Annotated in this window: 51 protein-coding genes, 4 tRNA genes and 1 pseudogene (1 of these 56 running past the window's edge); 43 read left to right on the forward strand and 13 right to left on the reverse strand. The window is 37.6% G+C overall.

What is annotated here, in order from left to right; all coding sequences use genetic code 11:
- The first annotated feature begins 144 nt into the window (after positions 1-144).
- From MMP60_RS13800 to hisC, 8 genes are all read left to right on the forward strand, one after another.
- The gene (locus MMP60_RS13800; protein WP_241336946.1) at positions 145-783 is read left to right on the forward strand and encodes a hypothetical protein; all 639 of its coding nucleotides are present in this window, start codon (positions 145-147) and stop codon (positions 781-783) included.
- 486 nt (positions 784-1,269) lie between these two features.
- Positions 1,270-2,718, forward strand: a complete 1,449-nt coding sequence (locus tag MMP60_RS13805) for an RNA polymerase factor sigma-54 (protein ID WP_241336947.1) — start codon at positions 1,270-1,272, stop codon at positions 2,716-2,718.
- A 166-nt stretch (positions 2,719-2,884) separates the two neighbouring features.
- Positions 2,885-3,226, forward strand: coding sequence for a ribosome-associated translation inhibitor RaiA (raiA, locus tag MMP60_RS13810; protein ID WP_018678007.1), 342 nt, complete (start codon positions 2,885-2,887; stop codon positions 3,224-3,226).
- Between the two features lie 138 nt (positions 3,227-3,364).
- On the forward strand, positions 3,365-3,616 hold the full coding sequence (gene ibaG, locus MMP60_RS13815) for a BolA family iron metabolism protein IbaG (RefSeq protein ID WP_018678006.1): 252 nt from the start codon (positions 3,365-3,367) through the stop codon (positions 3,614-3,616).
- Positions 3,617-3,622: 6 nt separating this feature from the next.
- Positions 3,623-4,882 carry a UDP-N-acetylglucosamine 1-carboxyvinyltransferase gene (gene murA / locus MMP60_RS13820; protein WP_241336948.1) on the forward strand — a complete coding sequence of 420 codons (1,260 nt, stop codon included), beginning with the start codon at positions 3,623-3,625 and terminating at the stop codon, positions 4,880-4,882.
- Entirely contained in the window at positions 4,879-5,562 is a 684-nt protein-coding gene (hisG, locus tag MMP60_RS13825) for an ATP phosphoribosyltransferase (RefSeq protein WP_018678004.1), read from the forward strand. The genes murA and hisG overlap by 4 nt, the downstream gene beginning before the upstream one ends.
- 106 nt (positions 5,563-5,668) lie before the next feature.
- Complete coding sequence (gene hisD / locus MMP60_RS13830; RefSeq protein WP_241336949.1) at positions 5,669-6,976, forward strand: histidinol dehydrogenase; 1,308 nt, start codon at positions 5,669-5,671, stop codon at positions 6,974-6,976.
- A gap of 68 nt (positions 6,977-7,044) precedes the next feature.
- Complete coding sequence (hisC, locus tag MMP60_RS13835; RefSeq protein ID WP_241336950.1) at positions 7,045-8,130, forward strand: histidinol-phosphate transaminase; 1,086 nt, start codon at positions 7,045-7,047, stop codon at positions 8,128-8,130.
- A gap of 14 nt (positions 8,131-8,144) precedes the next feature.
- On the opposite strand, the gene MMP60_RS13840 is transcribed toward hisC, so the two are convergent.
- On the reverse strand, positions 8,145-9,488 hold the full coding sequence (locus MMP60_RS13840; RefSeq protein WP_241336951.1) for an anthranilate synthase component I family protein: 1,344 nt from the start codon (positions 9,486-9,488) through the stop codon (positions 8,145-8,147).
- Positions 9,489-10,008: 520 nt separating this feature from the next.
- Between MMP60_RS13840 and MMP60_RS13845 the strand changes: the two genes are divergently transcribed.
- From MMP60_RS13845 to MMP60_RS13870, 6 genes are all read left to right on the forward strand, one after another.
- On the forward strand, positions 10,009-10,998 hold the full coding sequence (locus tag MMP60_RS13845) for a DUF6160 family protein (RefSeq protein ID WP_241336952.1): 990 nt from the start codon (positions 10,009-10,011) through the stop codon (positions 10,996-10,998).
- A 284-nt stretch (positions 10,999-11,282) separates the two neighbouring features.
- Complete coding sequence (locus MMP60_RS13850; protein WP_241336953.1) at positions 11,283-12,116, forward strand: C39 family peptidase; 834 nt, start codon at positions 11,283-11,285, stop codon at positions 12,114-12,116.
- 46 nt (positions 12,117-12,162) lie between these two features.
- On the forward strand, positions 12,163-13,278 hold the full coding sequence (locus MMP60_RS13855; protein WP_241336954.1) for a transporter: 1,116 nt from the start codon (positions 12,163-12,165) through the stop codon (positions 13,276-13,278).
- Positions 13,279-13,290: 12 nt separating this feature from the next.
- The gene (locus tag MMP60_RS13860; RefSeq protein WP_241337021.1) at positions 13,291-14,955 is read left to right on the forward strand and encodes an outer membrane protein transport protein; all 1,665 of its coding nucleotides are present in this window, start codon (positions 13,291-13,293) and stop codon (positions 14,953-14,955) included.
- Positions 14,955-16,133, forward strand: coding sequence for a putative pilus assembly protein FilE (filE, locus tag MMP60_RS13865; protein ID WP_241336955.1), 1,179 nt, complete (start codon positions 14,955-14,957; stop codon positions 16,131-16,133). The genes MMP60_RS13860 and filE overlap by 1 nt, the downstream gene beginning before the upstream one ends.
- Positions 16,134-16,152: 19 nt before the next feature.
- Complete coding sequence (locus MMP60_RS13870) at positions 16,153-18,171, forward strand: hypothetical protein (RefSeq protein WP_241336956.1); 2,019 nt, start codon at positions 16,153-16,155, stop codon at positions 18,169-18,171.
- Between the two features lie 57 nt (positions 18,172-18,228).
- Here the strand turns inward: MMP60_RS13870 and MMP60_RS13875 are convergent, their stop codons facing one another.
- Complete coding sequence (locus tag MMP60_RS13875) at positions 18,229-18,777, reverse strand: NUDIX hydrolase (RefSeq protein ID WP_018677994.1); 549 nt, start codon at positions 18,775-18,777, stop codon at positions 18,229-18,231.
- A gap of 120 nt (positions 18,778-18,897) precedes the next feature.
- Between MMP60_RS13875 and MMP60_RS13880 the strand changes: the two genes are divergently transcribed.
- The 8 genes from MMP60_RS13880 (at position 18,898) to MMP60_RS13915 (ending at position 25,569) form a co-directional block, all read left to right on the forward strand.
- Complete coding sequence (locus MMP60_RS13880) at positions 18,898-19,512, forward strand: CoA pyrophosphatase (protein ID WP_023274602.1); 615 nt, start codon at positions 18,898-18,900, stop codon at positions 19,510-19,512.
- A 33-nt stretch (positions 19,513-19,545) separates the two neighbouring features.
- Positions 19,546-20,076 (forward strand): gamma carbonic anhydrase family protein, encoded by a 531-nt coding sequence (locus MMP60_RS13885; RefSeq protein WP_241337022.1) that lies wholly within the window; start codon positions 19,546-19,548, stop codon positions 20,074-20,076.
- A 141-nt stretch (positions 20,077-20,217) separates the two neighbouring features.
- Positions 20,218-20,916: a tRNA (adenosine(37)-N6)-threonylcarbamoyltransferase complex dimerization subunit type 1 TsaB gene (tsaB, locus tag MMP60_RS13890; protein WP_241336957.1), complete on the forward strand. Its 699-nt coding sequence runs from the start codon at positions 20,218-20,220 to the stop codon at positions 20,914-20,916.
- An 8-nt stretch (positions 20,917-20,924) separates the two neighbouring features.
- Positions 20,925-21,746: an undecaprenyl-diphosphate phosphatase gene (locus MMP60_RS13895; RefSeq protein WP_241336958.1), complete on the forward strand. Its 822-nt coding sequence runs from the start codon at positions 20,925-20,927 to the stop codon at positions 21,744-21,746.
- A complete protein-coding gene (locus tag MMP60_RS13900) occupies positions 21,746-22,555 on the forward strand; it encodes a class I SAM-dependent methyltransferase (RefSeq protein WP_241336959.1) in 810 nt (269 codons plus the stop codon). Before MMP60_RS13895 ends, MMP60_RS13900 begins: the two co-directional genes overlap by 1 nt.
- Positions 22,556-22,757: 202 nt before the next feature.
- Positions 22,758-24,203: a C13 family peptidase gene (locus MMP60_RS13905; protein ID WP_241336960.1), complete on the forward strand. Its 1,446-nt coding sequence runs from the start codon at positions 22,758-22,760 to the stop codon at positions 24,201-24,203.
- Complete coding sequence (fghA, locus tag MMP60_RS13910) at positions 24,172-25,011, forward strand: S-formylglutathione hydrolase (protein WP_241336961.1); 840 nt, start codon at positions 24,172-24,174, stop codon at positions 25,009-25,011. The genes MMP60_RS13905 and fghA overlap by 32 nt, the downstream gene beginning before the upstream one ends.
- A gap of 144 nt (positions 25,012-25,155) precedes the next feature.
- The gene (locus MMP60_RS13915; protein ID WP_241336962.1) at positions 25,156-25,569 is read left to right on the forward strand and encodes a hypothetical protein; all 414 of its coding nucleotides are present in this window, start codon (positions 25,156-25,158) and stop codon (positions 25,567-25,569) included.
- Between the two features lie 200 nt (positions 25,570-25,769).
- Here the strand turns inward: MMP60_RS13915 and MMP60_RS13920 are convergent, their stop codons facing one another.
- Positions 25,770-26,045, reverse strand: a complete 276-nt coding sequence (locus MMP60_RS13920) for a DUF2218 domain-containing protein (RefSeq protein WP_241336963.1) — start codon at positions 26,043-26,045, stop codon at positions 25,770-25,772.
- A 184-nt stretch (positions 26,046-26,229) separates the two neighbouring features.
- On the opposite strand from MMP60_RS13920, the gene rpe reads away from it, so the two are divergent.
- From rpe to MMP60_RS14000, 16 genes are all read left to right on the forward strand, one after another.
- Entirely contained in the window at positions 26,230-26,916 is a 687-nt protein-coding gene (rpe, locus tag MMP60_RS13925; protein ID WP_241336964.1) for a ribulose-phosphate 3-epimerase, read from the forward strand.
- A 366-nt stretch (positions 26,917-27,282) separates the two neighbouring features.
- Positions 27,283-27,702, forward strand: a complete 420-nt coding sequence (locus MMP60_RS13930; protein ID WP_241336965.1) for a hypothetical protein — start codon at positions 27,283-27,285, stop codon at positions 27,700-27,702.
- Positions 27,703-27,770: 68 nt separating this feature from the next.
- The gene (locus MMP60_RS13935) at positions 27,771-29,660 is read left to right on the forward strand and encodes a copper resistance system multicopper oxidase (protein ID WP_241336966.1); all 1,890 of its coding nucleotides are present in this window, start codon (positions 27,771-27,773) and stop codon (positions 29,658-29,660) included.
- Positions 29,647-30,543, forward strand: a complete 897-nt coding sequence (locus tag MMP60_RS13940; protein ID WP_241336967.1) for a copper resistance protein B — start codon at positions 29,647-29,649, stop codon at positions 30,541-30,543. The genes MMP60_RS13935 and MMP60_RS13940 overlap by 14 nt, the downstream gene beginning before the upstream one ends.
- Before the next feature lie 82 nt (positions 30,544-30,625).
- Positions 30,626-31,129 (forward strand): cobalt transporter, encoded by a 504-nt coding sequence (locus tag MMP60_RS13945; protein WP_241336968.1) that lies wholly within the window; start codon positions 30,626-30,628, stop codon positions 31,127-31,129.
- A 1-nt stretch (position 31,130) separates the two neighbouring features.
- Entirely contained in the window at positions 31,131-31,676 is a 546-nt protein-coding gene (locus MMP60_RS13950) for a hypothetical protein (RefSeq protein ID WP_241336969.1), read from the forward strand.
- Positions 31,677-31,843: 167 nt separating this feature from the next.
- Positions 31,844-32,164, forward strand: coding sequence for a multidrug efflux SMR transporter (locus tag MMP60_RS13955; RefSeq protein ID WP_241336970.1), 321 nt, complete (start codon positions 31,844-31,846; stop codon positions 32,162-32,164).
- Positions 32,165-32,226: 62 nt separating this feature from the next.
- Positions 32,227-32,712: a methylated-DNA--[protein]-cysteine S-methyltransferase gene (locus MMP60_RS13960; RefSeq protein ID WP_241336971.1), complete on the forward strand. Its 486-nt coding sequence runs from the start codon at positions 32,227-32,229 to the stop codon at positions 32,710-32,712.
- A gap of 307 nt (positions 32,713-33,019) precedes the next feature.
- Positions 33,020-34,240 carry a bifunctional glutamate N-acetyltransferase/amino-acid acetyltransferase ArgJ gene (argJ, locus tag MMP60_RS13965; protein ID WP_241336972.1) on the forward strand — a complete coding sequence of 407 codons (1,221 nt, stop codon included), beginning with the start codon at positions 33,020-33,022 and terminating at the stop codon, positions 34,238-34,240.
- A gap of 143 nt (positions 34,241-34,383) precedes the next feature.
- Entirely contained in the window at positions 34,384-35,448 is a 1,065-nt protein-coding gene (nadA, locus tag MMP60_RS13970; RefSeq protein WP_018677974.1) for a quinolinate synthase NadA, read from the forward strand.
- A 131-nt stretch (positions 35,449-35,579) separates the two neighbouring features.
- Positions 35,580-35,656: transfer RNA gene (locus tag MMP60_RS13975), tRNA-Pro, on the forward strand.
- A gap of 70 nt (positions 35,657-35,726) precedes the next feature.
- A tRNA-Arg gene (locus tag MMP60_RS13980) sits at positions 35,727-35,803 on the forward strand.
- A 38-nt stretch (positions 35,804-35,841) separates the two neighbouring features.
- Positions 35,842-35,917, forward strand: a tRNA-His gene (locus tag MMP60_RS13985).
- Positions 35,918-35,921: 4 nt separating this feature from the next.
- A tRNA-Pro gene (locus MMP60_RS13990) sits at positions 35,922-35,998 on the forward strand.
- 130 nt (positions 35,999-36,128) lie between these two features.
- Positions 36,129-36,764: a nuclease-related domain-containing protein gene (locus MMP60_RS13995; protein ID WP_241336973.1), complete on the forward strand. Its 636-nt coding sequence runs from the start codon at positions 36,129-36,131 to the stop codon at positions 36,762-36,764.
- Between the two features lie 184 nt (positions 36,765-36,948).
- The gene (locus tag MMP60_RS14000) at positions 36,949-38,553 is read left to right on the forward strand and encodes a choline dehydrogenase (protein WP_241336974.1); all 1,605 of its coding nucleotides are present in this window, start codon (positions 36,949-36,951) and stop codon (positions 38,551-38,553) included.
- 25 nt (positions 38,554-38,578) lie between these two features.
- Here MMP60_RS14000 and MMP60_RS14005 read toward each other — a convergent pair whose 3' ends face one another.
- The 5 genes and pseudogenes from MMP60_RS14005 to MMP60_RS14025 form a co-directional block, all read right to left on the reverse strand.
- Positions 38,579-39,334, reverse strand: a complete 756-nt coding sequence (locus MMP60_RS14005) for an NUDIX domain-containing protein (protein ID WP_241336975.1) — start codon at positions 39,332-39,334, stop codon at positions 38,579-38,581.
- Between the two features lie 406 nt (positions 39,335-39,740).
- Entirely contained in the window at positions 39,741-41,228 is a 1,488-nt protein-coding gene (locus MMP60_RS14010) for a nicotinate phosphoribosyltransferase (RefSeq protein WP_241336976.1), read from the reverse strand.
- A gap of 19 nt (positions 41,229-41,247) precedes the next feature.
- Positions 41,248-42,131, reverse strand: a pseudogene (locus MMP60_RS14015) (phosphoribosyltransferase family protein).
- Between the two features lie 213 nt (positions 42,132-42,344).
- Entirely contained in the window at positions 42,345-43,190 is an 846-nt protein-coding gene (locus MMP60_RS14020; RefSeq protein WP_241336977.1) for a hypothetical protein, read from the reverse strand.
- Between the two features lie 4 nt (positions 43,191-43,194).
- Complete coding sequence (locus tag MMP60_RS14025; RefSeq protein WP_241336978.1) at positions 43,195-43,917, reverse strand: hypothetical protein; 723 nt, start codon at positions 43,915-43,917, stop codon at positions 43,195-43,197.
- Positions 43,918-44,225: 308 nt separating this feature from the next.
- Here MMP60_RS14025 and MMP60_RS14030 point away from each other — a divergent pair, with 308 nt between their 5' ends.
- From MMP60_RS14030 to MMP60_RS14040, 3 genes are all read left to right on the forward strand, one after another.
- A complete protein-coding gene (locus MMP60_RS14030; RefSeq protein ID WP_241336979.1) occupies positions 44,226-45,398 on the forward strand; it encodes a zinc-binding dehydrogenase in 1,173 nt (390 codons plus the stop codon).
- Between the two features lie 247 nt (positions 45,399-45,645).
- Positions 45,646-45,909 carry a hypothetical protein gene (locus MMP60_RS14035; RefSeq protein ID WP_241336980.1) on the forward strand — a complete coding sequence of 88 codons (264 nt, stop codon included), beginning with the start codon at positions 45,646-45,648 and terminating at the stop codon, positions 45,907-45,909.
- A 711-nt stretch (positions 45,910-46,620) separates the two neighbouring features.
- A complete protein-coding gene (locus MMP60_RS14040) occupies positions 46,621-48,192 on the forward strand; it encodes an amidohydrolase family protein (RefSeq protein WP_241336981.1) in 1,572 nt (523 codons plus the stop codon).
- A gap of 266 nt (positions 48,193-48,458) precedes the next feature.
- Here the strand turns inward: MMP60_RS14040 and MMP60_RS14045 are convergent, their stop codons facing one another.
- On the reverse strand, positions 48,459-50,405 hold the full coding sequence (locus MMP60_RS14045) for a tetratricopeptide repeat protein (protein WP_241336982.1): 1,947 nt from the start codon (positions 50,403-50,405) through the stop codon (positions 48,459-48,461).
- A 37-nt stretch (positions 50,406-50,442) separates the two neighbouring features.
- The gene (locus tag MMP60_RS14050; RefSeq protein ID WP_241336983.1) at positions 50,443-50,805 is read right to left on the reverse strand and encodes a hypothetical protein; all 363 of its coding nucleotides are present in this window, start codon (positions 50,803-50,805) and stop codon (positions 50,443-50,445) included.
- 501 nt (positions 50,806-51,306) lie between these two features.
- On the opposite strand from MMP60_RS14050, the gene MMP60_RS14055 reads away from it, so the two are divergent.
- On the forward strand, positions 51,307-53,244 hold the full coding sequence (locus MMP60_RS14055) for a hypothetical protein (protein ID WP_241336984.1): 1,938 nt from the start codon (positions 51,307-51,309) through the stop codon (positions 53,242-53,244).
- Positions 53,245-53,659: 415 nt separating this feature from the next.
- Positions 53,660-54,325 carry a hypothetical protein gene (locus MMP60_RS14060; RefSeq protein ID WP_241336985.1) on the forward strand — a complete coding sequence of 222 codons (666 nt, stop codon included), beginning with the start codon at positions 53,660-53,662 and terminating at the stop codon, positions 54,323-54,325.
- 252 nt (positions 54,326-54,577) lie between these two features.
- On the opposite strand, the gene MMP60_RS14065 is transcribed toward MMP60_RS14060, so the two are convergent.
- The 3 genes in view from MMP60_RS14065 to MMP60_RS14075 are tightly spaced (at most 2 nt apart) and all read right to left on the reverse strand, a layout consistent with a single transcriptional unit that may run on beyond the window.
- Positions 54,578-56,548, reverse strand: coding sequence for a TniQ family protein (locus MMP60_RS14065; protein ID WP_241336986.1), 1,971 nt, complete (start codon positions 56,546-56,548; stop codon positions 54,578-54,580).
- A gap of 2 nt (positions 56,549-56,550) precedes the next feature.
- On the reverse strand, positions 56,551-57,498 hold the full coding sequence (locus MMP60_RS14070; RefSeq protein ID WP_241336987.1) for a TniB family NTP-binding protein: 948 nt from the start codon (positions 57,496-57,498) through the stop codon (positions 56,551-56,553).
- A protein-coding gene (locus MMP60_RS14075) for a Mu transposase C-terminal domain-containing protein (RefSeq protein WP_241336988.1) crosses the window boundary here: on the reverse strand, positions 57,485-57,671 show its 3' end. 1,706 nt of this gene lie beyond the right edge of the window; 187 of the gene's 1,893 nt are visible here — the last part of the coding sequence; the start codon falls outside the window, past its right edge — the gene reads right to left on this strand; it ends in the stop codon at positions 57,485-57,487. The genes MMP60_RS14070 and MMP60_RS14075 overlap by 14 nt, the downstream gene beginning before the upstream one ends.

The raw sequence follows: 57,671 nt of genomic DNA on the forward strand, positions 1-57,671 counted from the left end.
GCTGATGGTAGTGTGGCGTTTGCCATGTGAGAGTAAGTCATCGCCAGCTTTTAAATTAAATCACCCCCTCCGCTAATGCTGAGGGGGTGTTTTTTTACGTGAAGATTTTTATATAATCTTTGTTTATGCAAAGAGATTAAGATATTGAGAACAAAATCAGAACAACTATTTGAAGAAATCTTAGAGAGAAAAAAGATAAGTTTTATTCGAATAGAAGAAAAAATAAATAAGACGCCTGATTATAAGATTGTGTTAGATAACATGGATACATATTGGGAAATTAAAGAGCTCAATAATACTGATTTTCAAAGAGAAACAATCAAAAAAATTGAGGCTAATGAAGTGCTTTCAATAGATATAAATTCGAATGGTTTGGAAAATCAGATAAGGAAAGCTAAGCGGCAATTTAAAGGCTATGAAGTTGATACTCATTCTTGTGTTATTGTAATAGCCGATTATAGAAACTTCTTTTTTAAAGATTTTAGTATTATTTCTACATTAAAAAGTTTAATGATCGGAAGAGCTCACTATGCGATAAGTTCAAACGATTCACTTGTTCAGATCTCTAGAGATTTGGGATTATTTACTTATCGAGGTGAGTATATTAGTGCGGTGGCATTTATCCTTCAAGAGCAAAAGGAGTTGATGTTTTTGCATAACCCGAATGCAAGAATTTCTCTTCTAAAATCGCCTCTTACCTCCTTATTTAGTAACCATGAATATGTAAATAGAACTGAACAGGGGGATTATTGGTCGAAATTTGAGGTTTCTGATTTGAACTAATATATGATTGATTTTAAAGTGTTAATAAATGGAATTCTTTTTATTCTTCTAAAATATTGGGACAGAAGAAGATGTTTTTAAATTACTCAAAGATTAATTTACTACAATGATGTGAGATATTGGTGCATTTAGATTATTCACAATCTAATTAAAAAACTAAACGTTAAATTATTGGTATTTTATGGTAATTGTTTAATAGTAAAATTACTCTATATTATTGATTTAAAAGTACTTTAATTTAGATAAGAGGTATTAAAATTCCCTAAAAAGTCGATTTTAAAGGTCATGGATGTATTCATGTCATTGATATAAAAAACTTTATGGGAAAATTCTGACAATTTTGGATTATTTCTATCAAAATTATCAAATCAATTTTTTGAATAGAAAATACAACGAATATTCGTTCTTCTATATGCGTAAACTTTGCATTATGTTATAAATATATAAGTAGGCATGTTTTTTGCTTGTTCAAAAAGGTATTTTAGTATGAAGCTATCTGTTGGGTTGAAAGTTGCGAATAGTTTATCGTTAACACCCCAATTACAACAGGCAATTCGTTTATTGCAGCTTTCTAGTTTGGAGTTGGAACAAGAAATACAAATTCAATTAGATAGTAATCCTTTACTTGAAAAAATTGAAGAGATAAATACAACTGAAAGTTTATCTTCTTTAGAGCCAAATGAAACGGCAGATTTAACTACTGAACTCAATGCGGATCATTTGCCAAATGATTTGCCCGTTGATACGGAGTGGGATGATATTTATACCCACCAATCGACTGCTTTAGCATCACCTGAATATGAAGAAAGAGAAGATAATCGTCAAGTTCAATTGAGCCTGAAAGAGCATATTCTAGAGCAGGTGAATTTACTACATTTTTCTATTGTAGATAAATTGATAGCTTATTGTATTGTAGATTCCCTAGATGATAAGGGGTTTTTAGATACTGATTTAGATGATGTTTTGTTGGCAGTTACTCGATTATTACAAGAAATGGAGAGTAATGAAGAGGTTGAACAAGATGAAATTATTGTTGTTTTAAAGCATATACAACGTTTAGATCCAATTGGTGTTGGTTCTAGAAATTTAGCAGAATGTTTAAAGATTCAATTAGAAACAATAGATGCGAAAGTTCAGTATTTGCTCGAAGCGAAGAAACTATTGCAATATTATGAGCTATTAATTTCAAATGATTTAAATAAATTATTGAAACAAACGGGGTTATCTAAAGAGCAATTGAAAGGAGCTGTTGATCTATTAAAAACTTTAAAACCATATCCTGGTTTAGAATTTAATCAACAAGAATCTGAATACCAAGTTCCAGATGTGGTCGTTTCTAAGAAAGATCAGCATTGGCAAGTGCAGCTTAACCCTGATGTTATGCCTAGATTACGTGTTAATTCTTTTTATTCAAATATGATTCGTCGTGCTGATCAAAGTGAGGATAACGTATATTTACGAAATCAGATGCTTGAAGCAAAAAACTTTATTAAAAGTATTGATGAGCGTCATAAGACTTTATTAAAAGTTGCAACTTGTATTGTTGAACACCAACGAGCCTTCTTGGAGCAAGGAGCAGAAGCAATGAAACCTCTAGTGCTTCGAGATGTTGCTGAAGAAGTTGAGTTGCACGAATCTACAGTTTCACGTGTGACTACCAATAAGTATATGTTAACTCCGCGTGGTCTATTTGAATTGAAGTACTTCTTTTCCAGCCACGTTGGAACGACTACGGGTGGGGAAGCATCTTCTACGGCTATTCGTGCAATGATTAAGAAGTTGGTTTCAAATGAAAATCCACGCAAGCCTTTGTCAGATAATGCAATTGCTGAAATGTTGAAAAATGAAGGGATTGAGGTTGCTCGAAGGACTGTTGCAAAATATCGCGAATCGTTACATATTCCATCGTCTTCAGAAAGAAAAGTCTTGATCTAAATTTCAAGGTGTGACTATTCTAAGCGTTCATTATGACGAAATAATGAATTTTCAATAATCACTAAAGGAATCGTTCGGATGATTTAATGGATGTTTAACCACATTGTGAGCATTAATATTGCCTGAGCGATTTTTTGTATCCTTAGAAAAGGTGAGGGATAGAATTATGCAAATAACAATTCGTGGACACCATTTAACCATTACGCCTGCTATTGAAGAAAATATAAAAACTAAATTTAGTCAAATGACTAAGCATCTAGATCAAGTGAATAGTATGCAAATCAAATTGGCTAAAGATCATCAAATTGATAAGCGATCTCACAAAGGTAGTGCAAATCATATTGCTGAAGCGATTATTCGTTTGCCGGGGATTGAGTTGTTTGCGCAGGCAACGGCTGATGATATGTATACTTCAATTAATAAATTAACAGAAAAATTAAAAAGACAGCTTGCAAAACATAGAAAAATACAGTGTTCTTATCAGCATGAGCTGGCAATATTGACCTAAGTTTTCTCTTTATCAAAAGAGGCTTCTGATATAGCCTCTTTTTTTATCGATAAAAAAAGAAACGGCTTACTGAATTATGTGAAAAAGTTATAGTAAAATATATCGTTTTACGCCAATGGTTGTATAAGAGGTCTTGTAATGAATAGTGAGCAGCTCACGCAAATTTTAAAAGAAGCTTTCCCTGAAGCAGAAGTAGCAGTGAGTGGCCAAGCTGGAAAATTCGACCTTCGAATTGTTGATGATCAGTTTGATGGTAAGCGTACGGTTACTCGTCAACAAGCCGTTTACGCACCGTTAAATTCTTATATTGCGAGTGGTGAAGTTCATGCAGTCACGATTCGTGCAATGACAAAAGACGAATGGCGCAAAGCAAGCCTTTTCGGAGCTTAAATATTAATGGATAAATTTTTAATTACGGGCGGTGTTAAGCTCGATGGTGAAGTACGTATTTCTGGTGCTAAAAATGCGGCCTTACCTTTACTTGCAGCAATGATTCTTGCTGATTCTCCGATTACGTTAACCAATGTACCGCATTTAAAAGATGTTAATACCTTAGTGAAGTTGATTGCTGGCTTAGGCGTCACTATGACTTATGAGGGTGATACGGTTCGTGCTGATGCATCAACATTAGACAATCAGTTTGCACCTTATGAACTCGTGAAAACCATGCGTGCATCAATCTTGGTGCTTGGTCCATTATTGGCTCGCTATGGTAATGCTAAAGTTTCATTACCTGGAGGTTGTGCAATTGGATCACGTCCTGTTGATCAGCATTTAAAAGCTTTAGAAGCTTTGGGCGCACATATTGAAGTTGAGAATGGTTATGTTCATGCTTCAGTTGATGGTCGATTAAAAGGTGGAGAAGTCATTTTTGATATGGTTACAGTTGGCGGTACTGAAAATATCTTGATGGCTGCTGTATTGGCTGATGGTGTAACCACGATTCGTAATGCAGCGCGTGAGCCTGAAATCACTGATCTTGCACAAATGCTTATTAAGATGGGTGCTAAGATCGAAGGCTTGGATACAGATACGCTAGTTGTGACAGGTGTTGAAAGCTTACATGGCTGTGAATATGCAGTTGTTGCTGACCGCATTGAAACAGGTTCATATTTAGCTGCTGCAGCAATTACAGGTGGTCGAGTTAAAACCACGCATACTGATCCTGCATTACTAGAAGCAGTATTAGATAAATTTGAAGAAATGGGCGCGGAAGTAACTCGTGGCGATGACTGGATTGAATTGGATATGCAGGGCAAGCGCCCTAAAGCAGTTAGTTTCAGAACGTTGCCTCATCCAGAATTTCCAACTGATATGCAAGCACAGCTTATGGCGGTCAATGTGATTGGTCGTGGTTTTGCGACGATCTCAGAAACAATTTTTGAAAATCGTTTTATGCATGTTCCCGAATTATCTCGTATGGGTGCGAACATTCAAGTTGAAGGACATGATGCAGTTGTAACTGGTGTAGAAACACTACAAGCAGCTCCTGTTATGGCAACGGATTTACGCGCATCATTTTCTTTGGTTCTTGCTGCATTGGTCGCAGAAGGTGAGACTTTAGTTGATCGTATCTATCATATTGATCGTGGATATGAACAAATCGAAGAAAAGTTACAAAGTTTAGGTGCTCAGATTAAGCGAGTGAAAGGATGAATGACGTAAGAAACGATGATCCAAATTTTGATGTAATGGGTAATTTTGATCATGGTTTAACCTTAGCACTTAGTAAAGGACGAATCTTAAAAGAAACGTTACCTTTACTTGAGAATGCGGGTATTAATTTATTAGAAGATCCTGATAAATCACGTAAATTAATTTTTCCAACCACACATAAAAAAGTACGTATTTTGATTTTACGTGCTTCTGATGTACCGACTTATGTTGAGAACGGTGCAGCAGACTTTGGTGTGGCGGGTAAAGATGTATTGATGGAGCATGGCGCTCAGCATGTTTATGAGTTGCTTGATCTAAAGATTGCGAATTGTAAGTTAATGACTGCTGGTAAGGTTGGAATGGAACGTCCTAAAGGTCGTTTGAAAATTGCGACTAAATACGTCAATCTAACACGTCAATATTATGCAAGCTTAGGTGAGCAAGTGGATGTGATCAAGCTTTATGGTTCAATGGAGCTAGCACCACTTGTTGGTTTGGGTGATTATATTGTTGATGTGGTCGATACAGGGAATACTCTGCGTGCCAATGGTTTAGAACCATTAGAAGAAATTTGCAAAGTTTCTTCCCGTTTAATTGTCAATAAAGCTAGTTTTAAACGTAAACAAGCCATCCTCAATCCAATTCTGGTTCAGTTAGAAGAGGCAATCAAATCACGTTAAACGTGATTTTCCATCATGACTGAACGATAGTTGCAGAGATGATGCCCACAAGTCGCCTGAAAAAGAGTAAACTTAGCTTTCTCTTATTCGCCTTGTGGGTAAATTGATGCGACGTTTATCGACTCAGGATCAAAACTTTAAACAACTATTTGCTGAACTTTTAGCATTTGAAACAGTTAATGATCCTCAATTAATACAAACTGTAGATCAAATTATTGCTGATGTTCGTCAGTATGGTGACGATCATGTGCTTAAATTAACACAACAGTTTGATCGACATCCTGCGCATCAATTCTCAGACCTAGAACTCACTCAAGAGCAACTCAAAATAGCATTTGATGGGTTAAGTACTGAAATTCGTGAAGCCTTGGGGCTTGCTGCAAAACGTATTCGCACTTTCCATCAAGCGCAAAAGCAAGAAGGTTGGACTTATGTCGATGAGTTGGGTAATACACTAGGTCAAAAAGTCACGCCACTTGATCGTGTTGGGATTTATGTGCCAGGTGGACTAGCATCTTATCCTTCTTCAGTATTAATGAATGCTTTGCCTGCTCATGTGGCAGGTGTGCCTGAAATTATCATGGTTGTTCCTGCACCAAATGGTGACTTGAATCCATTGGTACTCGCTGCTGCTTATTTAGCGGGGGTGAGCCGAGTCTTTACGATCGGTGGTGCGCAAGCAGTTGCTGCATTGGCTTACGGCACACAGACAATTCCTGCGGTAGATAAAATTACAGGTCCAGGAAACCGTTTCGTTGCTGCTGCAAAACGTGCTGTTTTTGGTCAGGTCGGTATTGATATGATTGCAGGGCCTTCAGAAATTTTGGTTTATGCTGAAGGTGAAAATAATGCAGAATGGTTAGCCATGGATGTATTGTCTCAAGCAGAGCATGATACTGTTGCTCAGGCCATTTTTATTACTTCGGATGAAGCACTTTTAAATGCGGTTGATGCTGCGATTGAAAAACATTTAAGTGAACTGCCAAAAGCAGAGATTGCTCGAACTTCAATTCAAAATCGTGGTGCATTGGTTCTCGTTAAAGATCGTGCAGAAGCGGTTGAACTCATTAATCAGGTTGCTCCAGAGCATTTGGAATTATGTCTCGATGAGGCAGAATTAATGAGCCAAGAGATTCGTCATGCGGGTGCGATCTTTATGGGGCGCTATACGCCTGAAGCGATTGGTGACTATTGTGCTGGTCCAAACCATGTCTTGCCGACCTCTGGTACAGCACGTTTTTCTTCACCGCTTGGTGTTTATGATTTCCAGAAACGTTCAAGTCTGATTATGTGCTCAAAAGAAGGGGTTAAAACCTTGGCGAAAACGGCCGATGTCCTTGCTGTTGAAGAAAATCTTGATGCCCATGCACGCTCAGCACGCTACCGTTATGAATCCCTCCCAACCTCCCTTTAATAAAGGGCTAAGTTCCCCTCTTTATGTCAAAGAGGGGTTAGGGGAGATTTTAAAAAAAGAGATTAAGTATGTCTATTACAGCAGAACAAATGCGTTTTTGGAGTCCTGAAGTTCGTGAATTAGAGCCGTATGTGCCAGGTGAACAGCCAAAAATTCAGAACTTACTCAAACTTAATACCAATGAAAATCCATATCCACCATCACCCAAAGTTGTGGAAGCTGTCCAATCTGTTTTAATGAATAACGCGGATGCTTTGCGTCTCTATCCAGACCCAGATGCAACAGCTTTAAAGCACGCGATTGCCAAACAGCAGCATGTTGGCATTGAACAAGTTTTTGTTGGTAATGGGTCAGATGAAGTCCTAGCACATATTTTTAAAGCTTTTTTTATTCAGAAAGAGCCGATTCTTTATCCTGATATTACCTATAGTTTTTATCCTGTTTATAGCCAGTTTTTTGGAACTCAAACCAAGCAGATTCCATTGAATGAAAAATTCGAAATTGATGTGTCGGATTATGAACAGGAAAATGGCGGTATTATCATTACTAATCCTAATGCACCAACCAGTATTGCATTAGGCTTAGATCAAATTGAACAGGTGTTAAAAGCTAATCCTGATCGAGTGATTGTGATTGATGAAGCCTATGTGGATTTTGGTGCAGAATCAGCAGTTCAACTTGTCAATCAATATGAAAATCTAGTGGTTTGCCAAACAACATCAAAATCACGTTCATTGGCTGGCTTGCGTGTTGGATTTGCGATTGCACAATCTCATTTGATTGCCGCACTTGAAGCTGTAAAAAATAGTTTTAACTCGTATCCAATTGATCGTTTTGCGATTGCAGCCGCAGTGGCATCATTCGAAGATCAAAGCTATTTTGAAGCTCAATGTACAAAAGTGATTGAGAGTCGTGAACATTTGGTCGCTGGTTTAACGGCTTTAGGATTTGATGTTCTACCCTCAAAGGCGAATTTTATTTTTGCAACTCACCCACAACATGATGCTGCACAGCTTGCACAGCAACTCCGTGAGCAAGGGATTATTGTTCGTTACTTCAATAAACCACGCATTAATCAATTCTTGCGTATCACGGTTGGTACAGATGAGCAAAATCAACGTCTAGTGGATACACTTAAAACGAAAATTTTATAAATCTATATTGAGATTTAGTTTTCAGGCATCTGCCATGTATTGATCAAATCAAGCATGGCAGAAATTTTATCGAAGCATTCCTGATATTCGGCTTCTGCATTAGATGCGATGGTAATACCACCGCCAGCCCATAAAGATAGTTGATCTTGATACTTTTGGATGCTACGGATCAGAATATTCCAACGACCTGTTCCATCAAAATTAAAATAGCCTAAACTGCCACAATAAGCACCACGTGGAGCACCTTCTAATTCTTCAATAATTTGCATGGCACGAATTTTCGGTGCACCTGTAATAGAACCACCAGGGAGTGCCGACAATAACATCTCTATTGGATTAACATCTTCTTTTAATATTGCTGTGATTTCACTCACCATGTGGTGTACTTGATTGAAGCTTTCAATTTCAAATAATTTTGTTGTCTCAACAGAGCCTATTTCAGCGTACACGCTTAAATCATTGCGGAGTAAGTCAACAATCATGACATTTTCAGCCTGATCTTTTTCAGATTGACTAAGTTTATTTCTTGATATTTGGTCTTGTTGATTATCCTCAAAACGCGGCATAGTGCCTTTGATTGGACGTGTTTTAATTTTTCGATTTGCTTGAAACTCAATAAACAGTTCTGGTGAACAGCTGAGCAGCTCAAAATCATCTATTTTCAGATAACCTGCATAAGGGGCATGAGTAAGCTCCCATAAGTCTTGTGCTTGATCTAATAATGAACCTTGAGCAGTTGCAATGAACTCTTGAGTTAGATTAATTTGATAACAATCACCAGCTTTAATGTATTCCTGAACTTGATCGAATGCTTGTATATATTGTTGTTTTGACCACCGTGGATGGCATTTTTCAAGTAAAAAAAGTGGATTTAGCTTCTCGTTCATCGGTTTATTGAGCAATATAGATATTTGCTCGTAAATATATTGATCTTGACTGTCGCTATAAAAATACCATTCATTCTTATGAAACTTTAAAAAGCTCGTATATTGACCTAAGAAAAAGTTGGGTTGAGGATGATGCGCGGCATCTACAAACTGATTTGCACTATAGTCATAACTAAAGAAACCAATATATCCCCCATTGAAGCAGGTATCACTTTGAGGGGCTTGCTTTGAATCAAAGCTTGAAAAATCTATAATTGATGCTGTTTCAGTCTGTATATATTGATTAAATTCAGTTTGATGAAATTGCTTCAGCACTGATTGTTGAAATAATAAGAATTTTTGCGGTAAAAAAGCGATAATAGGGTTGTTTTGATCATGTAAATAGATGAGACCTGTCATGTCACGAAGTTGTGAAAGTAGATCAAATGCAGAATTGAGTTGCGTGTTAAGCTTTTGCTGAAAATAAGACATAAAACGGAAATACATTCATATACATTTAGAAAAATGAATTGTACTACAATCACAAAAACTCTACTGATATTTATCAACTCAAGCTATAGAACGTAAAGCAACTCGGGCCAAGGCGTAGCTATAGATTGCGTAGTTAAAATAAATAATGGAAGGCTTCAAATTAGACTATGGAAAAGAAATTTTGTTTACATTTTGAAATGTCTTATATGTTTGATAAGAGAGGAAGATATTTCAAGTTTTTATGTGAAACATCAGATTTGGTAATAAAAAATATGTAGACCTTTCCTTATGTTATGAAATAAATACAAAAAATAGAAATATAAAACTTATAGCGCCGTTTGTCGGGTTATTTATAAAAAACGATTAACAGTAGTTGAACATAAAATAACAAACCTGTAATTTAGTACTTGCTAAACGAACTACTCAAGGATTGGAAGTTCAGGTTGTCATTAAGAAAAAAACGACAGTGAACAGCAGAGTAGTGAAAGTCAAAAAATAAATGCTCTTGGGAGAGTGCTCAATGAAAATGTTTACTAAACTAGCTTTAGTTTCTTCAATGGCGATTAGCGCAAATGCAATGGCTATGCAGTCAATGGATGATGCTGCACTAAGCGCTGCAACTGGTCAAGACGGTATTAATATCGGTATCGGTATTTCTCGAATTGATATTGAAAAAGTTTTAATTCACGATAACGATGGTTTGGCGACTGCTGCATTAGGTGGTACTAGTACTGCTGGTGCAATTGTAATTCAAGGAAATGGTACTGGTCTTACAGCTACTAATGGTGTTGTAATTACAGCTCCAATGTTGAATGCTACAACTGTTGACAATAGCCGTGCTTTGGCATCTCATAACCTTGCTGATCTTACAATTGATACAGATGCTGGTACTGGTACAAATGGTGCTTTCCTTAACGTTGCAGCAGCTGTTTCTGGTTTAGATATCTACATCGGTGAAATCGGTGTATCTGCTTCTAATGCTGCGGGTTCTACAGTTCGTCGTGGTAATGATGCTACCAACTACAACAAGATTTTATCAGGTTTAACAATTAAAACTGGTGTTATGAATGCTAACATCCAGTTAGGTGCTGCTCCACAAGGTGCAATGGTTGTATTAAATACAACTATGCAAGGTGGTTTGGAAATCAAAGATCTAGGTATCGTTGATAGCTCTACTAAAACTGGTACAGCTGATGGTACTGCGGGCAACCGTGCTGCAGGTCAAATCTACCTTGATAGCATCCGAGTTTCTGACGCAAATGCTACAAACTTAACTGTTAATGCTGCTGTAAGCGTAGTTGGTAAAGAAGATACTAACAACGGTTACTTACGTATTATTACTGGTTCTGGTGCAACTACTCCTAAAACTGATATGTACATCAAAGGTGTTCATTTAGGTAGCCAAACTGCTGGTTCTATCGGTGACGTAGAAGTTCAAGGTATGCAGACTTACTACTTCAATGGTACTACAAACGTTCCTGGTTCTGTGATTACAATTTCTGGTCACTAAGCTAGTTTAAAAAAAAGCGCACTAGTTGCGCTTTTTTTTATTTTTATTTAGTGTGGTTTGGTAAAAATTAACAGCTAAAAAGTTATTTAATTATTTAAGAATCACAAGAAATTACTCAAATACTACCTAGTTTTATTTTTAAGCTACACTTCGTCAAAAAAAACTAAAAAAAAGCTGTTTTTTTTTATAAAAAAAGGTATCTTCAACAAGCAGGGATGTAGTGTTTACGAACACTAAAATAAAATGAATAAGGCAAGTTGTGCCACGGTTAGAAAAAGAGACTTATGTTAGAGATCGCTTTAGGCTCAGCATTGATGTATTACTTTACAACGCAAGCCTTCGAAATAGAAAAAAAACCAGAGGGAACTGTATATTATACAGAGACCTTAGATTCTCGTAATCCTTCTTTTACACGGAATCATCGTGAAGCAGTGACGATTAAGCCAGCGATAGAAGATCAATTTCGGGGGATTGTGCGTCAAGCATACGATTATAGCTGTGGTTCAGCTGCGTTAACGACTCTTTTGAATGGTTATGGTGGTTTGCGTCTTACAGAGCAACAGACCATGACTGGCTTACTTCAATATGGAGAATATCAGCGTATTATTGAGCGTCGTAGTTTTTCGCTGCTCGATATGAAACGTTTTGTTACTGCTCTAGGGTTGAGTAGTGGTGGATATCGTGGGGAGTTCTCTGATTTAACGGCTTTGAAACAACCAGCAATTGTTCCTATTACATATGCAGGTTTTAAACATTTCGTTGTATATAAAGCATATAAAGATGGAAGAGTCTATGTCGCTGATCCATCCTTGGGTAATATCAGTTTTGACGAGATTCGTTTCAAGCAAATTTGGGATAATAATACGTTATTTATTGTGGATATTCCTGAGCAGTATCGTAAGAACTTATTGGCATTACAAGACTCCGATATGCGTCACGTGGAAGATGCAACTATTAATAGATATGCCCTTGCTGAAATTCAGTTTCCAACACAAAAGTTTGAACGCATAGCTGATAAGGCATCAACCATGCGTCGAGTATTGGATGCTGATCCGACTTCTGCTACGTACAATCAACCGATTACGACTTTTATGCGCTTATATTACAAGCGGAAGTAATTTAGAAATCATTAAAATTAATGTATTAATAGGATGTTACGCAAAAATGAAAAGTCCATGGATGAATATCAGTGTGTTGGCATTAAGTATGAGTGCGATTACAACAACACTTTATGCTGAAGAACAGAAACCAACAGAAGTTCAAGCTGAGCAAGCAACAGCAACAGATCAAGCCGCTGATGCTGTAAAAGATGCACCTAGTGTAAATGCTGCTGAAAGCCAAGCGAGTCAGGCAGCTAATGCACTACAAAAACAAGAAGGTGATGCAACAAAAGAGACGAATCTACAAGAAGTTTTTACGTCGAATGAGCGTCAATATTCTTTAATTAAGAAGGGTGTTATTTCTTCTTATTATGACGTTGATTATACCTATTATCGTGATAGTCGAATTGATGTCGCAACAGGCGATAGTACAAGTGCATTACAACGGTTCCGTGTCGAAGAAGATGCAAACCATACGTTAACCAATACATTTACCGCACAATATGGATTACTTGATAACGTTACTTTATCTGCATCACTTCCTCTGTTAGCGAAAAAAGATATTTTAAAAGAAAAAACAGCAGCAGGTTTGGGTGATATTTCTTTTGGAGCACGTTGGGAACCTTTCCCTTTAAAGCAAGGTCGTCTTCCATTAGTTCTGTTTGGTAGCCTATCAACAAAAACGGGTGATAGTCCTTATGAAATTGGGATTGATGAATTATCTACGGGTAAAGGGTATTACTCTGTTGGTTTTGGAGCAAGTACGCGTAAATATATTGACCCAGTTGTATTGTTTAGCTCGGTATCAGCAAACTACGGTTTAAAAGAGTCGGGGCTCAACCAGCTACGTGGAAACCGGATATTAGAGAGTTTTGATCCAGGTTTAAGTGGTGGTTTTTCATTCGGATTTGCATACTCATTTAACTATGATGTATCACTGACAATGTCTTATCAACAAAGTTTTAATACAGGGGCAAAATTCTACTTTAAAAATGATGAAAGCTATCAATCTGCTGATCAAAGTAGTGCAATGTTGTCTTTTGCTTTAGGGGTTCGCGTATCACCTGAAACCATTGTGAATGGTACTGTTGGTATTGGATTAACTGAGGATGCACCAGATGTATCATTAGGTCTATCTTTCCCGCTTGATATTATAGGTTTTGGCAAAAAAGTTCGTTAAGGAGATGTAATGGTGAAATACCTAAAATTATGTCCCTTAACAGCAGCTATTCTTTTAGCTAGCTTATCAAATATTGCCAATGCGCAATTGGGACAGGACTTATCTGTGGATTTGCGTTCTCTTTCGTTAGGGAATGCGGTTACTGCTGATCCACCAGGGATTAGTGCGGTGCATTTTAACCCTGCTGCGCTTGCAAAGATTGAAGGTTTGCAAACGGATGTGCAGGGTATCTTGGCTAACTTCGCGATTGAGCGGGAATACTCAGCACCTGCTGGATATAATATTTTTGGCTATTCTGATGATCCATTGGTTTGTAATGATGGTCCTGAAGTTAGAACAGGAATATGTACTGACTTCAAAGGGACTGTAAATGGTGATGTTGAATATGCCAGTATTTATGTTCCTATTTTGAAGAAGATCGTAGATTTAGGACCGAATTCACCTTTGGCTGCACCTACAGCAGCGATTGCTTATAAGCCACCTGGTTCGAAAGTGACTTATGCAACAGCAATGTATGCGCCCTTAGTTGCTGGTTTTGGTGCAGAAGATGGTAACCCTAGTAATTATATGGGACAACAAGTCGCTTTAGAGCGTATTACATATTTGTCACCATCTTTTGGTTATCAAGTAAACGATCATTTATCTGTCGGAGCATCATTTGGTATGTCTTACCAAGCGATTGCGTTAAAAACAGATTTACGCTTTCCAAATGAAATGATTGGTGTCTTGCGAATGGTGGATGAGGTCGTCTGTGCCCCATTTAAAAATAACGGAGACATTATCACTGATTTATTATTATTTGGTATCTGTAATGCTCAAGAAGGCATGAATCCATTTAGTAAGATGGGTGCAATGGATGTATCGTTAGAACAATCACTTAGTCCTAGTTATAACTTAGGTGTATTGTGGGAACCTACGGATGACTTCAGTTTTGGTATGGTTTATCAAAGTGAAGCAAAAATGCGGTTGCGTGGAAAGTATTTAATTAATAATGCAACAGCTCCACAACAACTGGTTGCTGGTTTAAACTCTTCAGCAACAGGTCAGATTTTAGCTGCAATTCTTGGTTTACCAGGTTATGTACCGAATGTGGAATCAGGCTTAGTTGCTATGGATTTTAAATATCCACAACATTTTAAAGCTGGGATTAAGTATAAAATTTTCCCAGACTTACAAATGAACTTTGATGTGGGTTGGACCGATTTTGCTGCTTGGGATAAGTTTAAATTTGAGTTTGATCGACAAATTTCACTATTAAAGGTTGCGAAACTTCTTTCTTCTGATGTAACAGATCGTTCTTTGGCTTTACCATTGAAGTTTCAATCCTCTTGGCGTTGGGGAATTGGTTTTGAATATTCTGCAACAGATCGATTGAAATTGCGCATGGGCTATGAACCACGTACAAGTTCTATCCCTGATGATAAACGAAATACGATGGTTCCTATTAATAATGCTCAGCTTTTTGGTTTAGGCGTTGGTTATCGCTTTGATCAAGATACAGATCTAGATTTATCAATAGGTTTCTTACGTAGTCGTGATGATATTCCTGCAAACACAAGTAGCCTTGCAAACAAAACTGGGGTTGATAATATTTTATTAAACCCATATGCAGGATTAGATATTAAAACGAATACTAAGGTGACTTTACTTGGTATTAACTATAGAACAAGATGGTAATGTTAAAGAAAGTGATAAGAAAACAACCTATACTTGTGATTTCATTCGTTTGTGCTGTTATCGCAAGTAGCTCGGTTGTATATGCAGAAGGTTTTTATACAATTATTGGACCTGATGGTCGACCAATGATTGTTCCTAGAAAATCAACTGAGGCTGAGAAAAAAATCATTAAGTCTATACCGTCTAATCATATTGATGACTCAATAAAATTAGAAAATAGAGTTCAACCTAAGAATGATATCGATGTTCCAAAAACATCAACTACAGTCGTGGTTAAAGATGACCTAATAAATGCATCTCAAATCCAGCCCACCATAGAATCTAAAAAAGAAGTGATTAAGTCTGAGGTAAGAAGTGAGCCTCAAGCAATTGTTAAATCTAAAAATATCATACTACAGCAACAAAATCTTGAACAAAAAAGCTTAGAGCAACCAAAGTCTGATATTACAAAAGAAGTTGTATCTAAGGAAGTTCAGGCAGTTACTACTCCATCAGCATTTGCTCGTGTGGATGGCGTAGAATATGTGAATAATGAATATTTAGAGGATCAAGAGTTTAACTTAGATGGTAAAAAACGTTTTTATACCATGCCAGATGGTACTGGGCGCTTAGAAACAATAGAGCGTAAAAAAGGTGTAAGCCGTTCAATGTTAGATAGAATGCTCAGTCGATCAACTCAGGGTCTAGATTCGATTGCATTATCTAATAGTTATGTACGTTTATCTGCACAAGATTTATCTTTGGCATTTGAGAATGATCGTTGTTTTTTAGAAGGATATAGTAAGAATAAAACGATTAAAACTCTAGCTCCTCAAAAAGATATAGGTTTATGGCCTCGTAAGCCTTTAAAAGAAAAGTTTGAATATGAGTTAGTGCAACTTGAACAAAATATTCAATATATGCAAGTTGACTCCTACGCTTCTAATGCTAATAGACCTACTTATTATTGGCCATTGGTCGTTTTTTTAGATGAGTCTGGTTGTGTATTAGAGGGTGTGAGTGGATTTAAAAGTCAAAAAATTCCCGCAACATTATTACAACATGCTGCTCTTCAGGGGGTGCTTAAAATACCGCCTAATAGCCATTATATGATGATCACCCCTTTAGCTTCAGCCGTGGATGTTCCTGAGCAGGAACTTTCAAATCAAGGACAGATTAAGATTACTGCTTTACAGTAGGCATAAATAGGATGAACCCATGACAAATAAAAAAGTTTTATTACCCTTTGCCTTAACGACATTAGTGGCATTTTTACAAGGTTGTGGTGGTGAAAGTGCTAAAATTAACGAAGACCCAAATAAAGGGGTTGAAGGTGTAACAGCCAATACCAGTTGTTCACCAACAAATACCGATTGCCTACCATTTGTAATGGATTACCCTATTTCTGGTCTGAACTTTGATTGTAGTAGTGATAAAGTGAATCACTTCGTAACAAAGTTGGAATCAAATACTGTCACAGGTGCTTGTAAATTAGGGGATACAGCGACTTTTTATATACAAGGTAAAAACGCTAGAAAAATTAGTCTAGGGGCTGTGAAATTAGACGATATTTCTAAAATTAATGATTCACGATATCCTATACCTCGTATGCGTCTTATTGATTTAGCGAGTGCATTAACAGGGAAAGTACCAGCGACACTTGATCTAAATGATGAAACGATTCGTGTTGCAATTGCATTAGTCAAAATCTCTCATAGTATTGGTCTTGAACAAGATGATAATGTTTTAGGTGATATTCAACCGACTCAGATTACAGATGAAAAGAAAGAACTATTATCTAAGCTAACGAAAGATATTGGTGTTACTGAGCTGAGTAGTGGAGCCTATGTCGAAATATTAAAACCTTGGTTAGATGTCACTACAGTAACAGATGAACAAGCATTAACGATTCTTACTCAACTCTTGAATTTATCGAATGCTGGTGTATGGCAAGCAACAATACCTTTCTTAAAAGCAGGCACGATTAGCTCTTCAATTAAGACCAGTGATGGTTTCTTTGGTTGTAACCAAGCGCTGTATACGGATTGTGTAAATGCAGACAAAGGCAGCAGCCTGATCCATTCGATGGGTGAAGTATTTTTATTAACAGATCGACAAGGTTATGCAATAGGAACTGGGCAGCAGTGGCGAGGCCCTGCGAGTTTTCTTGAAGGTAAACTCTATCCACCACTTCTTTTAATTACCAAAGTGAAAGCCCAAAAAGTACAGATTAATGCTCAAAACTCATGGTTAAACCCACTTACTCGGGAAATCAATTCAAATCAACCTTTGCGTTTCTCTCTCACTGCAAATGCTGCTGAAGATTTGAAATTTAAACAAGGTAAGCTAATTAATGGTCACACAATACCGGGCACTGAATATATTTATCGACTTTTATTGAATGCGAAAGACACAGATACGGTAAACACGGCACATTTAGGGCAATGGGAACAAGCAATCGATGGCAGAGCATATAATGGTAGCCTCGAAATTTATAAGGCAAATCCACCAAGCTATTTAGGTAAAGATGTCTTTAAAACGAGTGCGAATGTAAAAACAAATGAAAAATATATTTTCCCTTTGTATGCAACATTAATTTTTGGATTCTCTGATAGTAGTATTCCTGATTCAGAAAAAATTAAATTAGGAATCATGATTGATGAGTATGGCAATATTCGAACAGATATTAAGAAAGATGCAACAGCAAGTGATATGTCTGGTAATTGCGCAAAAACTCAATCCATAAATGCAGATGGAACAATCACTGACGAATATGGTGAGATGCAGTATCGAATAGGTACGACAGGCGCAACTTCATTTACGGCGACGAGTAAATCTGTTTCAGTTCGAACAATTTTATCTAATCCAAAATTCGGGTTACTTAATGGCGCTATGTTTGGTCTGAATGTTGGTCTTATTTATCAAAGTAATGATATTAAATCGATTGGTGGCGCTAAAATCAATGTGCATAATTTATTGAGTGATGCACCACAAAAAGAAATTACTTTAACTGACTTTAGTGAAGGAAGTAATATTGTTTTCTGGTCAAATACTTATGCTTACTATCAAGCTGCTTATATCAATATGTATGATAATTTGAAAGATGATACTGAGCGAAATAAGTATGTTAAACCAACCGATGAAGATCGAGTAATGGCTAAACGTTGGACAGGACCTGTTACAATTCAGTTGGCCAATCAAAGTGCAGCAGCATGTAAAGCTGTAAAAATAAAATAACTTTTTAGTAAAAAAGACCGCTTATTGGATATAGTTCAATAAGCGGTCTTTTTTTATTTAACCTGTATGATCTAAACGCGTACCTAATGTTTCTAAGTGAGAAGGGAATACCCCTTGTTTACGATCTGAGAAATAATGTTTTAAAGTTTGTTCTACACTTGGAAATGCGAGTTCTGTCCACGGAATTTCATGTTCTTCAAATAAACGACACTCGAGGCTTTCTTCTCCAGCACCAAATAAACCTTGTTTTATCTGTGCTTTAAACAGTACGTAAATCTGCCCAATACGCGGAATATTATACATACAGTACAGTTGTTCAATGTCAACTTCGGCTTCAGCTTCCTCACGTGTTTCACGTGCAGCGCCTTGCTCCATGGTTTCAAATAATTCCATGTAACCCGCAGGGAGTGTCCATAATCCATAACGAGGTTCGATAGCACGTCGACAAAGTAAAACCTTATCATCCCAAATAGCCAATGCTCCACAAATGACTTTCGGATTTTCATAGTGGATGTTGCCACAGTGTGTACAGACAAGCCGTGTTTTATGATCGCCTAGCGGGATTTTTGCTTCAGTTTGATGTCCACACGCAACGCAAAAGCTCATAATTATCATCAACCATAGAGATAACTCAGCATAACTGAATTTTTATCACTTCGCATCATGATCTATGATTGTCATTAAAATTTCAGTTATGATGATTTGTAAGGAAAATGAGAAAAAGAGATGAGTCATATGGAAGAGCCATCGTTAATACAGCTTTTACAACAACGGTTGCGTTTTTCCAAACGAATCCAACAAGCTGATGCAGCTGTTTTAATTGCGATTACACAAGAGCCTCAACCGAAAGTTTTACTCACACGCCGTTCAATCCATTTATCGCAACATGCTGGAGAGGTGTCTTTTCCGGGTGGTAAACGTGATCCAAGTGATACCAGTAATATTGTGGTGGCTTTGCGTGAGGCACAGGAAGAAACAGCACTTAATCCTTTTGACGTCAAATTGTTGGGTGATTTGCCGATACAACGGGCCCGTAGCGGTTTATCTGTGAAACCGATTGTAGGATTAATCCCTGCGGAGGTGGACTTAATTGCTCAGCCTACAGAGATTGATCGTATTTTTTTTGCGCCGTTACAGCAACTAATTGATGCACCACCTTTACCCTATGAAGTACGTTTGGTTCGACAATCAATTTATTTCCCAAGCATGCAAGTGGAAAATGAAATTGTTTGGGGTTTAACCGCTCGTATGTTGGTATCGTTATTTCAGTATGGGCTTGGGCATCAAAAGAAATGGCCTTTTTTAGTGAATCCACCACATTTTGGATTATCTAAGTTTTAGTTATCTTTTATTTAAATTGGGTGTTTTGTCATGATGTATACCTATCAGGGATTGAGTCCAAAAGCATTACATGAACCTTGGGATGGCTGGGTTGCACCAACTGCGACAGTGATTGGTCAAGCTGAATTGGGGCGTCGAGTCAGTATTTGGTTTGGTGCAGTTGTACGAGCGGATAACAGTGTTATTCGGATTGGAAATTTTTCGAATATTCAAGAAAATGCAGTTTTACATACCGATGCAGGCATTGAACTGAATATTGGCGATTATGTGACGGTGGGGCATCAAGCGATGTTACATGGTTGTACGATTGGAGATAATTCTTTAATTGGTATCAATGCTGTTGTTTTAAATAATGCGGTGATTGGTAAAAATTGTATTATTGGTGCAAATGCGCTGATTCCTGAAGGTAAAATCATTCCTGATAATTCAGTTGTGATGGGGTCACCTGGTAAAGTAGTTAAAACCTTGGATGAACAAGGTGCCGCACGCTTGCATTTGAGCGCTTTACATTATGCGGAACATTATCAAAATTTCTTAGCATTGGAAGAATTTAGCTTCGAGTGATTTTAAGCTAAACTAGATTTAAATTTAGCCAAGTATAGACTTGGCTTTTTTGTATCTAGCAAAAGCCAATAACTCGCTTAGGAGGCTTGAGTGGGGTATGATACTCGACGTTTTTTATCTCTTTTAGACTAAGGTTTTTGCATGAAGTTGCTTGCATTGGAAACGGCAAATGAACACTGTTCTGTTTCGTTGATTGATGATGTTGAAGAACTCTATTTTCAATTAGATGAGCGACCAAAAGCACAAACCCAAACGATTTTGCCTTTAACTGAGCAAGCTTTACTGCAAACACAAACTCAGTTAGCCGATTTAACAGCAATCGCTTTCAGCCGTGGGCCAGGTTCATTTAGTGGTGTGCGTATCAATGCGGCTGTTGCGCAAGCTTTGGCATGGTCACAAGATTTACCTGTGATTCCTGTATCAAGTTTGCAAGCACTAGCGCAAGCAGCATATCGTTTGACAGGACTACAACAAGTCACGGCTGTTCTCGATGCACGTATGCAAGAAGTTTATATTGCTAATTTTAGCATTGATGAACATGGCATCATGCAAGCAGTCGATGAAGAAAAATTATTAAATTACCAGCAAGCTGCAGCATATTGTAAATTCATGGCGATTGGCTCAGGTTCAGAATTGGTTAAGCCAAATCAAATAGACTCGCAAGAGGCTTCCATTCTGAAAACGTCTATCCCAGAAATCAGAGCAACTGCGCAGGATATTGCAACAATTGCTCGAATTTATGCAGCGCAGCAAAAATGGGTTGATGCTGAGCATGCACTCCCTGTGTATTTACGTGATGATGCATGGAAAAAAATTCCAGAACAAGGTAAGGCGAATTAAGGTTAATTATGGATCTTTTATTGCTATTTAAAGCTGCAATTATGGGGTTGGTAGAAGGGATTACTGAATTTCTACCGATCTCAAGTACAGGACATTTGATTTTAGCAGGACAATTGCTAGATTTTTGGACTGTTGAAAAACGAGATATGTTTGCGGTTGCTGTACAAATTGGTGCGATTGCAGCAGTAATTTATGAGTATTGGGGCAAACTGTGGGGCGCATTAATTGGCGCACTCACAGGACAAGAGCAAGGTCGTCGTTTAAGTCTTAATTTAATCATCGCTTCTGTTCCAATTGTGATTATTGGCTTGAGCTTTGGTGATGTGGTAAAGGCTTATTTATTTAATGCGGTCACGGTTGCAATTGCATTAATTGTCGGTGGTTTCGTTATTTTATGGGCGGAACGCCGTCCGCATCAAATCGTGAGTCAAGAAGTCGAAGATCTAACATTCAAGCAAGCCACATTGATTGGTTTGATTCAATGTCTTGCATTAATTCCTGGGACATCACGTTCTGGTTCAACCATTATTGGTTCATTGTTCTTAGGTATTTCACGTAAAGCAGCAGCTGAATTTTCATTCTTCCTCGGTATTCCTGTGTTGATGGGTGCAGGCTTACTGGATATGTATAAAATGCGTCATGAATTACATAGTAATGATATGGCTATTTTAGCAGTCGGAATTATTGTTGCCTTTGTTTCAGCTTTGATTGTGATTCGTGCATTAATTCGTTATGTCTCTAAGCATGACTTCACAGCCTTTGCTTACTATCGTATTGTCTTTGGTTTATTTATTTTGGCGACATGGTGGACAGGTTGGGTGCATTGGTAATGCAAATGATCTGTTGGTATCAGACTGAGTATGCAGAGCAATTTCAACAACTTCAAACCCGTTTAGCAAGTTTGGATGTTGAATTAAAAGGTCAAATCGTTGAAAAAGTGAATGCGCGTTTCCTTCGTCTGAATCCAGAAATGGCTTTGGTTTTAGATGAGGATGGACTCAGTCTTGCTGCCAATGGGATGAAAATGCAACCAGATTGGCGTGCTGAGATTCCCCGTTTAAAACGCGCCAGTTTGAAGTCTGAAATGATTGCGAGAGCATGTCAGTTGGGTGAAAAACCAAGCTTAATTGATGCAACCGCAGGCTTAGGTCATGATAGTTTATTGATGGCTTATCTCGGTGCTGATGTCCGTTTGGTTGAACGTCATCCGATCCTATTTGTGTTATTGGAATATACGAAAACTCAAGCGGAACACGATCCATTTTTGCAGTCTGTTATGCAGCGGATCCAACTTATTCATGCTGATTCAAATTGCTATCTACATACATTAGAACAGCAAGGCGAGCGAGTGGACGTGGTGTATTTAGATCCGATGTTTCCACAGCGAGATCAAAATCATCAAGTGCAAAAGAAGCAAGCACAAGTCAAAAAGCAAATGCAATTACTGCATCTGTTATTACCTGAAGATGGTGAAATGGATTTAGGAGATGAGTTGTTACATCTTGCCCATAAGATCGCAAAGCGCGTTATTGTTAAGCGTCCACGACATGCAGTTTATCTGGCAGATCAAACACCTGATCACCAATGGTTAGGTGATGCCTGCCGTTTTGATGCATATTTTTCCAAAAGTTCAACTTAAAGCTGATCCAACTGATTGTTTAGCTTAGGTCAATGCTCGGTAAAGATTTGTGATATAGTGCAAAAGCATGATTGATAAAAAATTCTTGTCGAGCTTAAATGAGAATGGTACATCGTACCTTTTGGGAAAAGCGATATTCATTTTATAAAAGATGAACATATTTTCAGTTTAGGCTTAAAAAGAGAAACACCCGAAGAATTTTATGATAGACCTTAAACCCTCCATTAATATCTGGCATGATTTTAAAAGTAACCAAATTGCTGGAATGTGGTTGTTCCTTGGGTCTCGACGTTCCTTACAGATTGTTCATCCATCAATTACTCAACTCATTATCTGGGGTATTTTAGGTGGTTGTACCAACTCACTTTATAGCTGGTTGGTGGCAGGGCAAATTGGTGAATTTAACCCTCAAGGTTTGATTGGTTACGCACTTTGGCCTTTTATTGCCTTAATTGTGGGGATTTTCCTTTCGCAACGCATGAACCAAGCCCGTTTAATGCTTGTACCTGCATTATTATGGTTAGTGCTTGATACCAATATCTTATTATTACAGTGCTTGATTCAATATTTAGGTTCAAACGGCTATCTTAATTTTATTCCTGATACCATCTATAACGGTTTCTTGCCACCTTTGTTTGTTGGACTATTTGTCTGGCAAAGTTTAGCTGTGATTTGGGTATTTTCACGTGCATTAAATTGGCCGTGGTGGGAACGTGCCTTAGTCTTTGTGGCAACGATTGCAACGATGGTAGTTTGGCAGCTTTCTGTAAAAGATCAGCCGATTTGGAAAGTTGAAGAGACACCGCCAAGTTTTGCTGAAGATGCTTTTTATGCGCAAAGTCATGTGTTGGATAAAGCATTAGATCAAATCCAATATGGAGATATTGCGAAAAGCCACTGGTATTTTATGGGTGTCGCAGGGGATAGCTATGCTGATGTATTCAAATCTGAGATTGAGCGCATCAGAGAGCAGTTTGATACGCGTTTTGGAACGTTTGGACGCTCCATTATGTTGATTAATAATTCTGCGACACGTTTAGATGTTCCAATTGCCTCTAAAACCAGTATTGAGTTGGCTTTGCGCCGTATTGGTCAGCAGATGAATCGTGATAGTGATGTGTTATTCCTGTATATGACATCACATGGTGAGCGTAATCACTTTGAAATTGAAAATGCACCTTTAGAGTTGGGGCAAGTCGATCCAAAATGGCTACGTGAAACGCTTGATAAGTCAGGTATTCGTTGGCGCGTCATTGTTATTTCAGCGTGTTATTCGGGGAGTTTCATTCCTGCATTACAGTCACCTGAAACTCTAATTATTACTGCTTCAGCAGCAGATAAAACCTCTTTTGGCTGTAATAATGAAGCAGATTACACTTACTTTGGTCGAGCTTTCTTTGATTTAGCGATGCGTGAACAATCCTCAATCAAAAAAGCATTTGATCAGTCTAAGCAAACTGTGACACAGTGGGAAACTGCTCAAGGATTTGAACCATCTGAACCGCAATGGGCAATTGGTCGTAACATGGAATTGATGTTGCCACAACTTGAGCCGTATCTATTCCCAACGCAAAATATCACAACAACAGACATTACAAAAACACAGGATAATCAACATGCAGCTACTGCAAAAAAATCGTTGTTTTGAGGGTGAGCAACGGATTTATCAGCTAGAGTCACAGCATCTTAACGGTTTAACTCGAGTTGGCGTCTATTTGCCGCCTGCTGCTTTAGAAGGGAAGCCTTGTTCAGCATTATTCTATCTTGCAGGTTTGACTTGTACTGAAGATACCTTTGCAATTAAAGCACATGCACAGCGTATGGCTGCTCGGCTGAGTCTGATTTTAATTAGCCCTGATACCTCTCCGCGTGGGGAGGGCGTTGCACAAGGTGATCATTGGGATATTGGTCAGGGTGCAGGCTTCTATATCAATGCAATTCAACAACCTTGGGCTGAACATTACCAAATGGAGTCTTATTTGGTTGATGAACTCTACGCACACGTTTTACAAGCATTTCCAATTATCGAAAGTCAGATTGGGATTTTGGGACATTCAATGGGTGGACATGGTGCGTTAACCTTGGCATTTAAATACCCAGAACAATTTAAATCAGTTTCAGCTTTTGCTCCGATTTGTGCGCCGAGTATTTGCCCATGGGGTGAAAAGGCATTTAGCCAATATTTAGGTGCGGATCAACAGCAATGGTTAGCGCATGATGCAACCGCCTTAGTTCAGCAAAAGGGTGGAATCTTTGAGGAAATTTTAATTGATCAAGGTCTAGACGATCAGTTTTATGCTCAATTGAATCCTGAAAAGTTTAAGCAAGCTTGCCTAGATGCAGGGCAACATTTAACCCTACGCCAACACAAAGGTTATGATCATGGTTATTACTTTATTCAAAGTTTTATCAATGATCATCTGCAATTCCATGCGATTCAGTTAGAAAAGCATTAAGACTATTTTGTAGTCCATTTGATATGTATACTAAATTGCTAGGTGGGCTAATACTTTGAAATAATAGGAAAAATTGTGCAGTATACTTTTAATCATGTGGCAGTTATGCCGTATAACTGTGGTTAGGTCTATTCAATGAAGATCATGTGCATACCAATCTTACTTTTCATCTTAGCTACCACACCCGCTTGTGCAACTCAAAGTGCAGACCTCCACACACATGAAGGCGGCTTGCGAGAATCACTCGCTGTTAACATTTCATATCCAAGCCCTGCAACAGCATTAGCCGCCGTCAGAGCAAAACCTAACGTTACTACAGAAGAAAATGAGGAATGGTTTATTCTGAATGACAAAGCTGAGAATTCGCTTTGGAGCATTACAAAACCTAGCCATTTCGCACACCCAACGGCTGTCCTACGCCACACCTATGAGAAAGATGGGCGAGTATTTATGGGCATGGACGTAAAGTGTGGGAACTCTAAGGAAAACTGCGATCGCGTTGTGCAGCAATTCATCGAGCTCAATAATAAGATTTATGACCAGTTCAATGTAAAATAGGTCTAACAAGTCGTTTTAGATGGACACTTCAGCGTGCCGCCTTAACTTCAACGTTATGGCTTATTGATAAAGATATGACATCAGGTATTTTTGAAAAATTAGATAGCTTTGGGATTAAGAATGATCACTTACAGCTCCATATCCATATAATTCAACTCGAAAAAGTAATGCATTAATAAGAAGCTCTTTCGAGCTTCTTATTAATGATGTTGCCACTCAACAATAAACTCCTGCTGAGCCATACGATTTAAATGGTCAATCACCACTTGTTCTAGACGAGCAACATCTTCTTGCTGATTTTCAATCAATACATCTAAATGCTGTTCTTGTGGTGTAAGAGTCACCGTTGCTGTAGGCATGAAAATTTTTGAGTATGCTTCAGTTTCAGCCACTTCAAATTTATGCTTCCAGTGATTGAGCAAGCGCTTACTAATTCGTTTTGCTTCATCTGTTGTAATTTGTGTTGTGCTATTCATGTCTTAAGGTCATATTCTACTTTTCATCGTTAAAAATAACAAAATCATCTGAGATTAAAAATAGTATTCATGCAACGTGCTGTTGCAAGTTTGCAATGCTGTAATAATGACTTTGTAACAAACCTAAGTGCGATGAATTTGCTATAATCTCCAGATTATTTTCTCAGAGTTTGCCAGGTCATCCATGTCCAAGCCTTATTTAATTGCTCCTTCGATTTTATCTGCTGATTTTGCACGTTTAGGTGAAGATGTAGAAAAGGTTCTAGCTGCGGGTGCAGACGTTGTGCATTTTGATGTGATGGATAACCATTATGTACCAAACCTTACTTTTGGTGCGGGCATCTGTAAAGCATTAAAAAGCTATGGGATTAAAGCACCGATTGATGTGCATCTGATGGTTTCTCCAGTTGATCGTATGATTGGTGATTTCTTGGAAGCAGGTGCAGACATTATTACTTTCCATCCAGAAGCGACAGATCATATTGATCGTTCTTTACAACTGATTAAGGCAGGTGGTGCAAAAGCGGGTTTAGTCTTTAACCCAGCAACGCCGTTACATTATTTGGATTATGTTTTGGATAAAGTCGATCAAATTCTGTTAATGAGCGTAAATCCTGGTTTCGGTGGGCAAAAATTTATTCCAATGACCTTGGAAAAATTGCGTCAAGCACGTCAAATTATTGATGCGAGTGGTCGTGATATTCGTTTAGAAGTTGATGGTGGTGTTGGTCCTGCAAATATCCGTGAGATTGCCGAAGCAGGCGCCGATATGTTCGTTGCAGGTTCAGCGATTTTTGGTCAACCCGACTATAAAACGGTAATTGATCAAATGCGTGCAGAGTTGGCGAAAGTTGGTGCAACAGAAGTTTAGTGTTTTCATCCTATTTTTCACATAAGATTGTGGATAACTTTGTTTATAACTGGGTGGATAACCGTGTTGATAAGCAGGTGGATAAGATGTTGTTAAAATAAACAAAATGATTTCAGTTGTTTATATTCACAGCAAAATGATGAAAAAAGGACAAATTTTTGTCCTTTTTTTGTGCGCTAAGCGATTTATTTTGCTTTGTTTTTGCCCATCAGTGATCTGATATTTTATTGTTCAATAAATTGGCAGCTTGGTTATGTACATGTGTGAAATTAGCATAATTTGAACATAAAGTAGATTGTGCATAACATAGAAAGAAATTATGCTAAGTAAATCGCATTCATTTGATGATTGATCTAAGGATATTCAGTGCAACTTCATAAACAATACAAGCATGTATGGTTTGTATTCCTGATGATATTTTTCATTGGGGGAAGTGGTGTGGCTGTTGCAGCAGTTCAAGAAGTTCGATTGGATCAAAAAACATCAATAGTGCAAACCATGCCATGTCACGATCAGCAAATGATGGATCAACATCATCAAATGCAAATGTCACATGATGTGACCAATGTTGTTAAATGCCATGATGGGCAAATGCAAGATCAGCAACATTGTCCTGACTGTAATAGTTTTTCACATTGCCAAACGATCAATCTAGCACTCGATCAGCAGATTCTAAGCTTATCTGGCTCGCCGTTTTTAGAACTGAGCAGCTATAAAAATACAGCGTATCAAGCTCGCCATCTTGCGGGTTATTGGCAAGAGATTTTACGTCCTCCTAGAACCTAATCTGTTTTACAGGCTCTTTATTTTGTTGAAAAGAGCAATTTGAATCGTTAACAGATTAGGAAAATATCATGTCCTCAAAAATATATGCTGGTGTCATTGCTAGCTTAAGTCTATTTTTTGCACCTTATAGTTTGGCTGCAATCAAAGAATATCACCTGAATATTAATCAAGGTCTCGTCAATGTGACAGGGAAGCTTGTGCAACGTATGACGGTCAACGGTAAGTTTATTGCTCCGCTTCTTGAGTTTGAAGAGGGCGATGAAGCCGTGATTTATGTGCATAACCAACTGAAGAATCAAAATACTTCTTTACATTGGCACGGTCTGCTTTTACCTGGGCTTATGGATGGCGTTCCTGGTTTTAATGGTTTTAAAGGTATTCAACCGAATGGCAGCTTTGAGTATCGCTTCAAGGTTCGACAAAATGGTACTTATTGGTATCACGCACATAGCAAAGGACAGGAACAAGATGGCTTATATGGTCCGTTGGTGATCTATCCGAAAGGTAAGCAACCTGTTGCTGTACACGAAAAAGCTGAGCGTGATTATGTGGTGATGTTGTCTGATTTTCATGAAACGGAAAGCGACAAGATCATGGCAAATTTGAAAAAGTCTGCTGAGTATTACCAAAACCAACGTGAAACGGTAAGTGATGTCTGGAAGCAAGTGAAACAACAAGGTTTGAAAGCAACGTGGCAAGATCGTTCGATGTGGAACCAGATGCGGATGCTCAAAACCGATTTATCAGACATTACTGGTTATACTTTCTTGGTGAATGGGAAAACACCTCAACAAAATTGGACAGGCGCTTTTAAAACGGGTGAAAAGATTCGTTTGCGCTTTATCAATGCATCAGCCATGTCTTTTTTTGATGTGCGTATTCCAAACCTAAAAATGACAGTCGTCAGTGCCGATGGTCAGCCTGTACAGCCTATTCCCGTAGATGAATTCCGTATTGGTACAGCAGAAACTTATGATGTATTGGTTGAACCTAAACAGGCGCATTATCAAATTGAGGCAGAGTCAATAGATCGTTCTGGTTTTGCAATTGGGTCATTGCAGAATGAACAGGTAAGCAATCCAACCTCAGTGCAAATCCCAAAATCACGCCCACGTGCTTTATTAAGCATGGAAGATATGGGAATGGATCATGGCGCGCATGATCAAATGAATATGCCGAATATGGATCATAACCAATCACAAGTACCACATGAAAAAGTGACAACTGTAACAACATCACAGATCACGATGGATCATCGTTCACATGCTCAAATGGGTATGTCGCAGATGGATCACAGTGGACATGGTCAGATGGATATGAGCAAGATGGATCACAGTTCTCATACGCAGATGACGATGGGGGAGATGGATCATAGCCAGCATCAAGCGGCTGCATCTTCTACAAAAGAAAGTATTGATCATGTACAGGGTTGGGCGAATGCAGCAACGCCAGTAAACCAAAAAGCCTTAAATTATGCTGATTTGAAGTCACTGCAACCACAATCAGAAAGTTATCGCCGTCCAGCCGAGCGTGAATTGGTGATCCGTCTGGGTGGCACGATGGAGCGTTACATCTGGACGATTGATGGTAAAAAGTTTAGTGATCCTGATTTTAAGCCTCTAACAGTCCGCTATGGCGAGCGTATTCGACTGAAATTTGTCAATGAAAGTATGATGGCGCATCCGATGCATTTACATGGCATGTTTATGCAATTAGAAAATGGTCAGGCATTACAAGATATGCCCAATAAACATACGGTGATCGTGCCACCGGGCAAAACTGTTACAGCTCTACTTACTGCGGATGAGCTCGGTGAATGGGCGATTCATTGTCACCTGTTGTACCACATGAGTGCGGGCATGATGAGTAAATTGATTGTCGCAAATGTCGATGACAGCAAAGTTTCACAAGCTACACCTGTTCAACCCACTCAAGGAGCGAGCCATGCACATCACTAAGCAACCTTCTACGATGAAACGCTATACGCAATTATTGGCAATAGGTGGCATGATTTCTTCTTTGAGTGCATTTGCGTCTGCGCATGAGGGTCATGATCAAATGATGCAAATGGATCAGCCGGTACAACAGAATATATTGATGGAGACATCATCTTCTGTTGATCATTCAGGACATCAACTTGAATTAAGGCAAGTACCATCTGATATTCAACATGATGCACACGATCATCACCGTGAACATGGTGGACAAATTTATCAAGCCACAACGATTAAAAATGCGTGGGTCGTTGATGATGGTCGAGGCAGTGCCAGTACTGAGCTAAAAACATGGGTGGGAGGTGATGAAAATAAAATATTTATCAAAGCTCATGTAGAAAAAGCGGAATCTGAGTATACTCAAACCGAAGCGATGCTGTTATATAGTCGTAATATTGCTGACTTTTGGGATGTCCAAGCAGGTGTTCGTTATCAATATCAACCTGAACAAAAGCATGGTAAAAATCAATGGGGCACGGTATTGGGACTACATGGTCTAGCGCCGTATTTCTTTGAAACAGAAGCCTATCTTTATGCAGGTCAAGATCAACGTTGGCAATTGAGTTTGGAAACAACACGCGATGTATTATTTACGCAAAAGTTGATTGCTCAACCTTATCTGAATGTAGATGTCATGTTGAGTGATGAGTCGAATTATGCAGTTAAATCTGGATTATCCAAATTACAGACAGGTGTACAAACTCGTTATGAAATCAGTAAAAAAGTGATGCCTTTTATTGATATTGCGTACACATATAATAAAGGTTTGAAACAAACTGAATGGCAATCTGCCTCTGACAGTGAGAGAGGTTGGCTTTATGGCTTAGGACTTACGCTAAAGTTCTAATCCTTTGTTCAAAATGTCACTACCCTGAGATACTGTTCGTTTATACTAGCAGTATCTTTTTTGAGTCATTCATGGTGCATAAATGGCTTTAGAACAACAAGACAATTTAATAACTGACAACACAGATCAATGTATAAATCAAAGCGAGAAACCACAAAATTTGTTCGCTCAGCTTGAACCTGTTCCACTAAATAGCAGTATGAAAGTGAGTTTTTATTATATTCCGCACATGAGTGGTTTTGTGGAAGTACAACGTATTCGAAAAGCATTATTGCCATTTGCAGAAATCTTAGTTGAACATAGCATTGATTTGGACACACGCCATCTTACTTTGTATCATCATTGTGCAATTGATGACGTCACTGTTGCCTTAACCCGTCTGAGTTTGGGAGCGGAGTTACAACAAACCTTATCTCATTATGAACCTTTAGAAATGATGGATTTTAATACCGATACTTCTCCTTTGTTGAATAAGTCAACTGAGTCATCGGGTGGTTATTTTAGGCTTATCAGTCGTTTTTTAGATTTATTTTTAGGTCGTTTAAAGCAATGGATAACATGCTTACAAGGAAAGAAGGATAAGTAAAATGCCAAGATGGATGTATGGCGTATTAGGATTGGCGCTCGTATGGTTGGTTTGGACACAGGTACTTAAACCTGCACCTGATATTAGCCAAATGACGACCCAGCAAGGCGTGCAGATTACCGCATTAGAAAAATATGAAGGAGCATTCCGTGTGCTTTCTAGGGAAGATTATAACTTAGGACGTGAAGCCGACTTTTCCCCTATGGATATTGCGGTCGGTTGGGGGGACATGGCAAATCCTCAGATTTATAAACAAATTGATGTTTCGCAAAATAATCGTTGGTATTACTGGCGCGTTGATCATGAACCGCCTATTGCGTTAAGAGAAATCGCAACACATAGTGCCAATATGCATTTAGTTCCCGCAAATGCGTATATTGCATCACAAATGAAAAAAATTAAAAAAGATGATTTAGTCTATTTAAAAGGTTCTTTAATTGAAATACAGGCGAAAGATGGCTGGCATTGGAAAAGCTCTTTATCTCGTGAAGACACGGGTAATGGGGCGTGTGAGTTGATGCAAGTGGATCAAATTTCGTGGCAATAAATTGTACTGATGAAGTATTTTAATTTTAAAAATACACGACTGAAATGAATATATAATGCCTGACATCGCCATAAATTTTTACAGTACACTACTGCCCTAGGAGGACGACCTCCCTCAAAAGCATCACGTTGGGACGACCCAATATTTGATAAAGATGAGTGTAAAAAATGGCATGGGTAATTTTAATATTGGCAGGGGTTTTTGAAATTATTTGGGCATATTCCATGAAGATGTCTGAAGGTTTTACCAAATTAACACCTAGTATCGTGACCCTCATTTTTATGATTTTAAGTGTCGTATTGCTGTCAATTGCAATGCGATCATTGCCTTTAGGGACAGCCTATACGGTTTGGACTGGGATAGGTGCGATTGGATCGTTTATTGTTGGGATCATCGTTTTGCATGAGCCAATGACCGCAATGCGAATGATTGCAGCAATACTGATTGTTTCGGGTTTAGTTTTGATGAAACTATCTTCAACTTCATAAAAATTACTTCTCTTTATCAAAGAGGGGGAACTAAGATTGAAGTAGCGTAAAGGAGATTTTTAATGCAACTGGTGTATATGTATATGGACTCTCCTGTTGGTGCATTAAAATTGGTTGCCCATGATCAGGCACTTGTTGCGGTCATGTGGGACAATGAAGACCATAAACGAGTACGACTCGCCGAACTGATAGAGGATCGTCAACATCCGATGTTACTTCGAGTTAAAAAACAATTAGAACAATATTTCGCAGGTCAGCGTCAGCAATTTGATTTACCTTTGGACTTTCAAGGCACAGATTTTCAACAACAGGTTTGGCAGGCTTTGTTGACCATTCCTTATGGTGAGAAGCGTAGTTATAAAGACATTGCAGTTCAGATTGGTAATGAAAAAGCGGTACGTGCTGTTGGGGCTGCCAATGGTAGAAACCCAATTTCGATTATTGCGCCGTGTCATCGGGTGATTGGTTCGAGTGGGGCTTTGGTCGGTTTTGCGGGTGGTTTGGATAAGAAGAAAATTTTACTCAGTTTAGAGCAAAGCAAAGCTTAAATAATTTTAATTTCAAACTCTGCATAGCCTCATAAATCAGTAAGGGATTAGATGTATTTTGCATAGGCGTTCTTTTACTTTTCAAAGATGAAAAGTAACAAAAATCTTTTGTCTGGCTGATGGTACATCCTTGATACCACAGCCAAACTGGCGGCATCCATGCCGCCTATCATGATAGTCAACCTTGAGTATAATTCTAAAAAAACTAACTTTATTTTATAAATTATCCATGTCGTTAATACTCGATTTTAATCGCCTTTTGGAATAAGCTTAAGCCTTTCATAACAAGTTGAATGGAAGTTTAAAAATGGCTGTTGGTGACGTAACAATGCCACTTATGCATGTGGTGCAGGGTGTAAAAATTGGCTCAACTGAGGCGTATGTACGTTATCCAAATCGACGAGATCTAGTCATTTTTGAATTTGCTGAAGGTTCAAACGTTGCTGGGGTATTTACCCAAAGCGCTTTTGCTGCTGCGCCTGTACTTCTCAGCAAAAAACACTTGGCAGAGAACACGCCACGTTACCTGATTATTAATACAGGTAATGCCAATGCTGCAACAGGAACAATTGGTTATAAAAATGCAGAAGTGACTTGTGTGAAACTCGCTGAGTTGACAGGTGTGCAAACCAATCAGATTTTGCCATTTTCAACGGGCGTTATCGGTGAGCAGTTGCCAATTGAACGTTTAGTACAAGGTATTCAGCCTGCATTAAACGATTTAAATGCTGATCGTTGGGCAGATGCTGCATCAGGCATTATGACCACAGATACTACACCTAAAGGTGCTTCTGAGCAGTTTGAACTTGATGGCGTGATTTATACCATGACAGGCATCAGTAAAGGCGCAGGTATGATTCGCCCGAACATGGCGACCATGCTCAGCTTTGTTGCAACAGATGCACCGATTTCAAAAGCATCTGTACAGCAGCTTTTGCAGACTACAGTTGAGCATTCATTTAACCGCATTACCATTGATGGTGATACCTCAACCAATGACTCTTGTATCTTTGTAGCAACGGGTTTAGCGGGTGGTGCTGAGATTCAGAGCCAAGATGATGCACGTTATCAACAGGTACTTGATGTATTGGCACGTATTATGAATCGTCTAGCGCAATTGATTGTGCGTGATGGAGAGGGGGCAACCAAGTTCATCACGGTTCAAGTTGAAGGTGGAGCAAACACGCAAGAGTGTTGCGATGTTGCTTATAGTGTCGCTGAGTCACCACTTATTAAAACGGCTTTATTCGCTTCAGATCCAAACTGGGGACGCATCGTGATGGCAATAGGTAAGGCAGGTGTACCCAACCTAGACAGTAGTAAAGTACAAGTTTGGTTAGGTGATGTGCAGATCTGTTTGGATGGAGGTGCGAATCCTGACTATACCGAAGCGGCAGGTGCAGCAGTCATGGCTGAGAAGGAAATCACGATTCGTATTGATCTTGGACGTGGTACAGCAAAAGACACGGTGTATACCTGTGACTTTTCTTATGACTATGTAAAAATTAATGCCGATTATCGTTCATAAATTTGCGTTATAATGAAGCCTCCACAGTGAGGCTTTTTTTATAAGCTGGTTTGTGGATAAAGTGATTTATCCCAAATGATCACCAAGATACCCACGTTATAAGTTTGCAGCGATGCAAGCACGCAGGATAGAGAAGACGCTTTATGAATGATGCGAATTTAATTGCGAACGAAGCCAAAAATATTGTGCAGGCGCATTTAGATCGTTTGGGTGACCCAAAAGACAATCGTCTTAGCCCAGAAGTGAAACAAGAAAAGTTTGCGCAAATTGCAGCAGAGCTTAAAAAACGCAATGCTGTACTTGTCGCACATTATTATTGCGATCCTGAAGTGCAAGAGCTTGCGGAACTGACAGGTGGTTGTGTTTCTGACTCATTAGAAATGGCACGTTTTGGACGTGATCATCCTGCGACAACACTGGTTGTTGCTGGGGTTAAATTTATGGGTGAAACCTCTAAAATTTTATCACCTGAAAAAACAGTATTGATGCCGACCCTAGAAGCAACCTGTTCACTTGACTTGGGCTGTCCAGTCGATGAGTTTTCTGCATTCTGTGATCAACATCCTGATCATACTGTGGTGGTGTATGCCAATACCTCGGCAGCAGTCAAAGCACGTGCCGATTGGGTGGTGACTTCAAGCTGTGCAGTTGAGATTATTGAACACCTTGATAGCTTGGGTGAAAAAATTATTTGGGCACCTGATCAGCATTTAGGACGTTATATCCAAAAGAAAACAGGTGCAGAAATGTTGTTATGGGATGGCGCATGTATCGTACATGAAGAATTCCGTGCGCGTGGCATTGCACAAATGAAAGCGCTTTATCCTGATGCGGCAGTTTTAGTTCATCCAGAGTCACCTGAATCTGTGGTGGATATTGCCGATGCGGTCGGTAGTACCTCACAATTGATCAAAGCAGCACAGACTTTGCCACATAAGCAAATGATTGTAGCAACAGACCGTGGCATTTTTTATAAAATGCAGCAAGCTGCGCCAGATAAAGAATTATTTGAAGCACCAACCGCAGGTGAGGGGGCAACCTGTCGCTCATGCGCGCATTGTCCGTGGATGGCAATGAATGAATTGGATGGAATTTTGCATGTATTGCAGCACGCTGATCAAGAAATACACGTTGATCCTGCGCTTGCTGAACGAGCAAAATTACCATTAGATCGAATGTTGAACTTTAGTGCCTCGCTAAAGCGTTAAAATGCTTGTTAAATATACATTTGATAAGGAAAAAGCATTTTTTTTAAAACTAGGTGTTGACGTGATGCGACGTCAAGCCTAGAATGCACACCGTACCGCACGATGTGCGATACAATAAAAGCTGAGAAAATCGGAGCATAGCACAGCCTGGTAGTGCACCTGGTTTGGGACCAGGGGGTCGTAGGTTCGAATCCTACTGCTCCGACCATTTAAAATGATGTTGTAAAACATTGCTTTAAAATCGGCGAAGTATCGCTTGATATTATTATCATCGTTATGCGCCTGTAGCTCAGTTGGATAGAGCATCCGCCTTCTAAGCGGATGGTCACAGGTTCGAATCCTGTCAGGCGCGCCATTTTGGTAGCTTGGTACATAGAATCAAAACATGTTATGGTGGATGTAGCTCAGTTGGTAGAGCCCTGGATTGTGATTCCAGTTGTCGCGGGTTCGAATCCCGTCATTCACCCCACATTCGGAGCATAGCACAGCCTGGTAGTGCACCTGGTTTGGGACCAGGGGGTCGTAGGTTCGAATCCTACTGCTCCGACCATCATCTTAACGATGAGATAAAAAACCGCTAATTTAGCGGTTTTTTTACGTCTGCATTAATTAGTTATGATATTTATAATGTATTAGATTCATTATTTTAAACTTTAAAAATTATAAGTGATTGGGAAGAGATGCTTTTCTATTTTATTTTTATCATTATTATTTTAGCCGTTCTTACTTATTTGAAATCGCCTGATTTTAAAGGAAAGATGGGTGAGTTCATGGTTGCTGTACATGTCGATAAAGCATTAGGCGATGAGTATATTCTGTTAAATAACTGTACGATTCCTGATCAAGAGCAGGGAACAACACAAATTGATCACATTCTAATAAGTCCTTACGGTGTTTTTATTATAGAAACGAAAAACTATACAGGTTGGATTTTTGGTAGTACTCGTCAGAAACAATGGACGCAAAAGATTTATAAAAAAAGTTATAAATTTCAAAATCCATTACATCAAAACTATAAACACATGAAAGTTTTGGAGATGATTTTAAGTGATATACTTGAACCAAAATATTTGCATTCGGTTATTGTTTTTACTCCTAGAAGTGAATTCAAAACAGAGATGCCTGAAAATGTATTTCGTGGAAAGGCATGGATAAATTATGTAAAGAGCTTCAATGAGGAAGTAATCAGTTCAATGAAGCAAAAAAGAATTCATTACAGAATAGAAAAAGAAATATTGGAATCTTCATGGAAAACAGATCGCCAACATGTTGAATATCTCAAACAGAAAAGTACGAAGAAAGACGCCATAAATTAGCCTTTGCTTTGTCTGATCATTTATCTCAAATTCCTTGCTTAGTTTAGCTATTGTAGTTTGAGTGATATCCAGTTAATTTTTAATTGTAGAGCATGGAGCTGTTAGACAAGTAATGCCGCCTATTTATGTAGTTTTAGGCATAATATTTTTAACTTTTTAAAAAATGAAAATAACAGGGATAGAAATGACACAAGCAGCTTTTGATTTTGTAATTATTGGTGGTGGCTCAGCAGGTTGTGTACTTGCAGGTCGGCTTTCAGAAAATCCAAATATATCAGTATGTTTACTTGAAGCTGGTGGTGATGGGAATAGTTGGTTGGTGAATACACCTGCTGCTGCTGTGATTAGTATTCCTACAAAACTGAATAACTGGGCTTTGGAGACTATTCCACAAAAAGGCTTAAATGGGCGTAAGGGTTATCAACCTCGCGGGAAATGTTTAGGGGGAAGTTCTGCGATTAATGCGATGGTGTATATCCGTGGACATCACAGTGACTATGACCATTGGGCTGCTCTAGGCAATACAGGTTGGTCATATCAAGAAGTACTGCCTTATTTTATAAAATCAGAACATAACGAACGCATTCGTAATCAATATCATGGACAGCATGGTCCATTGAATGTTGGAGAGCTACGTTCAGATAATCCTTATCAAAAAACATTTGTTGAAGCTGCTCAACAAGTTGGCTATCCATTGAATGATGACTTTAATGGCGCTGAGCAAGAGGGCTTGGGGGTTTATCAAGTTACACAAAAAAATGGTGAGCGTTGGAGTGCTGCACGAGGATATTTATTGCCTTATTTGGGTAAACGTCCAAACCTACATGTCATCACACAAGCAATGGTTGCTCGTATTGTGATTGAAAATGGTCGTGCTGTTGGGGTGGAGTATAAACATAAAGGGCAAACCACGATCATTAATGCCAAAAAGGAGGTTTTACTCTCTGCTGGTGCATTCCAATCGCCACAAGTGTTGATGTTATCAGGGATTGGCCCACGTCAAGAGTTGGAGAAGCATGGTATCCCTGTGGTGAAGGACCTTGTCGGTGTTGGGGAAAACCTGCACGATCATCCTGATTTTATCTTTGCTTATAAAACCAAGCAAATCGATGGAACTTTCGGGGTTTCAGTTGGTGGTAGTTTAGATTTGGTTAAGCAGATTGGTCGTTATCGTAAAGAACGCCGTGGTTTGATCACGACCAACTATGCTGAATGTGGTGGTTTCCTAAAAAGCCGTCCTGAGTTAGATAAGCCGAATTTACAATTGCATTTTGTGATTGCGGTGGTGGATAACCATGCTCGAACGATGCATACAGGTCATGGTATTTCATGTCATGTGTGTTTATTGAATCCACGTGCACGTGGTTCAGTCAAACTCAGTGGTAAAAATGTTGATGATCCATTATTGATTGATTTTAAATTCTTAGAGGATGAACAAGATCTTCAAGATATGGTCGATGGCTATAAAGTTACACAAAAATTGATGCAAGCACCTGCGTTAAATGAAAAAATCAAAGAAGATATGTTTACTGCCAATGTGAAGTCTGACGATGAAATTCGTGAGGTTTTACGCCAACGTGTTGACACGGTTTATCATCCAGTGGGCAGTTGTAAGATGGGTGTGGATGAAATGGCGGTGGTGGACCCTGAGCTGAAAGTTTATGGTATTGATGGGCTTCGTGTGATTGATGCTTCCATTATGCCAACGGTCGTGAATGGTAACACCAATGCACCAGCAATCATGATTGCTGAGAAAGCAGTCGATATGATTCGTCAAACTTGGAAGTAGGTTTTTAGAGCTAAGGTTTTTTGCCTTAGCTCTTTTCATTTTCAGTCGGATGACGTGGTGTTTCTAACATACGTGGAAAAGTGAAATGATAATTGTCGAGTGCATAACGAAACAGTTGGGCAGGGCGTTTGCCGACAATCTTTTGCTGTCCTGTTTCCTCAACGACCTCTGCTTCTTGCATACGACGTCTAAATGATTTTTTTTCTAATGTATGACCTAAAATAATTTCATAAATTGTTTGCAATTCAGTCAGCGTAAATAACTCAGGCATCAGGCTAGCAGGTAAGGCTGTATAGCGGGTTTTGTTGCAAAGACGATCAAATGCTAACTGTAGTAAGTCTTTATGATCGAAAGCCAAATCAAGTTTCAAGGCTTCATTTATAGAAAGCCACTCACTTTGTTCTGTTGTTGTACTTTGTTGAATTTGAAATTTATTAAAATCAATTAGGGCAAAATATAGCGAAGTGATTGACCAACCGCGTGGATCACGATGCTGATTGCCGATGGTCTCAACTTGTTCAAGATAAGGGGAGTGAATCCCTGTTTTTTCAAGCAGTTTACGGTGAGCTGTTGCCATTAAGTTGGGATCGGTTTTTAAATCGACAAAGCCGCCAGGCAGTGCCCATTTCCCTTTTTCGGGGAAGTTGGAGCGTTGAATCATTAAAACCTGTAATTGACCTTTTGCCACAGAAAAAATTGCCATATCAACCGTAAACAGCGGGGTGTCATAGTCTGTTTTTTGATAGTGGGCAAGGTATTCCTGTTCGGAGGTATAGGTCATTTAGCGTTATCTCATGGATGAGTGAATCAAGTATAAAGGTTTTTATAGATTTGAATGCGCTGTTTATAAATGAAAAAAGAGTTTAGCTTGTTTCGGCATAGCGACATCCGTTATCGAGAAATCAAAACTTTTGTGTATTGGCAATTGCATACTTTAAGGAATAAAGCCTAAACAAAAATCTTTCATTGCGACTGATTAGCAGATGCTGCATCCTGAGCCAAGTTCAAAGTAATACCAATTAGCATAATTAACCCCTCCTAACTCCCCTTGTCAGGGGAGGTTAGGAGGGGTTAAGATTTTTAACATAACATTTTGAACTTAGTGCAAGGCAGTTAAATGGGTTGTATCCATGCCACTTGTCATGATGTAGAGTAGATGAACTTCAAATTAGTGGTCTTGTATCGTTTTAGACCAATCTCTCCCGAATTTGATCAAGCGAGCACTCTCTTAACAATTGACTATTTTCAAATACAGTTTGCAGTGCGCCCATATTCTCCTGTTCAAAGCTTTGTTGATCAAATAACTCAAAGCCATTCGCTGTTTGTTCAACCCGTAATAAGCCCTTGGCTGATTTTTTAACGCCTGAATCCGTCACAGGGTCTTTAAACAGTTCACGACCAACACCATTCACTTGTCCCCAAGTGGCTTTGACCGCAAAACCAAAAGTATCACGAGTCAAATAGTTATAGGTATAACTACCAATTCCAAAGACCAGATTATTTGAAGCAAAACCTTTGGCTGACAAACCTTTTAAGATGTTTTGCGCACGTTCTAGGGTAATTGAGTCACCATAGATCAAACCGACACGTTCGTTTAGTACTCTATAGCCTTGTGCGGTTTCTGTTCCGCCAAAAATCTCCCATAAACATTGCACCGCACCTTTATAAGCGGGACTATCTAGCTCTGCATCAGGATCACCACAGATAATCTTTACTGGATCACCTGAATCGGGACGAAACACCACTTTGGCGAGTCCGAGCGCATTCGGTTGACGCTGTAAAATCTCGGCTTTTAATTCGACACTAAACTCAGTGATCACACGCCAGAAATCCCAAGTATCAGAAACGATACTGACGATGCCTGTAGGATAAAGCTCACAGATCAAACGTCTAAAGGTCTCGATTTCGCGTTCTTCACTGCCCATACACATCACACTGTGTTCGGTTGCAGGTACGGAAACCCCAATCACACCTGTAGCATTGTAATATTCTTCTGCATAGTCAATGGAAGCGACTGAATCGGTACCGATAAAACTGGTCAAGTGCCCCACGCCTGATTGGGCTGCATCATAGATCCCACTCATTCCACGGCTACTGAAATCATGTCCTTGAACTGGGATGAAATCTAAAGGCGCCCCCGTTTTTTCTGCATATTGTGTTAATAAACGCTTGTATTCATAAGCGATGGTTGCAGTGGTACAACTTTTCCATAGTTCGGCACTGAGCATGGTTTCGATATAGTTGGTTAACCAAAAGAAGTTTGGATCAGTGTTGATAATGGTCAATACAGGCACTTTGATATTGACTCGGCTACCTTCTGGCAATGCTTTAATTCTTAATGGTAAATAACCTAAATCATGTAAGTCTTCAATGTGTTCAACAGGCACAGCACCTTCACCTAGAGAATTGTCCATACGGCGTTTATAGGCTGCGACGACTTTGGCTTTGGGGTGATTGAAGAAGCCCTCGTTCCAAGTTTCAATCAAAAAATGTTTAATGAAACCTTGCAGACCAAAGAACACAATCTTGTCATCAAAATCAGGCAGCATTTTAGCTAAACGCGATGAACGAGGCGTAAAGTTGGCATAGACGTATTCAGTTCCCACTGGATATTGACGACGGTGGTCCGCTTTATAGAAATCAATTGCATTGAGTGGGTTGATTTTAATACTCATTTTTATACTCCTCGCGCTTTTAATCTTGGTTTTGAAAATTAATGATGTTGAGTTGGGTGGGTTCTACTTGAACCAAGCTGCTACTCGTAAACACTTGATCAATCAGTCCATCGAATACGGTTAAACCTTTGCTAAAAATGCCATGCGTGACATATAAAATAATATTTTGGCAATTTAGGCTACGCAGTTGTTTGGCAATACCAATAAAGGTTGCACCGCCATCACAAATATCATCGGTGATCACTGCGGTTTTTCCTGTCAGATCAGGGCTATTCACTGTCGTTGTACTAATTTTTCCAGTGCTAGGATCACGTTTTTTTCACAGTGAATCATCTCGATCGCATTCTGACGTTGTGAATTGATGCCATTAGCAATCGCTTGGGTACGTTGTGTTGCGCCTGCATCGGGGCAGACCAAAATCGTATTGTCGGCGGTTAAGATCTGCATCAATGCTTCACTTTGTTGAATGATCTGAATTGGTTCGATATTGATCACCTGTTGGAAGCGGGTATTTTGGCGTAATAGTTCAAGGGTCACTTGACTATGACAATCCCACACCACAATTTTTTGACGCTGTCCTGCAAACTTTTCTGTATTGCTATTCAATAACTTAGTCATCAAATCTAGTGAAAAGGCTTGACCTTGTGTACAGATGCGGTCTTGACGTGCATAAGGGAAATAAGGGATTTCCACAGAAAGGCGAGAGCCTTGCTCAAGCAACACATTTTCCAGTAACAGATAATCCATCACATCTGTGCTGTTATTCAGTGAGGCTTTGATCTGCGTGTTTTTTTGCAACTGATCTAATAAATTTTGTTTGAGTTGAATATGACGTTCACCACCTGAAAACTGCAAAAACTCGATGGGAACATTCGCTTGAGCTGTCATAAGTTGAATCGTCATTTTTTAACTTCTTATTTATAGTGGCTTAAAGCCAGTAAATATATATTGTCATAAAGACACTATTTAATGCAAGTGTTCTATAGAATTTTTTAGAAAAAGGGTAAGTGTTTTAAATAAATCATTAATTCAGAGAATAGTTCATAAAAAAGACAGCATGAATGCTGTCTTTTCGTGAAATACTCTATATGTATTTAGGCGATGAATCTTGTGAGCTTAGCTTGTTTTTAAATTGCCAGCCTTAAGAACAAAGGTGCGTTTAGGTTTTAGAATATAAATATTTTTATTTTGGTCTAATAGCCATAACCAATCGTGATCTTGTTTAATTGCAAAACCCCTTAGTTTCTCATCATTAAAAGTAGTTGCGATTAAAAAATCACTATTGAGTGTTTGATTTACATCTATATTTGAAAAAGCATCTGTGAGTAAAATTGCACTTTGTAGAAAGGTATTTTTAAGCTTTTCTTCATTGGCTTCTTCCCAAGTTTTTATTTTTTCAGGATTACTTGTTTCTTGCTCAAGGTTGTGGAAGATATAAATATTAGCTTTTGTTGATTCACTCTTAGTATTTGGTTTTGATGCTTTTAAGTGATATTTGAAGACCATCCTTATTGTATTTAACGTAGCATTCAAATGATATTCAGGTGCTATATCTAATTGATATGAGCGACCATCTGCCCACTTTGGGTATTTGATGATTTCTGAGTTAAATTGGTTTTTGAGCAGAAGATGAGGATTAATCGTTTCTGATATTTCTAGAAGATGGGGAATTTTCTTTTTTTGTTCAGCTTGTTCAGCTGTTGAACTAATTTTATCTACTGCCATATAACCAATAATAACACCAGTTAATGCAACTAAAGGGTCTACCCCTTGAACTGCTTGTATCGGGACTGGTACGGCTGCTGCATTCGTCATATCAATTGAGAAATCGGTATCACTGGTAGCTAAAGAAATTTTGATTGCTGTTTGTGGTGGAGTTAGTACCTCATCTGCGGACACAGATGAGGTAAAAGTAAAGATAACGACAGCCACAAACCAAGAGAGTTTGTTGAGTTTATTCATAATATTAATTAGTTATCGCCGTATTTGGTGTTTTATTGTTGAATAATTGCTTTTTATACTCTTGTTTTGATGCTTCGATTGCTAAATCAACTGCTTGTGAAACATTTGGATAAGATGGTGGTTGATCCCAATCACCATTTACAGGTTTTATTACACTTACAGGTTTCCACCATTTAATTTCATTGGTTTTTACATCAACGAGATGGGCAATTCCTCCATATATACCTTGAGGCGCAGAGGTTGGCACAACACTATAATAAGATCGGGTTGTACCAACTTGGGTACTCGTAATAATAAATACAAGATCTTTATCTTTTAGCTCTGATACAGCAGCGAGGTTCATCTGAAAAATTGCAGGGTTCTTTTTCTGTTCAGGTGTTTTGACCAAAGTAGGAACATTTTTTACATCTACCTTTACAACAGTTGCATCAAAACCGCGTTGATCAAATTCTTTTTCAATATCTTCTGCAAGTGCGCTATATGGTTCAAATTGTAGACTAGATACAAAGTTATCAAATTTATTAGAAATCGCATTATTGATAGCGATATCTAACAATCCTTGATTACCTGCTTTATAAGCCGCTGTTTTAGGTAGTTCATATACAACTACAGCGACTTTTTTGTTGGACTGTTGCCAAAACTCAGGTTGTAATTCCATTGGCTTAAGTGTGGCACAGCCTGTTAAAGTGATTGCTGTTAAAGTGATTGCTGCGAATTGCAAGCGCATAGGAGATTCCTTAAATATAGGGTAATTGTTAAATTTTTGATCTTTTACGTAAAGTAATGTTAATTGTAAATGATTATATTCTCATTACAATCATCCATTATTTATTTGGATGTTATTTGAACTTATTGTTTTTAATCATCGTTTCATGAAGTTCTGACCTTATTCTTCTGTGATATTGATCTTTAGGTCATAGATTCTGACAATACACTTTGTCAAAATTAAAAATGAAATGCGTTAGCCAAACTGTTTTAATCAATAAAAAGTCAGAAAAGCTAACAAATGCAATAAAACAATAAGGAAAGCATCCTATGAAATCTCTGGTTTGTCATAACGCTGAGTTAAAGCTAGAAGACAGTCTTCAATTAGTGCCTGCAAGAGGGCAAGTATTACTTGAAGTGGTACGTTGTGGAATCTGTGGTTCTGATTTACATATGCAACATCACTGTGACCATATGCATGATTTGGCAGCACGTGTAGGTTTTAATGGAGTTGCAAAATCCTCTGATAAATTAGTCTTTGGTCATGAGTTTTGCGGCAAGGTCTTAGACTATGGCCCAAAAACACGTCGTAAACTGAAAGTAGATACCTTAGTTTGTGCGATGCCATTGTTAAATGTTGAACCGCAAGGCTATGTTCCGACTGGACTGTCACCGAGTGCTTCAGGTGGTTATGCAGAGCAAGTCTTGGTTCAATCAAGTTTGATGTTTGAAGTGCCAAATGGTTTAGATGCGGATAGCGCAGCGTTGACTGAGCCAATGGCAGTTGCTTTACATGCAGTACGTCGTAGTCGCATCAAGAAAAATGAACCAGCAATCGTGATTGGTTGTGGTCCAGTCGGTTTGGGTGTGATTATTATGCTCAAAGCGGCAGGCGTCAAAACCGTGGTTGCTAGTGATTTTTCACCGAATCGCCGTCGTTTAGCTGAGCAATGTGGTGCAGATGTATTGATTGATCCTAAACAGCAATCTCCATTTAGCAGCTGGAAAGAGCTCGGTTTATTGGGCAATGTATCTGAAGCGATTAATATGGGGATGGGTATTTTTGACAAAGTTCAGACCTTCTCATTACCGTGGGTCAATGCCATGCGAGTGGGTGACAAACTCGGTTTATTACCTAAACGTCCCGTGATATTTGAATGTGTGGGTGTTGCAGGGATTATGCAGCAAATTTTGGAAGGAGCACCATTGTTCTCACGTATTGTGGGGGTTGGTGTCTGTATGCAAAGCGATAAAATCGAGCCTGCATTGGCGATTAATAAAGAATTGGAAATTCAGTATGTACTGGGCTATACACCGCTTGAGTTCCGTGACACCTTACATATGATTGCTGAAGGCAAAGTGGATTGTTCACCACTCATCACTGGTGTGGTGGGCTTGGAAGGGGTAGGTCATGCCTTTGATGCCTTACGTGACCCAGAACAACATGCCAAAATTCTAATTGATCCAAAACGTGCTGGTTCAGAGATTCAACTATTGGGTTGATGATGTGAATAGATCATCTATTTCGTTGTTATTATTGAGATAGATGATTAGGTCATAGATAAAATTAGGCAAGCATTACGATTGCCTAATTTTATAATCACGTTTATATCTATGTAATTATGTCTTGTTGTTTTAGATACGAGACTGAATCATGGAAATAACGATGAGAAAAATAATAATTTTAGCTGCATTGTTTTTAGTCTTGTTATTGAGTGTATGTTTATTTAGTTCAAAGCCAACTTTATAGTTGTTGCAACATAGTTTATTTGGCATTCCTCAAGACGATCGTCCTAAGCAATATCTCGATAAAAATGTACGAGTCTTTAAGGATTTATGCTATCCATCACGATATCAGAAGAATCAGTTTGATTTTTATGCGCCAAATCATCCTTTACAGCATAAACCTTTGATGGTTTGGATTCATGGTGGTGGTTTTATTGGTGGGGATAAATTTGAAGTTAAGGAATACGCAACTCGTTTAGCATATGAGGGTTATCAAGTGATGGTCTGAATTATGATTTAGTCCCTTCTGCTAAATATCCAGAGCCTGTTATTATGGGGTTAACAGCTTCTGATTATTTGACTGCAAACTTACCCACAATCTATTTGACCGACGGAAATACAGCATCTTTTGAATAGCAAGCTCAGCAACTTGCTATAGAACTTAAAAAGCGTTCAGTTCCGACGACGACCAGATTTTTTGATCAAGCAACTTATCCTACAGGTCATGAATATCAATTTTTACTAAAAACTGTACCTGCTCAGCTCACCTTCAAAGATACATTGCATTTCTTAGAGGAAAATCGAATTAGGTAAGTTGTTTTGATTTATAGAAGTACTCATAAGTATTTCTAAGGCTTTTTATTCAGTTTACTTTCTTTAAGAATTAAATTTTTTCCGTGGGAAATATCGAGAATGGATTGCAATAAGGGTTTTCACAATAAAGGCATATCAGTAAAAGGCTTACGTTGACTGATGTTTTGGTGTCTAAAATTTTTGTAGATGTATCGGTTAAGTCTGTACTAAATGTGGGGTGGCTATTCCATGATATTAAAGCTTAGAGTTGTAAAAATATATTCAATGTTGTTTGAGAGTGTAGTGTGGATATTTTAATCGGAAAATATTAAATTTCAGATGGATAACGGCTTTAATTGATATTCAAATCTTTAAAATAACAACAATACATAGCTTTTGCTTGGTTGCTGTTTAAGGGAAATAAGAAATGATTAATTTTGTACAACAAAGAAAAATTAATATTCATTCTAATGATATTTTTGCTCCAAAAAGAATTGTTCTATGCGGTGATATTGTAACCATGAATGATGATCATGATGTCATCTTAAATGGTTCATTGTGTATTGAAGGAAAAATAATCAAAGCAATTTTGAGAGAAGGAGAACAATTACCGAATGAATTCCAAGATATCATTCCTACAGTAATTAATGGGACAATTTATCCAGGTCTTTTTGATTTGCATAATCATTTACCTTACAACATGATTCCTTTATGGAATGTTGAAAAAACTTTTAATAATAGAAAGGAATGGCAGCGTATTCCTGAATATTACCCAGCCGTAAGTGCTCCATTTGGATTACTTAATAATCATAAAGATACTGATTATAGGCGCGCAATTATTAGATTCACAGAGTGCCGTAATTTGTTTGGTGGAGTAACAACTGGGCATGGTATGGGTTTAACTAAAGATGTGACATACGATGGTCTAATGCGAAATATTGAGAAGCCATTGGTGACTGAACTTCCGACAGTAAAGTCGAAAACCCCAGACTTTAATGCTGATGGTTTGAAGGATATGCTGCAATGGACAGGGGAAGGTAAACCTTTTATATATCATCTGAGTGAAGGTGTGGATGAGGATGCTAGAGAGCGGTTTAAAGACTTAGAAAGAGCAACAGGTGCTCTGAATTCTCATCTAATCTGTATACATTGTGTCGATCTAGAAGCAGAGGATTTTGATTCTCTTCGTGCTGTAGCTGGAGTAGTCTGGTCACCTACTAGTAATTTATTACTCTATGGTAAAACTTGTAAAATAACTGAAGCTAAGAAAAATGAAATTCCTATTGCCATCGGCGCAGATTGGTCTCCTAGTGGTTGTAAAAATATTTTAGGCGAACTCAAAGTTGCATATGCTGTAAATGAGCATTTAGGAAAAGTTTTAACAGAAAGGGAGCTAGTTGCCGCAGTAACTAGTACGCCAGCAAAAATGATTGGTTGGGATCATTGCTTAGGTAGTATTGAATCTGGAAAGTGGGCAGATTTACTTATTTTGGAAGGGACTGGCGATAATCATTACATAAGATTAATTCAGGCAAAAGAAACATCAATACGCGCTGTGATAATTGATGGTCGTGTGCGTTTAGCTGAAGAAAATAATATGATAATTGCTGATTCAGCGACTATTGAAAAGATTGTTGTTGGAGGTAAGACTTTTCTTATTGATTTAGTTGAAGAGAATGATATGGGAGTCGGTGGAATTACTCTCAATGATGCGATAAATAAAATTCAATATGGTTTGGAAAACCTACCTCAATTTGAAGCTGAACAAAAACAAAATATATTAGAAAGCGCCCACTTCAAGCGAAGTGATGATCAGTGGTATCTTGAAGATGAAATGCATGATGATAATTTTCTAGAGCTCTTAGCTCGAGAAAATAATTTACCTGCTAAAGCTATGGTTTTGCAGCCTATGACTGCTGTTGATGATCCCAAATTCAAAGAGTTAATGAGGGCAAGTATAAATATGCCCGAATATGCCAAAGCTGCATTCCATGATTGAATGAAAGAATCTATTGAAAATATTTGGCTATAGAGAAACACCCCAAAAGTTAGATTAAAAATATCCAACTTTTGGGGTGTAGTTCATTAATGATTAATGACAACTTATGTGACGCGCGTGGCCGTCATGCGACACATCTTCTGTCATTCTTGAACACGTAAATTCAAGAACTTATAAGTCTTTGCGACACATAATGAAAATTACTGCGACACAACCTATGTCATTTTTTGGATAAAATGACACAACCAATGACATTTTTGAAGTCCTTAATCTAATGCGTACGGTATATTTTTATAAATTTGGAATGATAGTTCGTGGCTAGGAAACTTCTTAACAGCTTTTCTCCATATTCGTCTTGCATTTTTGTAATCGCCACTATTCCAATGTATACCTCCCATGTTAAACCAAGCTAATGCATATTCAGGATTTAAAGAGATTACTTTTTTATAAGCATTAATAGACTCTTTTGTTTGGCCTAACTTTTCATAAGTTGACGCTAATTGAAACCAGCTCATGTCATCAGGTTGGATATTTAAGGCTTGTTCTAGTAACAATGGAAGGCTTTCTTTTGGACGATTGAGAAAAAGTAGTGCTGTCCCCAAGCAATAGCCGAATTCACCTTTTTCGAGATTATAAGCATTCCTAAAACAATATTCTGCTTCATTCCAATTGTTCTCTTCCTGTGCCCAATGACCAAGTCTATCCCAAAGAAACGCTGCATTTTCGGTTTTAGTAAAATGAATTATAGATTCAAATTGAACTTTGAAGGCAGAATAAGTGAATCCGATATTCACAGCTTCTGAACGTAAATAAAATTGATTTAATAACCATTCTCTAACACCATATGGGCAATTAGGATGTTTCTTCAGGTATCTATCCCAAAAAGAGATACTTAGCTTGGCATTTTCAATACTATCACGTCCAAATAAAGCAACTTGTTGAGCACACCATGACCAATTCCAATCCCCACTATTGGCAGTGTCACTAAGTAAGGTGTTGATTTCTCGAAATGCTGAACGACCTTCTTTTAAATTAAAGAGAGCATTGATTCTCCATCCTACAACGGAGAATTGTTTCTCAGTTGTTGATTCATTAAACACTGTTTCATCAAAGTATTTTAGTGCTTCCTTATATTGACCATCCTTTAAATAGAAGTTACCTAAAGCAAAATTAGCTTCTGGGAGGTTTTCATTGAAAGAGATGGATTTTTTATAACAAATAATCGCTTCAGTTCGAGTTCCTAAATTTTCATAACTTGAGCCAAGATTTTTATAACACATAGCTAGTAGCTGATTATCATTCTCATTCAAGTCATTTATAGCTTTCTTATATGCAAAGATTGCATCTTCATTACTACCTAATACGGAGTATCCATTTCCAATGGAGTATAAAAGACTTCCTGAACTAAATTGTTTGGTTTCTAACTTGGATTCTAGATAGTTAATTCCACTTTTAACTCTAACAAGATCAATTTCTTTTTGCGCCATTCCAATATTAATCTCAGCCATATAGCAATATATAATTGCATTATGATCTGATGGAAAAAGCGCTAAAAACCTATCGAAATTATCACTTATTATCTTATCTTCACCGCTGTTATAAAGAATTGAAAGTAAAGTAGTTGCATTTTTTTGATCTTCAGGGATATATAGGTCGAAGGGTATTGTTTTTATTGTACTTACCATCTCTGTAGGAGAGGTAGTAATTTGTTTAATTCTACTATTTCTTAGTTCATTAGAATTAGCTTTTGCAAGTTTTGCTAAGGATTCTAACCTTTGAATAGTAAGAAAGTCAGTGAAATTTATAGTAATAGTCTGTTGGGTCGTCCATCGTTGTTGAGAATGTTCATATTGGCGTAATACAGTATCTGCATAACAAAATTTAAGAGAGTTTGTAGGAATGTGGTAGCAGACAAAAAATGAATATTGTTGAGAGATTAGATAATTCAGATTAGATCGGTTTATATCTATACTGATAGAGCCATCTTTATTTAAAGCTTTTTTTGTTCCCTTTAATTGGACATGGATTCTAATATTAGTAGCATTTCCATCATTAACTACTTCTAATTGACAGTCTGTACCATAATCCTGTGTATCCTTTTGTTGGATCATGAAACATTCAGATTCATCTATGATTTTTTCAAAAGCGACTACAGCTTTACTCTCTATAATATGATTTGGATGTCGTTTAGGTAAGTCATCTAAATATTTCATGTCACGACCTATTGTATTATTGGTTTAAAGTAGATATTCATTTTTTGTTTTCCCCTGATTCATTTAAGGACTGCCGATTGAGTTCAGTTAGAATCTCAAGAATTTCTTCAGATGAAATGATATTTGCATTATAAAATGCATATGTAATATCACCAGGTATGCCACCAGCAGCAGTGCCAATAGCATGTAGTTCTATACTATTGATTTGTTGTGGGTAATAAAATTTAAAGAGTTTATTGAAATCTTCATTTGAAGCTGCATTGTATGTTGCTCGTGAAAAGCTCAATTCAGTTTCAAGCATATAGCCTTTGGAGGATAATTCTTTTACGAGCTCTTCAAAATTTAATGTCCCATTTCTAGAATGATAAATGAGTGTAAGAGCTGGAAATGTAGAACTCATATTTTTAGCCTCAAAATTTATTCATTGATTGAACAGTTGGAAAATATTGTTTTTTTTCAAGCATAAATATTTATATAGAATATGATTTGTACAGATCAAGGTAAACAGTAAAAGTATATTGAACGACAATTCGTGTCGTCTAAGTATAGAAATATCAGGTTAATTGGTTAAAGATTAGATTTTCATGAAATGTTTATATCTTATTCATCATGGTCAAAGTCTTGACAATACTGGCTTTTCCTCAAAGCTTAGATATATCTATTCCTTGAACTGACTTATGTGTAAAGCAGACTCAAAATTTGAGAGTGAAGGAAATGAAATATTTATTTCCATGATTTAATTTTTATACTTATTCCACTTTTTATATAAGGTGTTGATAATAGTAAATTATTTTATGATTTTTTAGAAAAAATCAAAGTTCTATCAATTATTTATTTAATTTGATCAGTACATTAATAAGACTTATTAAAAATTTTGCTATTTAAATAATGGATGATGTATATGAAGCGACAACTTGGTGTTTTTACTACCGATCAAATAAATAAATCAGGTTTCCGAATCCGTGCAAGTGCATTGATGAGTTCGGAGGAACGACATCATTTTGAACGACTTACTACAGGTCTTCCAGCTGGGTTACCAGCTCACATACAACATGATATGCATCGACCTTTTGGGTGGAGCAAAGTTCTTGGTCTTTATATTGATAGTGAAATGGTTCGCGTAGTTGGAGTAATTGAAGAGGCAGAAACTGAGCAAGAGACAATTCAGTTAACACAACTAGCTTCTCTTTTTTGGGAGGTACATCATAATAAAGAGAGTGATAATTTAAAAAGAGATTTATTAGAAAGAGCTAACTTATCGGAGCTTGATGAGTTTGATAAGTTTCTTAAGATGGAAGCATATGTATTATCACGCAAAAATGTTGCATCATTGCTTTATCCTGAACTGTTTAATATCTCAAGCGATTCTGTAGATAAAGATGGCTTAACAGATTACAAAATACTATGTCAGAGCATGAAGCAAGTTCAACCAGGTATTTTTCTTGATAAAAAACATAATTTATTGATATTTGCCCATAGATTCTTCAGACGTAGTCTGTCACATAGAAATAAATTAAATGAATATTTTCTTTCAATTTTTGATAAAACCGTAGCAGAAAATTCTCATCTCGTTCCTCGACTACGTCTTGACCCAGATCTTATTGGTCATCCAGAAACTGTTACCAATTTATTAGAGTTAGAGTATTGGTGGGGACCACATTTTAACGATGATATTTCATTGATACCGAACGGTGTAACTGAACATAAGGCATCAGAGAGAACAAGATATTTCGAGGGTATCGATAGAACTCAAATTTGGTGGAAATCACCTGAAACACGCTTAAACTCAAGTATAGAGGACAGGTATCGTACCTTTGAAATTGAAGAGCTAGTTGAGAATTCATCTGGTGGGCTTCCTGATGAGCAGTATGGATGTCGTTATGCACATGCAGAATATTCTATCGGTACTTCAGCTATTACTCATTTTGATGGTGCTATACGAGCCTATCCCCAAGATAAGTATTTAGACAGAATTGATTTAGCGATCGACCAAGCTGGAAAGCACTCTGATTACACAAAACTGTTCAGATTTGATGGATGTATGACAGTTGATCTTTGGAAGCGCTTATTATGTGATTATTTTAAAGGTAATCCTTTAATTCCAGAATATCTTGGTGCTGCTCAAGATGATATAGAAATAGAACCAGAAGATATTATAAATAAAGATGTATCAAAAATTGATACCGAAGAGTCTAAATCAGAAAGTGAATTAGCTGTATTTATTAGCCTTACACACAGCGTTTCTATTAATGAGTCTTGTATTGAGCCGTCTGTAATAGTATTACCTGATGAGCGACTCTTACAAACAATAGAAACAGGGTGCGGTGCTATTGATAAATTCATTCGTAGTAAATTTGACGTGGCAAAGATAACCTCAACTTCTATCGATAACGGAACATTAAATCTGGCAAAAGTAACTTTCGGAGCTACTAGTAATCTTACTGTTGAGATGCAAGATTTTATTTCTGGCTTTTCTAATTCTTTACTTTACGATATTGAACATAATGGATTACAAAGAATAGCAGTTCCTATTAGCTGGGTTAATAACAAATTGCTGATAAATCTAAGTATCAAAGGTTCTGGGATGCAGGTTTACCAATTGTTAGTTAAATTATTTACAATCATAGACCCGTTAAAGCCTGCATCGGAATGGATAGAAAACTTAGCGAGCGCGATTACAGCATTAGTACCTATTTCCACAATTACCCCAGATTTGAATGGGGTACTTCAAGGTCAATTGACTTATAAGCGTGCTGGAGTTGTTAAATATAGAATGAAGTTGCCTGATTCACAAATGAAGGGGCTCCTTGATGAGAAGCCAGATTGGTTACGACAGTAAAAGATTGAAAATATTTAAGATCTTTAAATTTTGACAGTAATACTCGTACTAGTTACTGTCTAATTGGTACTTGATTGGAATGTTTCATTATAGCAGTTTAAATTTTTATTAATCAAAACATAAAATGAGGGGTTTGTGGATTTTATTATTTTTTTGCATCAAAAAATAAAGATATTTGTTGATTGTAGTGGATTACTTTTCAAGTTTATTATTGGTTTTGGTGTATGCTTAATTATTTTGTATTTTATGTACATCGGATATTTCCCAACAGATTTATCGTTAGGGGATGGTCTTTTATTCTTTCTTATCACAATTAAATTTTGTTTTTTGTATTTGTTATTTTTAGGAGCACACTATGCTCTCGGAAATACTTTGGTTGGTATGTTGAAGGTATTAAAAAAATATATGTATCACCTTGTTTTATTTTAGAAAAAAGTTAGATGAAAAAATATTTAATTTGTTCTTTCTTGAATTGGATTTAAAAGAAGGCGTTGATAAAATTGGAAATTTTTTTATCAAGTTTTTACTTTCTATCTTTGGGTTAGCTTTTGTCTTTGTATTTTATGGCGGAAAATCATTGAATTTTTTGATAATGATTTTCTTAAGTTTATTACTCAAAGTTTGTATTGATAAACTTATAAAACAATTTAAAATAGAAAAAATAAATAATGAGAAATTAACTGAGGGTGAGAAAGAGTTAAAAAATAGAAAGTTATTAGTAATGTTGCTTTATATACTATTTGTTCCTAGTGGCGTATATCTATTTTATGCTGGAAAAGAGACAAACTTTTTTATTACCAATACACTGGGTTCTGTCCGAGAAGACGATAAAAATAGTCTTATTTATATCAAATTAGTATTCAAAGACTTTTTTCCTGAAGCTAAAATTGGAGATAAGAAAGGTGACTATATAGAAATCAAGGATGCTGAGGTTTTATTAAGAGGGGTAGGGAAAAATGCTTTAGTCCAATATATATCTAAAGCTAAAGATCAAAATGGAAATATGGTCCCTATCAAAGTGAAAGTAGAAATTCCAAATGATTCACTTTTAATTATACGAAGATCACATGATAAAAAGTAATAATAAATTTTTTACTATGTGAATAGCTAAGCCAAAAATCTATTAATCTTTATAAATCAACTATTTAAAAGTTAAATTTTAGTATCTGTACTCCCCCTTAATAGAGTAAGAGGGTGTTAATCCTCGCAAAAAAATGGTGCCCATAAGAGCACCACTTTTACTCAAGCAAATAGCTGAAGTAATTTTTCAATCCGCGATTAAAGGTTGTGGAACACCTAATTTTCCTACATAGTACTCCTATTTTTGAAAACTTCAACTCGGCTTAGATAGTAAGATTAATACATCCTCTCGCTTAAACAGCCTGATCTTATGATCTGTTTTACCCATGTAATAAGGCTTGATCAGCTTCTGCTTCTGTAAGTTTGTAATATGTGAATGAGGCATACCTAGTAGGTTGCTAGCTTCAGCTCCTGTTAAATATTCTTCTTTTAACTTAAGGACCTCATTTAGTTCATCTCTTTTAACCAGACTCCAATAGACTAGTTCTTCAATTGTTAAAAAGCCTGTTTTGCACCAATATTGGCGTAACCAATTCAATGAACAATTTAACGTCTCAGCTGCATCTTCAATACTAATAAGGTCATCATTTTCAATTTTATCCTTTATCAGATGTAATGATTTTCTGTCAACTCGTACCGAGATTGGATTCTCTGAGTTTCTGCTCAAATAGCCTTGATGTACTAAATATAATACTTGTCTTAAGCTTATTCTCAATAAGCAAGCTGCTTCATATAAAGAATAACAGTGATCCTCTATCAAATTATTTGTCCCTTTCCTATGTCTTCCTGTTCGAGTTTGATAGTGGGAAATTTGGTTAAGATCTATTGGCTCGATATCCTTTACAGAAGACTGTTCATAAAAGTTAATTGATAAGCCATCAATATGTGGTCCACTTACTGGGGCTATCCCAATACTTAGCAGCTTCTCTACTAAATTGGTGGGGTTAACTTTAAGCTTTCTTGCCAAGGTTGATGCTGTGACATAATTTTCATGAAACGCGTCAAGTTTTTCGTATGAGATAACCTTTACAATGGATTGATTATCATCAAGAAGCCAGTGAGTTTTGCTCAATTTTCTTGCTGTTTCAAAATTGATATCCAATTTTTTTGAGATTTCCGTAATTGTTGGTTGTACGGGTTTCCTTTGAGGCTTAGCTTTAGGAGGTATAAATATTTTATGATCAATAAACTTATTTTTTTTAATCAAAAGTTTTTCAATTAATAAGCTCTGAAGGTTTTCAAAATCATAATGTTTTTTACGTAATTTTAAGAAATCACTTGCTATAAGGCTTTTGAACCGTCTTCGTCCAACATTTAAAATGAGTCTTACTTCTTCTTGTAAAAGGGGGAATTCTTTTGATCTAGCAGTGATCTTATATCTTGAGCATCTTTCTTCTACTAATCTTAGATAATTACCAAAGTAGTTAAACTTCTCTTTTTCCTTTAAAAAGGGAAGAAGTTGGACTCTTGGGTGGGCTAGATAAATCCTATTGTTTATCCAAGTACTTAATCTTTTAATCGAATTGCTAGGATCTGTAAAATATTCATAAGTTGCTTTTGTATATTCTTCATCAGAGAAAGGCTCCTGAAGCTCAGCAAAACTTTCTAATGCTGTCCAGTATGAGGTGAACTCCTGAAAAAATTCGTGATTTTCTTCTTTTAGAATTCTGGTGAACCAGTGAATGATATGGGTTGTCTTACAATGAACTTTTGGAGCATGAGTGAGATCAGCATTACAAAAAGGGCATATCGTAATACAACCTTTTGCAAGTGTAATTGCTTTACCACATTCATGGCACTTATTTAAAAGTAATAATGAGTGTACTAGGCAAGCATAAATTGGCTTAAATAGCCATATTTTTTTAAAATAAGGATGCTCATCAAGACATTGAGGACAAAATGAAAATTCACGAAGTCGTAGTAAATTTTCATTAACTTTTAACTCTCCCCACTTTCTAGGAGAGCGATTGGTGGGGCCCACGCGTTCTAAAGCTAAATGTTGATAAGAAGAATCCAGATCTAAAACTTGTAGAACAAATTTAAAACGGGGTAGATCAGTTAAATCACAATTAGGTGCTTGCTTGGCAAGGTAGGAGTAATTTTCTTTACCTAGGAGTGTATATACTGATGAATGCCTATTAAGCTGTGCAGCTCTGAGCAAAAAGCTAGCAGCTGTTTCTTCTTCAAAGGGAATTGGTTGTATAAGCAAACTTTTATTATTCATTCTTAAACTCCTCTTATGCCTGAGGCTAATTGGGTAAGACTCATAACAAACGGATCTTGTTTAAAATCACTAATAAATAGGGTTATTCCAAGTTTCCAAGCCTGACTGAAATCATTTTGTGTAACGGTATTCCTTCCATCTTCTAATGCAATCACAATACTTTCACGTACAAGACTCATCACATAGGAGTGATAGCCTTTGGTTGCAGCAAAGATTTGCATACCTAAAAGAGAACTATCTAACTCCGGACTAAAGGCTGTATCGTGTTCAAGGGCTTTATTAGAGATTTCATGGAGAAATGAGTAGATTGTCCCATATGTATCTTTTGTACCTAGGGTAAGCGGAAATAATTTGTAATGGAAAGGAAATCGCCTAGCAATTTGAGTGTCAACTTGGATGAGTTTCGCGAATGGGGGAAGTCCTACAAGACAGAAGCTAATACCTGTTTCATTGACTAGGGTTTTTATCCAGTTGCCTACCGTAATATTCATTCTTGTAGACGTAGCTTTCCGGTCAAAAAGATGATGGAACTCATCTAGAAAAACCAGCTTCGTTTCACATTGGATGAGTAGATAGGTGAGTCTTGAAGTGAGGTATTTTGTCGTACCCATGTCAAAACTAGGATCGCCTAGTTTGTTTAGCATTGTGATTGCTAAGGACTTTACTGTTGCTGGTGATGGAACCTCAACGTAAAAGGCAGGAATAACCCGTTTTTTTCGATCATTCTCTATTTTAATCGAACTTGGCATTTGGGCGATTAATGCCTGACATAGCGTTGTTTTTCCAAGTCCACCTTCAGATAGCAGCATACTCCCAATAGGTTCTTTATATGCAACACTACGTTCAGCACATTGTCGAATACCTTTATATGCAAGCATAAATTCATCGGAGGTAATCACAAGATCATTGAGATAGCTGACAGCTTCGAATGTAGTATTATCTTTTACCATCTTTTTTTACCTCCATTGAGCCAAATCTAGTTGGAGGCGTTAAATTCTCTTTGTGGATTTCCTCATATATTTTTAAATTTTCTGAATTGACTGTTGAATTTAAGCCTAAATTCTCTTGCAGTTGTTGCAACTGCTTAGGAAGATCAATTTTGATTTGTTTTAGCTTGGGTTTC

The sequence above is a fragment of the Acinetobacter sp. ANC 4805 genome, from assembly GCF_022549495.1.
Taxonomy (GTDB): domain Bacteria; phylum Pseudomonadota; class Gammaproteobacteria; order Pseudomonadales; family Moraxellaceae; genus Acinetobacter.

Excerpts from the sequence above, each read along its gene's own strand:
- MMP60_RS13805 (WP_241336947.1), top strand. The coding sequence starts at position 1,270 with ATGAAGCTATCTGTTGGGTTGAAAGTTGCGAATAGTTTATCGTTAACA.
- raiA (WP_018678007.1), top strand. The coding sequence starts at position 2,885 with ATGCAAATAACAATTCGTGGACACCATTTAACCATTACGCCTGCTATT.
- ibaG (WP_018678006.1), top strand. The coding sequence starts at position 3,365 with ATGAATAGTGAGCAGCTCACGCAAATTTTAAAAGAAGCTTTCCCTGAA.
- murA (WP_241336948.1), top strand. The coding sequence starts at position 3,623 with ATGGATAAATTTTTAATTACGGGCGGTGTTAAGCTCGATGGTGAAGTA.
- hisG (WP_018678004.1), top strand. The coding sequence starts at position 4,879 with ATGAATGACGTAAGAAACGATGATCCAAATTTTGATGTAATGGGTAAT.
- hisD (WP_241336949.1), top strand. The coding sequence starts at position 5,669 with ATGCGACGTTTATCGACTCAGGATCAAAACTTTAAACAACTATTTGCT.
- hisC (WP_241336950.1), top strand. The coding sequence starts at position 7,045 with ATGTCTATTACAGCAGAACAAATGCGTTTTTGGAGTCCTGAAGTTCGT.
- MMP60_RS13840 (WP_241336951.1), bottom strand. The coding sequence starts at position 9,488 with ATGTCTTATTTTCAGCAAAAGCTTAACACGCAACTCAATTCTGCATTT.
- MMP60_RS13845 (WP_241336952.1), top strand. The coding sequence starts at position 10,009 with ATGAAAATGTTTACTAAACTAGCTTTAGTTTCTTCAATGGCGATTAGC.
- MMP60_RS13850 (WP_241336953.1), top strand. The coding sequence starts at position 11,283 with ATGTTAGAGATCGCTTTAGGCTCAGCATTGATGTATTACTTTACAACG.
- MMP60_RS13855 (WP_241336954.1), top strand. The coding sequence starts at position 12,163 with ATGAAAAGTCCATGGATGAATATCAGTGTGTTGGCATTAAGTATGAGT.
- filE (WP_241336955.1), top strand. The coding sequence starts at position 14,955 with ATGTTAAAGAAAGTGATAAGAAAACAACCTATACTTGTGATTTCATTC.
- MMP60_RS13870 (WP_241336956.1), top strand. The coding sequence starts at position 16,153 with ATGACAAATAAAAAAGTTTTATTACCCTTTGCCTTAACGACATTAGTG.
- MMP60_RS13875 (WP_018677994.1), bottom strand. The coding sequence starts at position 18,777 with ATGAGCTTTTGCGTTGCGTGTGGACATCAAACTGAAGCAAAAATCCCG.
- MMP60_RS13880 (WP_023274602.1), top strand. The coding sequence starts at position 18,898 with ATGAGTCATATGGAAGAGCCATCGTTAATACAGCTTTTACAACAACGG.
- MMP60_RS13885 (WP_241337022.1), top strand. The coding sequence starts at position 19,546 with ATGTATACCTATCAGGGATTGAGTCCAAAAGCATTACATGAACCTTGG.
- tsaB (WP_241336957.1), top strand. The coding sequence starts at position 20,218 with ATGAAGTTGCTTGCATTGGAAACGGCAAATGAACACTGTTCTGTTTCG.
- MMP60_RS13895 (WP_241336958.1), top strand. The coding sequence starts at position 20,925 with ATGGATCTTTTATTGCTATTTAAAGCTGCAATTATGGGGTTGGTAGAA.
- MMP60_RS13900 (WP_241336959.1), top strand. The coding sequence starts at position 21,746 with ATGCAAATGATCTGTTGGTATCAGACTGAGTATGCAGAGCAATTTCAA.
- MMP60_RS13905 (WP_241336960.1), top strand. The coding sequence starts at position 22,758 with ATGATAGACCTTAAACCCTCCATTAATATCTGGCATGATTTTAAAAGT.
- fghA (WP_241336961.1), top strand. The coding sequence starts at position 24,172 with ATGCAGCTACTGCAAAAAAATCGTTGTTTTGAGGGTGAGCAACGGATT.
- MMP60_RS13915 (WP_241336962.1), top strand. The coding sequence starts at position 25,156 with ATGTGCATACCAATCTTACTTTTCATCTTAGCTACCACACCCGCTTGT.
- MMP60_RS13920 (WP_241336963.1), bottom strand. The coding sequence starts at position 26,045 with ATGAATAGCACAACACAAATTACAACAGATGAAGCAAAACGAATTAGT.
- rpe (WP_241336964.1), top strand. The coding sequence starts at position 26,230 with ATGTCCAAGCCTTATTTAATTGCTCCTTCGATTTTATCTGCTGATTTT.
- MMP60_RS13935 (WP_241336966.1), top strand. The coding sequence starts at position 27,771 with ATGTCCTCAAAAATATATGCTGGTGTCATTGCTAGCTTAAGTCTATTT.
- MMP60_RS13940 (WP_241336967.1), top strand. The coding sequence starts at position 29,647 with ATGCACATCACTAAGCAACCTTCTACGATGAAACGCTATACGCAATTA.
- MMP60_RS13945 (WP_241336968.1), top strand. The coding sequence starts at position 30,626 with ATGGCTTTAGAACAACAAGACAATTTAATAACTGACAACACAGATCAA.
- MMP60_RS13950 (WP_241336969.1), top strand. The coding sequence starts at position 31,131 with ATGCCAAGATGGATGTATGGCGTATTAGGATTGGCGCTCGTATGGTTG.
- MMP60_RS13955 (WP_241336970.1), top strand. The coding sequence starts at position 31,844 with ATGGCATGGGTAATTTTAATATTGGCAGGGGTTTTTGAAATTATTTGG.
- MMP60_RS13960 (WP_241336971.1), top strand. The coding sequence starts at position 32,227 with ATGCAACTGGTGTATATGTATATGGACTCTCCTGTTGGTGCATTAAAA.
- argJ (WP_241336972.1), top strand. The coding sequence starts at position 33,020 with ATGGCTGTTGGTGACGTAACAATGCCACTTATGCATGTGGTGCAGGGT.
- nadA (WP_018677974.1), top strand. The coding sequence starts at position 34,384 with ATGAATGATGCGAATTTAATTGCGAACGAAGCCAAAAATATTGTGCAG.
- MMP60_RS13995 (WP_241336973.1), top strand. The coding sequence starts at position 36,129 with ATGCTTTTCTATTTTATTTTTATCATTATTATTTTAGCCGTTCTTACT.
- MMP60_RS14000 (WP_241336974.1), top strand. The coding sequence starts at position 36,949 with ATGACACAAGCAGCTTTTGATTTTGTAATTATTGGTGGTGGCTCAGCA.
- MMP60_RS14005 (WP_241336975.1), bottom strand. The coding sequence starts at position 39,334 with ATGACCTATACCTCCGAACAGGAATACCTTGCCCACTATCAAAAAACA.
- MMP60_RS14010 (WP_241336976.1), bottom strand. The coding sequence starts at position 41,228 with ATGAGTATTAAAATCAACCCACTCAATGCAATTGATTTCTATAAAGCG.
- MMP60_RS14020 (WP_241336977.1), bottom strand. The coding sequence starts at position 43,190 with ATGAATAAACTCAACAAACTCTCTTGGTTTGTGGCTGTCGTTATCTTT.
- MMP60_RS14025 (WP_241336978.1), bottom strand. The coding sequence starts at position 43,917 with ATGCGCTTGCAATTCGCAGCAATCACTTTAACAGCAATCACTTTAACA.
- MMP60_RS14030 (WP_241336979.1), top strand. The coding sequence starts at position 44,226 with ATGAAATCTCTGGTTTGTCATAACGCTGAGTTAAAGCTAGAAGACAGT.
- MMP60_RS14040 (WP_241336981.1), top strand. The coding sequence starts at position 46,621 with ATGATTAATTTTGTACAACAAAGAAAAATTAATATTCATTCTAATGAT.
- MMP60_RS14045 (WP_241336982.1), bottom strand. The coding sequence starts at position 50,405 with ATGAAATATTTAGATGACTTACCTAAACGACATCCAAATCATATTATA.
- MMP60_RS14050 (WP_241336983.1), bottom strand. The coding sequence starts at position 50,805 with ATGAGTTCTACATTTCCAGCTCTTACACTCATTTATCATTCTAGAAAT.
- MMP60_RS14055 (WP_241336984.1), top strand. The coding sequence starts at position 51,307 with ATGAAGCGACAACTTGGTGTTTTTACTACCGATCAAATAAATAAATCA.
- MMP60_RS14065 (WP_241336986.1), bottom strand. The coding sequence starts at position 56,548 with ATGAATAATAAAAGTTTGCTTATACAACCAATTCCCTTTGAAGAAGAA.
- MMP60_RS14070 (WP_241336987.1), bottom strand. The coding sequence starts at position 57,498 with ATGGTAAAAGATAATACTACATTCGAAGCTGTCAGCTATCTCAATGAT.